This window comes from Cupriavidus cauae, from assembly GCF_026210475.1.
GTDB lineage: Bacteria > Pseudomonadota > Gammaproteobacteria > Burkholderiales > Burkholderiaceae > Cupriavidus > Cupriavidus cauae.
In genome coordinates this window covers 453209-509546 of record NZ_CP080293.1, presented here as the reverse complement: position 1 = coordinate 509546, position 56338 = coordinate 453209, and the positions used below count along the sequence as shown (strand labels likewise).

The window sequence follows — 56338 nt, the reverse complement described above, 5'->3', positions numbered from 1 at the left end:
GATCCCCGCCACAAGCAACGCCAAGGCTAATCGTAAAGAGGATTGACGAATGGCACGTATCGCAGGGGTTAACATCCCGAATCACAAGCATACCGAGATCGGCCTGACGGCGATTTACGGTATCGGCCGCTCGCGCGCTCGCAAGATTTGCGAGGCCACTGGCGTTCCTTTTGACAAGAAGGTCAAGGATCTGACCGACGCCGACCTGGAAAAGCTTCGTGACGAAGTGGGCAAGGTCACGGTCGAGGGTGACCTGCGTCGTGAAACCACGATGAACATCAAGCGTCTGATGGACCTTGGTTGCTATCGTGGCCTGCGTCACCGCCGCGGCCTGCCGCTGCGTGGCCAGCGCACCCGCACCAACGCCCGTACCCGCAAGGGTCCGCGTAAGGCCGGCGTGGCTCTGAAGAAGTAACGCCCAAGGCAGAGGAAGATAACTAATGGCAAAAGGTCCGAACAACGCCGCCCAGCGCGCGCGTAAGAAGGTCAAGAAGAACGTCGCCGACGGCATCGCGCACGTCCACGCCTCGTTCAACAACACGATCATCACGATCACCGACCGTCAGGGCAATGCCCTGTCGTGGGCGACCTCGGGTGGCCAGGGCTTCAAGGGTTCGCGCAAGTCGACCCCGTTCGCAGCCCAGGTTGCTGCCGAGAACGCCGGCCGCGTCGCGCAAGACCAGGGCATCAAGAACCTGGAAGTGCGCATCAAGGGCCCGGGCCCGGGCCGTGAATCGGCTGTGCGCGCGCTGAACGCGCTGGGCATCAAGATCGCCGTGATCGAAGACGTCACGCCGGTGCCGCACAACGGCTGCCGTCCGCCGAAGCGCCGCCGTATCTAAGCGCCAGGCATCGCCGGACCCGCGTCGGATTTTCCGGGCGCGGGTCCTGTCGTTCTTGTTGTGATAGAATGCCGCGTTTTGTCGGCGAGGCATCCGCGCCAGCGGCTGCTGCCGGACAGATCGTCGGATTCCGTGCGAATTCATTGTGTGGCGCGCAGCCGTTCGGCCGCGCGCGTTGGATAAGCCCACCGTTCGCCGTCACCGTCCCTCAAGGCGGATGCAGCAGGCGGACTCGCGGCGCGTCGATCCTGGCGCCGCGATCGAATCAGTAAGGAAGATAAAGTGGCACGTTATACCGGCCCGAAGGCCAAACTTTCCCGCCGTGAAGGCACCGACCTGTTCCTGAAGAGCGCGCGCCGCTCGCTCGCCGACAAGTGCAAGCTGGACAGCAAGCCGGGCCAGCACGGCCGTACCTCGGGCGCCCGTACCTCCGACTACGGCACCCAGCTGCGTGAAAAGCAGAAGGTCAAGCGCATCTACGGCGTGCTCGAGCGCCAGTTCCGCCGCTACTTTGCCGAGGCCGACCGCCGCAAGGGCAATACCGGCGAAAACCTGCTCCAGCTGCTGGAAACCCGCCTGGACAACGTCGTGTACCGGATGGGCTTCGGTTCGACCCGTGCCGAAGCGCGCCAGCTGGTGTCGCACAAGGCGATCCTGGTCAACGGCCAGACCCTGAACGTGCCGTCGGCGCAGATCAAGGTCGGTGACGTGGTGTCGATCCGCGAGCAGGCCAAGAAGCAGGCTCGTATCGCCGAGTCGCTGTCGCTGGCCGAGCAGTCGGGCTTCCCGAGCTGGGTGGCCGTCGATGCCAAGAAGTTCGAAGGCACGTTCAAGCAAGTGCCGGATCGCGCCGATATCTCGGGCGACATCAACGAGAGCCTGATCGTCGAATTGTATTCGCGTTAATCGCCCGGACCCGTTCGCCTACAACGGCCGCGGCTTGCGATTTCTCGTCGAGCTCCATCTTCAGCCCGGCGCGCTTCGGCGCGCCGGGCTTATTGCCCATCGTACGATGGGTTTTTTCGGGTTCCAGAACTCAGCCTTATCGGTGTAACGAGCCGAGGGTATTGAAAAGGACAACCTAATGCAAACAGCACTCCTCAAGCCAAAAATCATCGCCGTCGAGCCGCTGGGCGATCATCACGCCAAAGTCGTGATGGAGCCGTTCGAGCGCGGCTACGGCCATACGCTCGGTAACGCCCTGCGTCGCGTGCTGCTGTCGTCGATGGTCGGCTATGCCCCGACCGAAGTGACGATCGCTGGGGTGGTCCACGAATATTCCACCATCGACGGCGTGCAGGAAGACGTCGTCAACCTGCTGCTGAACCTGAAGGGCGTCGTCTTCAAGCTGCACAACCGCGACGAAGTCACGGTGTCGCTGCGCAAGGAAGGCGAAGGCGTGGTGACGGCCGCCGATATCGAGCTGCCGCACGATGTCGAGATCATCAATCCCGGCCACGTGATCGCCCATCTGTCGGCCGGCGGCAAGCTGGACATGCAGATCAAGGTCGAACAGGGCCGCGGCTATGTGCCGGGCAACGTTCGCAAGTTCGGCGACGAGTCGAACAAGGTGATCGGCCGCATCGTGCTGGACGCCTCGTTCTCGCCGGTGCGCCGCGTCTCGTACGCGGTCGAGTCGGCCCGTGTCGAGCAGCGTACCGACCTGGACAAGCTGGTGATGAACATCGAAACCGACGGCGTGATCTCGCCCGAGGAAGCGATCCGTCAATCGGCCCGCATCCTGGTCGACCAGCTGTCCGTATTCGCGGCGCTGGAAGGCACCGAGTCGTCGGCGGAAGCCGCTTCGAGCCGCGCGCCGCAGATCGATCCGATCCTGCTGCGTCCGGTCGACGACCTGGAGCTGACGGTGCGCTCGGCCAACTGCCTGAAGGCCGAGAACATCTACTACATCGGCGACCTGATCCAGCGTACCGAGAACGAGCTGCTGAAGACCCCGAACCTGGGTCGCAAGTCGCTTAACGAGATCAAGGAAGTCCTCGCTTCGCGTGGCCTGACGCTCGGCATGAAGCTCGAGAACTGGCCGCCCGCAGGCCTGGAGAAGTAATCTGCGCGGCGGGCGCCAGCCGGCGTCCGCTGCCAGTCCCTGCCGCCCGGCCTGCGATGGCCAGGCGGCGCAAACCGACTACCGGCCCGCGCCGGCGCGCTCCCGACGGGAATGCGCTGGCGATAGAAGAGCTGGTCAAACACTGATCTAGAAAGGAATCATCATGCGTCACCGTCATGGTTTGCGGAAACTGAACCGCACCTCGTCGCACCGTCTCGCGATGCTGCGCAACATGTCCAACTCGCTGTTCCAGCACGAGCTGATCAAGACCACGCTGCCGAAGGCCAAGGAACTGCGCAAGGTCGTCGAGCCGCTGATCACGCTGGCCAAGAAGGACACCGTCGCCAACCGCCGTCTGGCTTTCGCCCGCCTGCGCGACCGCGACATGGTCACCAAGCTGTTCAACGAACTGGGCCCGCGCTACGCCACCCGTCCGGGCGGCTACACCCGCATCCTGAAGTTCGGCTTCCGTCAGGGCGACAACGCGCCGATGGCGCTGGTCGAGCTGGTCGATCGTCCCGAAGTGACCGAGGCCCCGGCCGAGGAAGCTGCGGAGTAAGACCTTCGCCCCTTCGCCGATCCGACGCGGCGGCCGCCACGGGCGCCGCGGATTGGCGAACCGCTTACAATCGAGCCAGGCAATTGCCTGGCTCTTTTGTTTTTGGGCCGGCGTCATGCAGGAGCGATATCGATGGACGCATCGCAGGTATTGGTGGTGATCACCACGCTGCCGGACGAGGACAGTGCCGCCGCGCTGACCCGCGCGCTGCTGGAGGCCCGGGTGGCGGCGTGCGTGAACCGTTTGCCGGCATGCGAGTCGCAGTACTGGTGGCAAGGGGCGGTCGAGACGGCGCGCGAATTGCCGCTGCTGATCAAGACCACGCGGGCGCGCTACGACGCGCTCGAAGCCGTCATCCGCCAGCACCATCCCTACGATGTGCCCGAGATCGTCGCGCTGCCGGTCGCAGCGGGCCTGCCGGCCTATCTCGACTGGGTACGCGAGCAGACGGCGGGGCCGGACGGCGGCGCGTGAGCCGGCCGCAGGACAGGTCAGGGAAAGACGCGGCGGGACGCGGCCGAACGTAGAGAGATAGGGCAACCGTATAGCGCAACCGCATGGCGCAACCGCATGGCGCAACGACCTGGCGCTGCGGCATAGCGCACACGCAAAGCGCAACGACACAGCGCAACGACATAACGAATAACAGCAGGAACCGACGATGGGCAGCAGCTTGGGGGCGATGGACATGGTCACGGGGCAGGGCGCTCAGCGCTCGCAGCATTCGCAGGGCCTGCGAAGCTGGCAAGGCTGGCAAGCCTGGCAAACGCTGGCCGCAATCGCCCTGGCGATGCTTGCCGTTTGCCTGTGCCTCGGCGCCGGCCCGGCCCGCGCGGCAGACCAGGACGACTTCCTGCCGCCGGAGCAGGCCTTCCGCTTCGCCGCCCGCACCATCGATGCGCGCACCGTCGAGGTCCGCTTCGATGTCGCGCCGGGCTACTACCTCTACCGCGAACGCTTCGCCTTCGCCGCGCAACCGGCGCAGGTCAAGCTCGGCGCGCCCGACCTGCCCGCCGGCAAGGTCAAGTTCGACGAGACCTTCGGCAAGGAGATGGAGACCTACCGCGACACGGTGACGATCCGCGTGCCGGTCGAGTCCGCGCCGGCCGACGGCAAATGGACGCTGATCGTGACCTCGCAGGGCTGCGCCGACAAGGGCCTGTGCTATCCGCCGATGGAGAGCGTGTACGAGGTTGGCGGCGCCGGCATCGGCGCGCTGCTCGGCGGCCGCTCCAATGCTACGCCGGCCAACGCGACATCAACCAACGCGACGCCGGCCAACGCCACATCAACCAACGCCACCTCCGCCATCGCCGCCGCCACGCCGCTGCCCGCCGGCACCGGAACCCGCAGCGCCGCCGCGCAGGCCGACCCCGGCAAGGCCATCGACGACAGCGGCCGCATCGCCGCGACGCTCGCCGGCGGCCACCTGCTGACGATCGTCGCGCTGTTCTTCGGCCTCGGCCTGCTGCTGACCTTCACCCCCTGCGTGCTGCCGATGGTGCCGATCCTGTCGTCGATCGTGGTCGGCGAACATCTGCATCGCGGCCGCGCCTTCGTCGTGTCGCTGGCCTATGTGCTCGGCATGGCGGTGGTCTACACCGCGGTCGGCGTCGCCGCCGGGCTGATCGGCGAAGGGCTGGCGGCAACGCTGCAAAAGCCCTGGGTGCTGGCGCTGTTTGCCGCGCTGATGGTCGCGCTGGCCCTGTCGATGTTCGGCCTCTACGAACTGCAGCTGCCGCAGCGCTGGCAGACCCGCCTGACCGACTCCGCCAATCGCCGCCCCGGCGGCCGGATCGCCGGCGCCGCCGCGATGGGCGCGATCTCGGCATTGATCGTCGGTCCCTGCGTGACCGCGCCGCTGGCGGGCGCGCTGGCCTATATCGCGCAAAGCGGCGACGCCTGGACCGGCGGCGCCGCGCTGTTCTCGATGGCGATCGGCATGGGCGTGCCGCTGCTGCTGGTCGGCGTCGGCGCCGGCAACCTGCTGCCGCGCGCGGGCCGCTGGATGGAGGCGACCAAGCGCGTGTTCGGCTTCCTGCTGCTCGGCGTCGCGCTGTGGATGATCGGGCCGGTGCTGCCGGCCTGGCTGTCGATGCTGGGCTGGGCGACGCTGCTGCTGGTCGGCGCGGTGTTCCTGCGCGCCTTCGACGGCCTGGGCGCGGACCCGCATCCGGTGGCGCGGCTGGGCAAGGGGCTCGGCGTGCTGTCCGCGCTGGCGGGCGCGATCCTGCTGGTGGGCCTCGCCTCGGGCAGCCGCAATCCACTGCAGCCGCTGTCGCATCTGGTGGCGGGCGTGCGCGACGGTGCGCCGGCGGCCGAGGCGGTGCGCTTCGAGCGGATCCGCTCGGTGGCCGAGCTCGATGCCCGTATCGCGCAGGCCAGCGCCGCCGGCAAGCCGGTGCTGCTGGACTTCTATGCGGACTGGTGCGTCAGTTGCAAGGAGATGGAGCGCTTCACCTTCAGCGACCCGCGCGTGCAGGCGCGGCTGGCCGACGTGGTAATGCTGCAGGCCGACGTGACCGCCAACAACGCCGACGACAAGGCCCTGCTGAAGCGCTTCGGCCTGTTCGGCCCACCGGGCATCATCCTGTTCGGCGACGACGGGCGCGAGCTGCCGGTGCGGGTGATCGGCTATCAGGCGGCGGGACGCTTCCTGGCGAGCCTGGAACGCGCGTTCGGGCGGGCGGGCGCCTGACGCAAAGCCGGGGCCTAAGCCGTGGCCTGCCCGCGGCCCCGAATCACTCCCGCCACAACCAGCGGCCGACCGCCCACATCGCCGCGATTCCCACCACCACCGCGCCCATCAGCGAGATCGACCACCAGAAGCCGCTGGGCTCCTGCAGCCACGGCATGCGCTCGAAGTTCATGCCGAACACGCCGGTGATCAGCGTCAGCGGCATGAACAGCGCGGTGATCATCGTCAGCATCCGCATGGTGCGGTTGGTCCGGTGCGCGACCGCCGAGAAGTGGATCTGCACCGCGGATTCGATCGAATCCTCGAGGCGCCGCGCATGCGCCAGCACGCGCAGGATGTGTTCCATCACGTCGTTGATGCGCACCAGCAGCACTTCGTCGCGATCGTTGGCAGTGCCGCCGGCCGGGTCGCTGTAGGTGTTGTCGAGCAGGCTGTCGCGGAATTCCTGCAGCGCGTCGCGCTGTTCCTCGCACAGATGTTCCAGCCGGCGCAGCTGGATGCGCGCATCGAGCAGGCCCTCCCAGCTGGAAAAGCCGCTGCGCGCATTGAGCAGCGCACGCTGCCAGCGGTCGAGCTGGCGCGTCAGCGGCGCGCGCAGTTCGAGATAGCGGTCGACCATCGCGTTCAGCAGCCGCAGCATCAGGTCCTCGGGACGCGTCGGCGGACGGATGCCGTGCACCAGCGCCGTGCTGCCATTGGTGCGGACCTCGGGCCGAGGCCCGCGTGTCAGCTCGAGCAGCCGCTGGCGGACCTGCTCGATCGTGCGCGACTGCCCGGGCCGCACGGTGGCCAGCACGTGGTCGAACACGAAGAACGTCACCGGCTGCGTGTCGATGCGGGCGAGCGCGGGCAGGAAGCCGGGCGGATGGCGGCGCGGCTTTGTTGCCGGGGCCGAGGCGCCGGAGGGACCGGCGGTGCCCGCCGCCCCCGTCGCCGCCGACGTCCCCGATGCCCGCGCCGCGGTGTCCGCTCCGCCGTTGTGCGGCGCGCGACTGTTGCCGGCACCGGCGCTGGCGTCGCTCGCAGTGCCGCCCGCCGCCGCCGGCCCCTCGCTGCCGGCCTCGGCAATCAGCCGGCTGGTCTCGAACGTCAGCTTGCGGAAGATCACCATGTCGTAGGCATGCGTCGTATCGAAGAACGACGGATGCGCGGCATTGGTGGCGTCGGCCAGATGCAGGTCCAGCACCGGTGCGCCGGTCAGCGTCTGCAGGTTGTCGCGCCAGGCCGACGGCGCCGCGCTGACTTCGGGGAGCGTGCAGTCGACCCAGACGAAGCGCGGCGCGGCCTGTTCGGCGAGAAAGGCGCGCGCGGCCTCGAGCGAATCGAGCGGATGGACCTGGCTGGCGGAAAAACCGAGCAGCTGCATGCGCGAGGGATCAGCGCGCCAGCAGGCGGGCGGCGTCGAGCGCGAAATAGGTCAGGATGCCGTCGGCACCGGCGCGGCGGAACGCCAGCAGCGATTCCATCATGACCTTGTCGTGGTCGAGCCAGCCGTTCTGCGCGGCCGCCTTCAGCATCGCGTACTCGCCGCTGACCTGGTAGACGTAGGTCGGGAAGCGGAACTCGTCCTTGACACGCCGGACGATGTCCAGATACGGCATGCCGGGCTTGACCATCACCATGTCGGCGCCTTCCATGATGTCCTGCGCGACTTCGCGCAGCGCCTCGTCGGTGTTGGCCGGATCCATCTGGTAGGTCATCTTGTTGCCCTTGCCCAGATTGGCGGCCGAGCCCACCGCGTCGCGGAAGGGGCCATAGAACGCCGACGCGTACTTGGCCGAGTACGCCATGATGCGGGTGTGGATGTGGCCGGCATCCTCGAGCGCATTGCGCACGGCACCGATGCGGCCGTCCATCATGTCCGACGGCGCGACGATGTCGACGCCGGCCGCGGCCTGCGTCAGCGCCTGGCGCACCAGGATCTCGACGGTCTCCTCGTTCAGCACGTAGCCGTCGGCATCGAGCACGCCGTCCTGGCCGTGGCTGGTGTACGGGTCGAGCGCGACGTCGGTCAGCACGCCCAGTTCGGGGAAGCGGTCCTTCAGCGCGCGCACCGCGCGCGGGATCAGTCCGTCGTCGCGGGTCGCCTCGATGCCGTCGGGCGTCTTCAGCGAGGGATCGATGACCGGGAACAGCGCGATCACCGGGATGCCCAGCTGCACGCATTGCTCGGCCACCGGCAGCAGCAGGTCCACCGACACGCGCTCGACGCCCGGCATCGAGGCGACGGTCTGGCGCTGGCCCTGTCCGTCGAGCACGAACACGGGGTAGATCAGGTTGTCCGGCGACAGGCGGTGCTCGCGCATCAGCCGGCGCGAGAAGTCGTCACGGCGCATGCGGCGGGGGCGGAATTCGGGGAAGGTCGACATGGTGGGATCGTCAGTCAGGGGGACGGCGGAGCGCGGCGGGCCACGATACCTGGGCGATCGCAGCGTCACGGCGAAGGGACCGGATGTGGCAGGGGCTTGGCCTGCCGGGCGGCGGCGTCCCGCGTCCAATAAAAAACTAAACTTTTGTGCGTGCCCGCTATCATACTCGCGGACCCTTTGCGTTGCGCCGCGTGCGTGGCGCGAGGTCCCCCGCTACTCCTCCCTGAGCGGGTACCCGCCTCGCGGCGGGAATATTCCCCCCCGTTGCTTGCAGCGGGGTTTTTTTTGCGCGCTCGCTTACGACGGGGTGCCGTCGCCGCCCGGCTTGCGGTCCGACTTGGCGGAACGCGTGCCGTCCGGCACGTCGTCGCCGGCGGCCTCCGGCGCTGCATCGTCCGTCGGCGATGCAGCGGCCGCCGGTGCATCGTCGGTCGCCGGCGCCGCGGCAGGCTGCGCCTCGGGCAGCCCCAGCCATCCGGCGATATGGCGCTGCGCCTCCTCGATGCCGCGGCGCTTCAGGCTCGAGAACAACTGCGCGGTCAGCAGGGGGGGGTTCTCCAGCTGGGCCGCATAGTCGGCCAGCACGCGGCGCGTCTCGCGCAGCGCCAGCGCATTCTCGCTGCTGGTCAACTTGTCCGCCTTGGTCAGCAGCACGTGGATCGGCTTGCCGGTGGGCAGAAACCACTCGACCATCTGGCAATCGAGATCGGTGAAGGGCCGGCGCGCATCCATCATGATCACCAGCCCGGCCAGCTGCTGCCGGGCCTGCACGTAGTCGCTCAGCAGCGATTGCCAGTGGTACTTGGCCGAGCCCGACACCTGTGCGTAGCCGTAGCCCGGCAGGTCGACCAGGAAGGCCAGCGGATCGGGTGCCTTGACCGGCGCCACCGCAAAGAAATTGATGTGCTGCGTGCGGCCGGGGGTCTTGGACGAGAACGCCAGCCGCTTCTGGTTGCACAGCACGTTGATGGCGGTCGACTTGCCCGCATTGGACCGTCCGGCAAAGGCGACCTCGGGCACGGCGGTGGCCGGCAGGTCGCGCAGATGGTTGACGGTGGTGAAGAAGCGGGCCTGGTGTAGGAGAGACATGAGGGAGAGGCAGGGTCGGGGAAGCCCGCGCGGGAGTGCGCCAAGCGTCTATCCGAGAAGCGATTTATTGTACAATACCGCGGTTAACGGCCTCCCGGCCGGGTGGCGTTCGACGTTCTTTTGGCCTTGTTGGCGGCCGGCATGACCTGATATTGCCGGCCGGCAGTGGTCTGCCAACGGGTCTGTCCCGTCTTTTCGCCCCAATGCGCGTCCTCACCGCAGGCCGGAGGCTGACCGGCACGCGATAGCGAATTCAAAACAATTCAGACAAGGTGTGCGAATGAATGGCATTGCGAAACTTGTGGCTGTCGTAGCACTGGCCTTGCCGGCAACGGCCTTCACGGGTCTGGCCTCGGCCGCCGAGCAAGCCGCCGTCAAGGCGGACCCGGCCAAGGGCGAGACCCTCTACACGCAGGGCGCGCCGGATCGCAATGTTCCCGCCTGTCTGAGCTGCCACGGCGCCAACGGCAACAGCGGCGCCGCGGTCAATCCGAAGCTGGCCGCGCAGCATCCCGAATACAGCGACAAGCAGCTGGCCGACTTCAAGGCCAAGGTGCGCAACAACCCGATCATGACGCCGATCGCCTCGCAGCTGACCGCCCAGGAAATGCGCGACGTCGGCGCCTACCTGGCCCGCCAGACGCTCAAGCCCGCCAGCGCGAAGAACAAGGACACGATCGAGCTGGGCCAGAAGATCTACCGCGCCGGCATCGCCAACAAGGGCGTTCCCGCCTGCGCGGCCTGCCATGGGCCGGCCGGCGCCGGCATCCCGGCGCAGTATCCGCGCATCGGCGGCCAGTTCTCCGAGTACACCGAGGCCCAGCTGGTGGCCTTCCGCCAGGGCGGCCGCAAGAACAACGCGGTGATGGCCGAGGTCGCGGCGCGGATGTCCGATGCCGAGATCAAGGCGGTGGCGGACTACGTCGCCGGCCTGCGCTAAGCTCACCGGTAGCCCCGGGCCGGCCGGCCCTCGCCGGCGCGGTGCGGGGGCGCAACCAACCGGACCGAAGATAATCGAAGAGGGTGGCCCGCGTCAGCGCGCCTCCCTCTTTGTCTTTTGCGCCCCGCGCCTTCAGCCTTTCCTGCCATGCCGACCGCTTCCACTTCGGGCCTGCGCCTGAAGACCCCCCACCGCCTGCTGCGCGATACCGTCGAGCTGGTCTCGTCGATGCGCTTTGCGATCGCGCTGCTGTCGGTGATCGCGATCGCCAGCGTGATCGGCACCGTGCTCAAGCAGAACGAGCCGTACGCCAACTACGTGAACCAGTTCGGCCCGTTCTGGGCCGAGCTGTTCCACGCGCTATCGCTGCAGAAGGTCTACGGCTCGTGGTGGTTCCTGCTGATCCTGGCCTTCCTGGTGGTGTCGACCTCGCTGTGCCTGGTCCGCAATGCGCCGAAGATGGTGGCCGACATGCGCTCGTGGAAGGACCATGTGCGCGAGCGCAGCCTGCGCGCCTTCCACCACCGCGTCGAGTTCGATGCCGCGCCGTCGCGCGCCGGCGCGGTGCAGCGCCTGGGCGCGCTGCTGGCCAACCGTGGCTATCGCGTGCGCCAGGTCGAGCACGACGGCGCCACGCTGCTGGCGGCCAAGGCCGGCGCGGCCAACAAGCTCGGCTATATCCTCGCGCACGCGGCGATCGTGGTGATCTGCATCGGCGGGCTGCTCGATGGCGACATGCTGATCCGCGCGCAGATGTGGTTCGGCGGCAAGACGCCGATCCGCGGCAACGCGGTGATCAACGAGATTCCGCCGCAGCACCGGCTCTCCAGCAGCAACCCGGGCTTTCGCGGCAACGCCTTCGTACCCGAGGGCGCGACCGTGTCGACCGCGATCCTGAACGTTGCCGACGGCGCGCTGGTGCAGGACCTGCCGTTCACGCTGACGCTGAAGAAATTCATCATCGAGCATTACTCGACCGGCATGCCGAAGCTGTTCGCCTCGGACGTGGTCGTCACGGACCGCGCCACCGGCAAGCAGACCGCCGCCACCATCAAGGTCAACGAGCCGCTGATCGTCGACGGCATCGCGATCTACCAGTCCAGCTTCGAGGACGGCGGCTCGCGGCTCAAGTTCGTCGGCTATCCGATGCAGGGCAGCTCGGCGAAGTCCTTCCCGTTTGCCGGCACGGTCGGCAACAGCGCGCCGCTGCAGGGCACCGGCACCGCGGTCGATGCGCAGGGGCTGGCGGTCGAGTTCAGCGACTTCCGGCTGATGAACATCGAGAACGTGACCGATGCCTCGGGCAAGGCCGATGCGCGCGGCGTGGCGACGCGCCCGCTGAACGAGCGCATCGAGGCGCGCCTGGGCGCGGCCGCCAATCCCGAGCGCGAGAAGCAGCTGCGCAATGTCGGCCCATCGGTGCAGTACAAGCTGCGCGACCGCAACGGCCAGGCACGTGAATTCCACAACTACATGGTGCCGGTCCAGCTCGACGGCCAGTCGGTGTTCCTCGCCGGCACGCGCGATACGCCGAACGAGCCGTTCCGCTATCTGCGCATTCCGGCCGACGAGCAGGGCAGCGTGGCCGACTGGATGCGGCTGCGCGCGGCGCTGCAGGACAGCGCACTGCGCGGCGAGGCCGCCCGCCGTTTCGCGCTGGCGTCGATGCCGGGCGACGACAAGGCCGAGGTGCGGGCGCAGTTGGCCGAGAGCGCGCGACGCGCACTGGACCTGTTCGCCGGCGCGGCGCGGCACGATGCCGATGCGCCGCCGGGCGGCTTCGCCGCGATCGCGGCCTTCCTCGAGCGCTCGGTGCCGCAGGCCGAACAGCAGAAGGCCGCCGAGGTGCTGCTGAAGATCCTGAACGGCTCGATGTGGGAGCTGTGGCAGCTCGCGCGCGAACGCGCCGACCTGCCGGTGGTCGCCAACAGCGCCCAGAGCGGTGCCTTCCTGCAGCAGGCGATCAACGCGCTGTCGGACAGTTTCTTCTACGTCGCGCCGGTGTTCCTGCAGCTGGACGACTTCCAGGAGGTCAAGGCCAGCGTGTTCCAGATGACCCGTGCGCCTGGCAAGAACATCGTGTATCTTGGCTGCCTGCTGCTGGTGCTGGGCGTGTTCGCGATGCTCTATATCCGCGAGCGCCGCGTGTGGGTCTGGGTCAAGGATGCGCAGCCGAATGCGGCCCAGGATGCCGCGCCGGACGATGGCGCGCCACGCGCCGCCGGCAGCCACGTGCTGATGGCAATGTCGACCCAGCGTCGCACCCTGGACTTCGAGAAGGAATTCGCCGCGCTGCGCGAGGACGTGCAGCGTGCCGCGGCGGCAGCGCAGGACGCGCCGCCCACGGCGCCGGCGACACGGTAGGGATTTCGTCATGTCTTCCAATTCTTCCAAGCTGCACGCCCCCGCCAACCCCACGGCGAACGAAGGGCACGCCCCGGCGGCAGTGGACACCTCATACCTGGAGCCCTCGTTCCTGGGCCGGCTGTCGTGGCTGGACTGGCTCTACGCGCTGTTGCTCGTGGTCGGCGCCGGCATCGGCCTGGCCCGCTACGGCCAGTGGATGGACGGCTACGACAAGGCGGTGCTGATCGGCGCCGTGCCGACCTTCGCGCTGCTGGGCTGGCACTGGAAGCCGGTGCGCGCGCTGATGGCGGGCCTGGCCGTGCTGGCGCTGCTGGCCGTGCAGCTCTACCACGGTGAACTGGCGCGCGCCGAGCAAGCCTTCCTGCTCAAGTACCTGCTGTCGAGCCAGTCGGCCATCCTGTGGATGTGCGCGCTGGTGTTCCTGTCGACGCTGTTCTACTGGGGCGGCCTGCTGGCGCGCTCGCAGACCGGCTACGGCATCGGCCACAAGCTGGCCTGGGCGGCGGTGGTGCTGGGCTTTACCGGCATGCTGGTGCGCTGGTACGAGTCCTACCTGATCGGCCCCGATATCGGCCATATCCCGGTGTCGAACCTGTACGAAGTGTTCGTGCTGTTCGTGCTGATCACCACGCTGTTCCACCTGTACTACGAGGGCCGCTACCGCACCGGCGCGCTGGGCCCGTTCGTGATGCTGGTGGTGTCGGCGGCCGTCGGCTTCCTGCTGTGGTACACGGTCAGCCGCGATGCGCACGAGATCCAGCCGCTGGTGCCGGCGCTGCAGAGCTGGTGGATGAAGATCCATGTGCCGGCCAATTTCATCGGCTACGGCACCTTCGCGCTGGCCGCGATGGTCGCGGTGGCCTACCTGCTGAAGCAGCGCGGCATCCTGGCCGAGCGCCTGCCCGCGCTGGAGCTGCTCGACGACGTGATGTACAAGGCGATCGCGGTCGGCTTCGCCTTCTTCACCATCGCCACCATCCTGGGCGCGCTGTGGGCGGCGGAGGCCTGGGGCGGCTACTGGAGCTGGGACCCGAAGGAAACGTGGGCGCTGATCGTCTGGCTGAACTACGCCGCCTGGCTGCACATGCGCCTGATCAAGGGCCTGCGCGGCGCGATGGCGGCGTGGTGGGCGCTGATCGGGCTGTTGATCACCACCTTCGCTTTCCTTGGCGTCAACATGTTCCTGTCCGGGCTGCACAGCTACGGCGAATTGTGATCGTTGTGATCTGAAGCGCGCTTTTACTGCGTGGAAGCGAGGAAACCTGCCCTTTCGGGCAGGTTTTTTTGATTGGAAAGGGAATAAAGCGGCGCCTGAGGGTGTTTACTGGGAAACACGGCGCCGGTGGGCGGCGCCGACCTTTCCTGGAGACAGACATCATGGCCCTCTCGCGCCTTACCGCTTCCGGTCGTCTTGCCCTTCCCCTCACCGTCGCCGCCGCCATCCTGCTGACCGCCTGTTCCGGCATGGGCATGGGCTCGGGCAGCAGCAGTGCCAGCGCCAGCAGCTCGGCCAGCACCAGCGGCAACATGCCGCCGACCGTCAAGGTCAGCAACGGCGTGCTGACCGACCCGCAAGGCCTGACGCTGTACACCTTCGACCGCGATACCGCGGGCAGCGGCAAGAGCGTCTGCAACGGGCAATGCGCGGTCAACTGGCCGCCGCTGCTGGCGCAGCCCGGCACCTCGGCCACCGGCCAGTACACGATCATCACGCGCGACGACGGCAGCCGGCAGTGGGCCTATCGCGGCAAGCCGCTGTACCGCTTCGCCAAGGACACCAAGCCGGGCGACCGCACCGGCGACAAGGTGATGAACGTCTGGCACATCGCCACGCCGTGAGGTGCCGTAACGCGGTGCCGTAACGCGGTGCCGTGACCCGGTGACGTGACCCGGTGACGTGACCCGGTGACGTACCGCGGCGACGTAAGGCGGTGCCATAAGCCATCGGCGACGGGCGCCGCGGCCCGCCGCACCAAAGGCCGGCCGGCCGGTCCAAACTGTGCCGGCCCGGCGCGATCCGTGGGACCGCCCGGCGCGCCGGCGCTCCGCCAAGCAAGGAACGACGATGTGGATTCCCTCTCCGAAATGGCTGCGCGGCGACGACATTCCGTCCAGCGAGATCACGCCGCCCGAAGCGTTCGCCGCGCGCCGGCGCTGGCTGGCGATGGTCGCGGCCGGCGCGGCCGGCAGCACGCTGGCACCGTGGGCCGCGCGCCAGGCGCTGGCGCAGCAGCCGGGCCGCGGGCAAAAGCTGCCCGCCACGCCCAATCCCGGCTACGTGGTGACCGACAAGCGCACGCCCTACGAGGACGTCACCACCTACAACAATTTCTATGAGTTCGGCACCGACAAATCGGACCCTTCCCGCAATGCGGGTACGCTGCGGCCGCGTCCGTGGCAGGTCAAGGTCGAAGGGCTGGTGCGGCAACCGAAGACGTATGACATCGACGGCCTGATGCGGATGGCGGCGATGGAGGAACGCGTCTACCGGCTGCGCTGCGTCGAGGGCTGGTCAATGGTGATCCCGTGGGTCGGCTTTCCGCTGGCCGAACTGATCCGGCGCGCCGAACCCCTGGGCAGCGCCAAGTACGTCGAGTTCGTGACGCTCGCCGACAAGAAGCAGATGCCGGGGCTCGGCAGCCCGGTGCTTGACTGGCCGTATCGCGAGGGCCTGCGCCTGGACGAGGCCATGCATCCGCTGACCCTGCTGACCTTCGGCCTGTACGGCGAGGTGCTGCCGAACCAGAACGGCGCGCCGGTGCGCATCGTGGTGCCGTGGAAATACGGCTTCAAGAGCGCGAAGTCGATCGTCGCGATCCGCTTCGTCGACAAGCAGCCGGCCACCAGCTGGAACCTGGCCGCGCCGCAGGAGTACGGCTTCTATTCCAACGTCAATCCGGAAGTCGATCATCCGCGCTGGAGCCAGGCCACCGAGCGCCGCATCGGCGACGACAAGGGCGGCGGCTTCGCGGCGCTGTTCGCGCCCAAGCGCAAGACGCTGCCGTTCAACGGCTATGCGCAGCAGGTCGCCTCGCTGTACCAGGGCATGGATCTGCGCAAGTTCTTCTAGGACGCCAGCCCGCGTCTGCCCAGCCTCCGCCAACGTTCGCCTACGCCGCCGCATGCCTTCCACCGACACGACGCCTGCCGCGCCCCGGGGCGCGACCCATGCCGCCGCGCACGCAGCGTCGCCGACAGGCGCCCGCCGTTCCGCCGCCACGCCCGGCACGCTGCCGCCGGCGCGGCTGCGCGCGCTGAAGACGCTGATCTGGGTACTGGCGCTGCTGCCGTTCGCACGGCTCGTGTACCTGGGCGCGACCGCGCAGTACGGCGCCAATCCGCTGGAATTCGTTACGCGCTCCACCGGCACCTGGACGCTGGTGATGCTGTGCGCGACGCTGGCGGTGACGCCGCTGCGGCGCCTGAGTGGCTGGAACTGGCTGCTGCGGATACGGCGCTTGCTGGGCCTGTTCGCCTTCTTCTACGGCACGCTGCATTTCATGCTGTGGCTCGGCGTGGACCGCGGCTTCGATCTGGCCTATATGGCCAAGGACGTGTTCAAGCGTCCGTTCATCACGATGGGGTTTGCCGCGTTCGTGCTGATGGTGCCGCTGGCCGCGACCTCGACGCATGCGATGGTGCGGCGGCTGGGCGGCCGCCGCTGGCAGGCCCTGCACCGCAGCATCTATGCGATCGCGGTGCTGGCGATCCTGCATTACTGGTGGCACAAGGCCGGCAAGAACGATTTCGGCGAGGTGTCGATCTACGCCGCCGTGGTGGCGGCGCTGCTCGGCGCGCGGCTGTGGTGGTGGTGGCGCGGGACGGCGCGCGCCGCTACCACTGCTGCCGCGCCGAGGGAATCCTCGCGGCAGTCGTCGCCGCAGCAGTCGCGGCAGTAGCCGCGGCAGTAGTCGCGCGGCAGTCGTCGGCGCCTTAGCGCGGCAGCAGCTTCTCGTCGCGGAACAGGTCCTCGACGCGCTCGCGGGCGCGCACCAGGTGCACCGCCTCGCCGTCGACCATCACCTCGGCCGCGCGCGCACGAGTGTTGTAGTTCGAGCTCATCACGAAGCCATAGGCGCCGGCCGACATCACGGCCAGCAGGTCGCCGGGTGCGACCGCCAGCGCGCGATCGCGGCCCAGCCAGTCGCCCGATTCGCACACCGGCCCAACGACGTCATAGGTCACGGCCTCGCCCGCATGCGGCACCACCGGCTCGATGCGGTGGAAGGCCTCGTACATTGCCGGGCGCGCCAGGTCGTTCATCGCCGCATCGACGATGCAGAAGTTCTTGGCCTCGCCGGGCTTGAGGAATTCGACGCGCGTCAGCAGCACGCCGGCATTGCCGACCAGCGAACGGCCCGGCTCGAACAGGACCTCCCGATGGCCGTGGCCGCGCTGCGCCACGCGCTCGAGCAGCGTGCGCGCGAAGCCGGTGATATCGGGCGGAGTCTCGTCGTCATAGGTGATGCCCAGCCCGCCGCCGACATCGATATGCGACAGCACGATGCCTTCGCGCTCGAGCGCCTCGATCACGTCGAGCACCTTGTCCAGCGCTTCGATGTAGGGCGAGACCTCGGTGATCTGCGAACCGATATGGCAGTCGATGCCGGTGATCTCCAGGTGCGGCAGCGCGGCGGCCGCGCGGTAGGTCGGCAGCACGTCGTCGAAGGCGATGCCGAACTTGTTGCCCTTGAGTCCGGTGGAGATATACGGATGGGTGCGCGCGTCGACGTCCGGATTGATCCGCAGCGACACGCGCGCGCGCTTGCCGACGCGGCCGGCGACCGCGTTCAGGCGGTCGAGCTCGGGAATCGATTCGACGTTGAAGCACAGCACGTCGTGCGCCAGCGCCAGTTCCATTTCGGCCTCGGACTTGCCCACGCCGGAGAACACGACCTTGCGCGGATCGGCGCCCACCGCCAGCACGCGCTGCAGCTCGCCGCCCGAGACGATGTCGAAGCCCGCGCCAAGCTGCGCGAACACCTGCAGCACGGCCAGATTCGAATTGGCCTTCATCGCGTATTGCACGCGGGCCCGATGGCCCGCGCAGGCGGCGGCGTAGGCCTGGTAGGCGGCGGTCAGCGCCGCGCGCGAATAGACGTAGGTCGGCGTGCCGAACTGCTCGGCGATACGCGCGAGCGGCACCTGTTCGACGGCGAGGGCGCCGTCGCGGCGATGGAAAAATGCGGTCATGTTATCGAGCGGCAGGGGCGGCAGGGGCCGCGGGAGCGGACGCAGGCGCGAAGGACGAAGGCGTGCGGGCCGCCGGCGTGCGCGCGGGCATCGGCGCGGCGTCCGGCTGCGACAGGCCGGGATCGGGGACGCTGGGCTGCACCGGCGCGGGCGGGCGCTGCGGCATCACCAGCGGCCCGCGAATGCCGCATCCGCCGAGCAGGGGCATCGCTAGGCCGGCGGCAAACGCCGCTACAATCGCAACACGACGCAACATCGGGTCGTCCTTGGAAACAGGGGTCGAACGGGAGGCGGACCGGAGCAGCCGGGGCCGGGCAACGGTGCCCGCGGGCACTCGGGTCGCCGCCCGGATCGGCCCGCAGAACAATGCATCAGCCCGGAACGGGTCCCGGCAGGGACCGGCCGCGGCTGGCGGTCTTGGAGTGTAGCATGTCCCTTTTGAGCGAAAGCGAGTTCCTGGCGCTGGCGACCGGCGAGCTGGATCGGCTGGAAAGCGCGATCGAGCAGGCCGCCGATGCGGCCGACGCCGATATCGAAATCAACCGCAGCGGCAATGTGATGGAGCTCGAGTTCGAGGACGGCTCGAAGATCATCATCAACAGCCAGGCGCCGATGCAGGAACTGTGGGTCGCGGCGCGCGCCGGCGGCTTCCATTTCCGCCGCGACGGCGAGCGCTGGGTCGACACGCGCGAGGGCACCGAGCTGTACCAGGCGCTGTCGCGCTACCTGAGCCAGCAGGCCGGGACCACGCTGACGCTGGGCTGATTTTCCGCATAGCGGCGCATCGGCACAACCGCACAACCGGACAACCGCATAACCGCATAACCGCATAACCGCATACCTGCCCCCGTGGCAAGCAAAAAGGCCAGCCCATCGGGCTGGCCTTTTCGTTGTGCGATCGCGCTTTTGCGAGGGCGTTGTGCGATCGCGTCTTGCCATCGGTCGGCCGCATCAGCCGCCGCCGAACATCTCCAGGATGCGGCGCTTTTCCTGCTCCAGATCCGCCGGCGATGGTGCGCCCGGATCGGGTGCCTTGCCAGGCCACGGATCGCCGAGGCCCACCGAGGCCACGCCGGCGCCGCCGGCATTCTCTTCCAGCGTCCAGTCGCCGGCCACCATCACCACGCCTTCCGGCGGCTGGCGGTCCGGGCTCTCGGGCACGCCCTTGAGCATCTTCGACATGTAGCTGATCCAGATCGGCAGCGACAGGCCGCCGCCGGTCTCGCGCACGCCCAGGCTCTTGGGCTGGTCGTAGCCCATCCAGGCCACCGCCACCAGCTTCGGCGTATAGCCGGCGAACCAGGCGTCGACCGCGTCGTTGGTGGTACCGGTCTTGCCCGCCAGGTCGTTGCGGCCCAGGCGCTGCTTGGCACTGTAGGCGGTGCCGGTGCGCACCACGTCGCGCAGCATGCTGTCGGCGATGAAGGCCGTGCGCGCGTCGAGCACGCGTACCGCGTCCTCGCCGGCGCGCTGCGGCTTGGTCTCCGACAGTACGTTGCCGCGCGCGTCGACCACCCGCTGGATCAGGTACGGGTTGATGCGATAGCCGCCGTTGGCGAACACCGAATAGGCGCCCGCCATCTGCAGCGGCGTCACGCTGCCCGAGCCCAGCGCCATCGGCAGGTAGGCCGCATGCTTGTCGGCATCGAAGCCGAAGCGCGTGATGAACTCCTGCGCATACTGCGTGCCGATCGCGCGCAGGATCCGCACCGACACCAGGTTCTTCGACTTGGCCAGCGCGCGGCGCATCGTCATCGGGCCTTCGAAGCGGCCGTCGTAGTTCTTCGGCTCCCACACCTGGCCGCCGGTATCGGGGCCGATCGACAGCGGCGCGTCGTTGATCACGGTCGCCGGCGAGAAGCCCTTTTCCAGCGCGGCCGTATAGATGAAGGGCTTGAAGCTCGAACCCGGCTGGCGCCACGCCTGCGTGACGTGGTTGAACTTGTTGCGATTGAAATCGAAGCCGCCGACCATCGCGCGGATCTCGCCGTCCTCGGGGTTCAGCGAGATGAAGGCCGCCGCCACCTCGGGCAGTTGCGCCACCGACCACGCGCCTTTCTCGTTCTGCACCACGCGGATGATCGCGCCGGGACGGATCTTGACCTTGGGCTGGGCGTTGGCTGCCAGCGACGGCGCGATATAGCGCAGCGCCTGGCCCTCGATCACCACTTCCTCGCCGGACAGCAGCACCGCGCGCACCTGCTTGCTCGATGCCGCGGTGACCACCGCCGAGCGCATGTCGTCGCTGGCCGGATGCTCGACCAGCGCGTCGTCGATGGCCTGCTCGCGCTCGGCCGGATCGGACGGCAGGTCGATGAAGGCCTCGGGGCCGCGATAGCCGTGCTTGCGCTCGTAGTTCATGATGCCGGTGCGCACCGCCTCGTAGGCCGCGTCCTGGTCGGCCTTGGTCAGCGTCGTGTACACCGTCAGGCCGCGCGTGTAGGTCTCCTCGCGGTATTGGGCGTACATCAGCTGGCGCACGATCTCGGCCACGTACTCGGCGTGGGTCGAGAACTCGTTGCCCTCGTTGCGGACCTTCAGCTCTTCGTGCACCGCCTCGTCGTACTGCTGCGGCGTGATATAGCCCAGGTCGCGCATGCGCTGCAGGATGTATTCCTGCCGCACCTTGGCGCGCTTGCGGTTGACCACCGGGTTGTAGGCCGACGGCGCCTTCGGCAGGCCGGCCAGCATCGCGGCCTCGGCCACGGTGACGTCCTTGATGGACTTGCCGAAGTAGACGCGCGCGGCGCTGGAGAAGCCGTAGGCGCGCTGGCCCAGATAGATCTGGTTCATGTACAGCTCGAGGATCTGATCCTTGCTCAGATTCGCCTCGATCTTGTACGCCAGCATCATCTCGTAGATCTTGCGGGTGTAGGTCTTCTCGCTGGACAGGAAGAAGTTGCGCGCGACCTGCATCGTGATGGTCGACGCGCCCTGCGACAGCCCGCCGCGCAGATTGGCCAGGCCCGCGCGCAGCACGCCGATGAAATCGACGCCGCCGTGCTCGTAGAAGCGATCATCCTCGATCGCGAGCACGGCTTTCTTCATCACGTCGGGGATCTCGGCGATCGGCACGAAATTGCGCCGCTCCTCGCCGAATTCGCCGATCAGCACGTTGTCGGCGGTGTAGATGCGCAGCGGAATCTTGGGACGGTAGTCGGTCAGCGTGTCGAGCGACGGCAGATTCGGCGCCGCCACCAGAAGCGCGTAGCCGAGCAGCAGGGCCACCGTGACGACACCCGCGGCCATCAGGCCCAGCGCCCAGTAGCTGGCGCGTATCCACAGCGGGCGGCGAGCCGGTTTAGCCGGCTTCTGTTGTGCAGTAGCCATTGGGTAATACCTAGTTGGAGGTGCCCGGATTATATCGCTCGCCTTCGCGGCTCCCGGGCGGGTAGTGCCGTGGCGGGCGCATCCATGCTGTTACAAGATGTAAGGCCAAAAAACGTCGCCGCTCATCGTCGCCGCTGATATCAGTATGGGCGCCTGCGGCCCAAGCGCAATCGCGCCGTGACTTGCGAAAACCGGCTCGATGGGCATGGCCTCGCATTGCCGGTGCCATGTCCGCCTGCCGAGAATCGGTCCATCGTCGCGCCATCCCGGCGTGCGTGCGGCGTGCGGGCAGCATGCGGGCGGCATGTGAGCCGCATGTGAACCGCATGTGTGCCGCATGTGTGCGGGATGTGTGGGACGCGTGGGGCCATGCAGGCAGCACGCATGGGGCATATGGGCAGCACGCGTGCGGCAGGCGCGCGTCGTCGGTCGTGGCGCGGATCGGCGTGATGGGCGAGAACGGGGCAGGCAAACGGGCAGGGCAGGGCGGCGGATTTCGGACAGGCGGTCAGCAGTGGAAGCGCCGGTTAGAGCCGCGATCGCGCCGTCGAGTTCAACGCCGTGCCGGATCGACGAGGGGAGAGGCATCGTGCGGGGGCAGGGAATCTGGCGGAGGGGATGGCATCGCGCGGCGCGTCTGGCACGGCGTCTGGCGCCGCCATCGGTGCGCGATCTGGCGTCGCGATGGGTCCGGGATCGGGCGCCGGATTTGAAGGATCGGGCGCCGCGGCTTGCGCCCCTTTTTGCCCGGCTGGCCGGCTCGCTGCTGCCAGGCTGGCGCACCGCAGCCGGCGTGGCCGGGGCGGCCGTGCTGGTCGGCGGCTATGTGCTCGATCGCCGCATCGCGGCCGTCGAGGGAGACAACCGCGCCCTGGCCGAGCGGGCGCGGCAATGGGAGGCGCCGGCGCGCCAGGCCGCCCGGCTGCGGCAGGAAATCGCGGCGGTCAGCCGGCGCGGCGGCGCGCTCGATGCGCTGCTGCACCACCGTGGCCGGCCCGCACGACTGCTCGATGCGCTGGCCCGCCAGGTACCGCGCGGCGTCCATCTGCGCAGCGTCAGCCAGCAGGACGACACGGTGACGATCGAAGGGATGGCGCGCCATCACGAGCGGGTGGCGGCATTGGTGCGCCAGCTCGCGCCGTTGCCGTGGCTGGCGCGCGCCGAACTGATCGAGTCGCGCTCGGCATCCGTCGGGGCGGGCACGGGCGGCGATCCGACAGCGGCATTTGCGTTCTCGGTGCGGCTGGTCTATCGCCCTGTCGACACGGCCGGCGCGGCAAGCGCGGCAAGCGCGGCAAGCGCGGCAAGCACGGCAAGTACGGCAAGCGCGGCAAGCACGGCAAGCACGGCAAGCACGGCAAGCACGGCAAGCACGGCCGCCAGAGCAGACAGGGCCGGCAGGGCGGGCGCGGTTGGAACTGGCGCCTCCACGGCAACATCGCCACCGACGGACAGGAGCCCACATGGCGCCGGATGACGAAGACGAGAGCCCGGCCGCCTCGGCATCCTGGCTTGGCCAGTGGGTCGAACGCGATGCGGGAGCGCTGCGCGAATTTGCCGCAGGGTCCCCGCTGTGGCCCGTCCTCGCCGCCTGCGCGGTGCTGGCGGCCGGCTGGCAATGGCATTGGCGCGACAAGCTGGACTTGCTCGACAGCCGGCAGGCCGAGCACGCGGCGCTGCGCGAGTCCGCCGGGCGACAGGCGGCCGAGGCGGCGAGCGCCGAGCCGTTGCGGCGGCGCCTGGCCGAACTGACGCAGGCGCTGACGATGCGCGAGCGCCATCTGCCCGACCATGGCGGCATCGACGACCTGCTGGTCACGTTGAGCGCGCTGGCCACCGCCCGCGGGCTGCGGATCGTGCTGTTCCAGCCGCAGGCCGCGGAGGCAGGCGAGGAGTTCGCCCGGATTCCGCTGAGGCTGCGCGTCGACGGCGGCTATCGCGAGATCGCGGCCTGGCTGGCCGATATCGCGGCCTTGCCTCGGCTGGTGACGCTGCAGTCGATGCAGTTGGCGGCCGGCAAGGAGGGCAGGGAAAGCAGGGAGCGCAAGGACGGCGGGGACGGCAGGGACGGGAGGGACGCCGGCGAGTTGACGATGGAGGCGGTCGCGCTGGCCTACCGGGCGCTCGACGTTGGAGAACGCGCCGCGCAGCAGCGGGCGCCGCGTACCTCGCGCGGGAAAGCCGGAAGCCAGCCCCCGCCTTCGATGGCGTGGACGCCCGCGCCGCTGGACGTCGCGCTGCGCCTGCCGTTGCTTGGCGCCCGCCATGCGGGCGACACCGATCCGGCGGCAATCGACCCCTTCGCTTACGCTCGGCTGGCCGCACCGTCATTCGCGCCGCCGGACGATGCGCTCGCGGCGCGTCCGCGCGAGCCGCTCGAGGCGTATGCCCTGGAGCAGATCCGCATGGTCGGCAGCCTGCATAGCGCGGGCCGCGCCTACGGCGTGATACGCGTGGATGGCGCCGATGGCATGGTGGCGGCGTTGCAGGTCGGCCAGCGTCTGGGCCGCCGCGATGGCGTCGTGGTGCGCATCGGCCGGGACGAGATCGTGCTGCGCGAGCGCGTCTGGAACGGAGAGGATCGATGGATCGAGACGACGGCTCGCCTTGCGCTGGATGCGCCGGCATGACGGGGCGCATGCCGCGGCGGCGCGCGTCGTGGACGCTGGCGTTCGCGCTCGCCCTCGCTATCCCGCTCGCCGCTCCGCTGCGCGCGCTCGGCGCGCCCGCGCCTGCCACGCCTGAGCCCGACCCCACCCCCACGTCCGCGCCGACGCTCGCGCCCGTACCCGCGCCCACCACGTCCACCACAACCGCCACAACCGCCACAACCGCCACAACCGCCACGACCGCCACGACCGCCACGACCGCCACGACCGCCACGACCGCCACGACCGCCACGGCCGCCACGGCCGTCAGACCCACAACGGCCACAACGCCCGCGTCGCGGCCCGCCGCCGCGGCTTCACCCATGCGCGACCGCCTGTCCCTCAATTTCCAGCGCGTCGATATCCGCGCCCTGCTGCAGGTATTCGCCGATTTCACCGACCTGAACGTGGTGGCCAGCGACAGCGTGCAGGGCAATCTGACGCTGCGGCTCAAGGACGTGCCGTGGGAGCAGGCGCTGCGGATCGTGCTCGATGCCAAGGGGTTGGCGTCGCGGCGCGACGGCAATGTGCTGTGGGTCGCGCCGCGCGCGGAGCTGGCGGCGCGGGACAGGCAGGAGCTGGAGGCGCGGCAGCAGCTGGCGGATCTCGAGCCGGTCGGCAGCCAGGTGTTCCAGCTCAACTACCAGCGCGCCGACGATGTTCGCCGGCTGCTGCTCGGGAGCGGACCCGGCGCAGCCGTGGCGGGACACGGCCCCTATGGCGGATCGCACGGGCATGGCGCGCCTGCGGGCACATCGATTGGCACATCGGTTGGCGCGTCGATGGGCACGTCGGTCGGCACATCCGCTGGCGCATCGGCGGGGCGCCTGCTGTCCCGCCGCGGCAGCCTGACGGCGGACGCCCGCACCAACCAGCTGTTCGTCTCCGACCTGCCCGAGCGGCTGCAGCAGATCGCCGCCTTTCTGGCGCGTATCGACGTGCCGGTGCGCCAGGTCATCATCGAGGCCCGCATCGTCGAGGCCGACGACAAGTTCAGCCGCAATCTGGGCGTCAAGCTCGGCTTTGCCGCGCAGTACGGGCGCGGCCGCGTCGCCGATACCTGGACCGACGTGCTGCCCGGCGCGGCCGGCGAGCCCGGGCCCTTGCTGAGTCTGCCGGCCGGCGCGCTGCATGGCGCCGACCCGGGCCATCTGGCGGTCAGCCTGTTCAACAGCGCGGCCAGCCGTTTCGTTGCGCTGGAGCTGTCCGCGCTGGAGGCGGACGGCAAGGGCAAGATCGTCTCGAGCCCGCGCGTGGTGACCACCAACAATATCAAGGCGCTGATCGAGCAGGGCACGGAGCTGCCCTATCAGGCGGCCACCTCCAGCGGCGCGACCTCGGTGCAGTTTCGCAAGGCCAACCTGAAGCTGGAGGTAACGCCGCAGATCACGCCCGAGGGCCAGGTGCTGCTGGACGTCGACGTCAGCAAGGACAGCGTCGGCGTGCAGACCACGCAGGGCTTCGCCATCGATACCAGGCACGTGCAGACCCAGGTGCTGCTCGAGAACGGCGGCACCGCGGTGATCGGCGGCATCTATACGCGCGCCGAGCGCGGCGATGCCGCCAGGGTGCCGCTGCTGGGCGATATCCCGGTGCTTGGCCGGCTGTTCGGCAGCCGCTCGGTCTGGCGCGATCGCACCGAGTTGCTGGTCTTCCTGACCCCACGCATCCTGCGCGATGCCGTCGCGCCGGCACGGGGCCATTCGGGCGCCCCGTTCGGCGGGATGCAGTAGACTGAGGCCCGCAAATGCAGCGGCGGCGCCGGCATGCGGCAGGATCGGGCGATTTTCGCCGGGGATTTGCCTTCCGCGCCGGCCCCGCGCCTGCACGGGTCTTGCCCCGCCGGGCCCGACATAAGAAGATGATGCCGTTTCCAACCCGCGAGCCGCCTGCAGAGCGCCGATCGGCTCGCCGCGAATCCGTGACCGCTTCCCGTCCGAACCTTTTTTTCGTCGGCCTGATGGGCGCCGGCAAGACCACTGTCGGCCGCACCGTGGCCCGCCGCCTCGGCTATGCCTTCGTCGATTCCGACCATGAGATCGAGGCGCGCTGCGGCGTGCGCATCCCGGTGATCTTCGATCATGAAGGGGAGAGCGGCTTTCGCGACCGCGAGGCGCAGATGATCGACGAGCTGACGCAGCGCGAGCGCATCGTGCTCGCGACCGGCGGCGGCGCGGTGCTGCGGCCCGAGAACCGCAGCCGGCTGAAGGCGCGCGGCACGGTGGTCTATCTGCGCGCCAGCCCGCACGACCTGTGGCTGCGCACGCGGCACGACCGCAACCGCCCGCTGCTGCAGACGCAGGATCCGAAGGGGCGTCTCGAGGCGCTGTACGCCGAGCGCGACCCGCTCTATCGCGAGGTCGCCGATTTCGTCATCGAGACCGGCAAGCCCTCGGTAGCGCAGCTTGCTAATATGGTGCTGATGCAACTCGAGATGTCCGGCTGGATCGCCGCGGCCGGCGGCAACGATATCCACGGCGACGCCCGGAGCGATGTCCGCGGCGACGGCGCCAGCGATCCCCACCACGATGCCGACATCGAGCCGGCGCAAGATACCAAGACCGATGATCACGCTTGAAGTCGACCTGGGAGAGCGCAGCTATCCCATCCATATCGGCGCCGGCCTGCTCGACCGCGCCGACCTGCTGGCCCCGCATGTCCGTGGCCGCCACGCCGTCATTGTCACCAACGAGACCGTGGGCCCGCTGTACGCTGCGCGGGTCGAGGCCACGCTGACCGGCCTGGGCAAGATCGTGCGCACGGTGACGCTGCCCGACGGCGAGTCCTTCAAGCACTGGCAGACGCTGAACCTGATCTTCGATGCGCTGCTCGGCGCCGGGGCCGACCGCAAGACCACGCTGATCGCGCTGGGCGGCGGCGTGGTCGGCGACATGACCGGGTTTGCCGCGGCCTGCTACATGCGCGGCGTGCCCTTCGTGCAGATGCCCACCACGCTGCTGGCCCAGGTCGATTCGTCGGTGGGCGGCAAGACCGGCATCAACCATCCGCTCGGCAAGAACATGATCGGCGCCTTCCACCAGCCGCAGGCGGTGATCGCCGATATCGGCACGCTGAAGACGCTGCCGCCGCGCGAACTGGCCGCGGGCCTGGCCGAGGTGATCAAGCATGGCGCGATCGCCGACGCGGACTACTTCGCCTGGATCGAGCAGCATATCGGCGCGCTCAACGCCTGCGACGCCGACATGTTGGCGCTGGCGGTGCAGCGCTCCAGCGAGATCAAGGCCGCGGTGGTGGCCGCCGACGAGCGCGAGGGCGGCATCCGCGCCACGCTCAATTTCGGCCATACCTTCGGCCATGCGATCGAGGCCGGCATGGGCTACGGCGAGTGGCTGCACGGCGAGGCGGTGGGCTGCGGCATGGTGATGGCCGCGGACCTGTCGCTGCGGCTGGGCTTCATCGACATCGAGACGCGCTCGCGCATCGAGCGGCTGGTGGCCGCCGCGATGCTGCCGGTGGTGGCGCCCGACCTGGGCGTGGACCGCTATATCGAGCTGATGAAGGTCGACAAGAAGGCGGAGGCCGGCCAGATCAAGTTCATCCTGCTCAGGAAGCTCGGCGAGGCGCTGATCACCAGCGTGCCCGATGCCGACCTGCGCGCCACGCTGCAGCACGCCGTATTGAAACGTCCCGTCGAGGCACCGGTCGCGTAAGCGGTCGGCCATGCCTCGCAACCCTCAGACGATGCCCGCATCGCCCAACCGGATTGCCGCATGACCGACCTCGAAAGCCATCTCGCCCCCTATGCCGCGCACTCGGCGCAGTCGCGCGGGCGTGTCCATGTCGAACCGGCGTCGTCCTCGCGCAGCGAGTTCCAGCGCGACCGCGACCGCGTGATCCACAGCACCGCGTTCCGCCGGCTCGAATACAAGACGCAGGTGTTCGTCAACCACGAGGGCGACCTGTTTCGCACGCGGCTGACGCACAGCCTCGAGGTGGCGCAGATCGCGCGCTCGATCGCCCGCAACCTGCGGCTGAACGAGGACCTGGTCGAGGCCATCTCGCTGGCGCACGACCTCGGCCACACGCCGTTCGGCCACGCCGGCCAGGATGCGCTGAACGCCTGCATGAAGAACCACGGCGGCTTCGAGCACAACCTGCAGAGCCTGCTGGTGGTGGACGAACTGGAGGAGCGCTACGGCGGCTTCAACGGCCTGAACCTGACCTTCGAGACGCGCGAGGGCATCCTCAAACATTGCTCGCGCGTCAACGCCGCCGCGCTGGGCGAGCTGGGGCGGCGCTTTCTCGAAGGCACGCAGCCGTCGCTGGAGGCGCAGCTGGCGAATCTGGCCGACGAGATCGCCTACAACAACCACGACATCGACGACGGGCTGCGCTCGGGACTGCTGACGCTGGAGCAGATGGACGAGGTGCCGATGTGGGGCCGCCATCGCGCGGAGGTCATGGCGGCCTATCCGGGCATCAACGGCCGCCGGATGATCAACGAGACGGTCCGCCGGATGATCAACACGCTGATCGTCGACCTGATCGAGACGACCCAGCGCAATATCGCCGCCGCCCGGCCGGCCGATATCGACGCGGTGCGCGCGGCGGGTCCGCTGGTCGCCTTCAGCCCCGCGGTCAGGGAGGAGGCGCAGGCCCTCAAGCGCTTCCTGTTCCGCCATCTGTACCGCCACTACCTGGTGATGCGGATGTCGGCCAAGGCCCAGCGCATCATCAGCGACCTGTTCGAGGCCTTCATGGGCGACCCGCGCCTGCTGCCGCCCCAGTACCAGGCGTCCCATGGCGGCGACCAGCCGCGGCTGATCGCGCACTACATCGCCGGCATGACGGACCGCTACGCGATCCGCGAGCATCGGCGGATGTTTGCGGTCGGCGAGCAGAACTGACGACCGGCCACCAAGCCCGCGCACCAAGCCCGCGTACCGAGGCCGGGCACCAAGCCCGCGTACCGAGGCCGCGCCCCAAGTCCGCGCCCCAAGCCCGCGCCCCAAGCCCGCGCACCAAGCCCGCGCACCAAGCCCGCGCACCAAGCCCGCGTACCTAGCCCGGGCACCAAGCCCGCGCACCAAGCCCAGCAGCTCGCGCACACCAGGTCCGCGCATCAAAAAACAGGGACAGATCAGTTATCATCGCGCCATCGCTCTGACACGATGGCGCCATGGCACGACTTCCCCGCTTCTCCCCGACCGGCCTGCCGGCACTGGTGTTGCAACGTGGCAACAACCGCCAGCCGGTCTTCCTGGGCCCCGACGACTACCGCTTCTACCTCGACTGCCTGCGCATGGCGGCGCGCGAGCACGATCTGGCGGTGCATGCCTATGGGCTGCGGCCCAACCATATCCACCTGGTCGCGACGCCACGCCGCGACGACGCGCTCAGCCTGACCATGCAGGCGGTGGGCCGCCGCTACGCCCGTTACTTCAATCGCGTGGCCAACCGCACCGGCACGCTGTGGGAAGGGCGCTTCCGCTCGGCGGTGCTGGGGCCGGACGCCTGGATGCTGCCGGCCATGCTCTACGTCGAGGGCAACGCCGTACGGGCGGGCGAGGCCAACACGCCGGACGAGGACCGATGGAGCAGCCACCGCCATCACGTCGGCCTGGAGGCGAGCCCCTTTGTGAGCGATCACTCCGCCTACTGGGCGCTCGGCAACACGCCCTTCGAGCGCCAGTCGCGTTACCAGTCGCTGGCGGCGGAAGGGCTGTCGTCGTCCACGCTGGCCGTGCTGCGCAAGCACGCGCACAGCGGCTGGCCGCTTGGCAGCGAAGGCTTCCTGCGGGGCCTGGAGCGGAATGCCGAACGGCGTGTGCAGCCGCTGCCGAAGGGTCGGCCGAAGCGTGCGCCGGCCGAACCCGATGCTGCGGAAGCGTCATGATTCGTGCCTGTCGACGGCAGCCGATGGCGGCCGCGATAGCGGTCTGCGGCAGCGGTGGGCGGTTCCATGGCATGCGCAATGGCGATCGCCGCATCCGCCCCGAAATGGTGCAATACTAATGTGTCCCCACTTAATGACCATCACCAAAACAGGGCATGGGTTAATATGATCTGACCCCATTTTATTTTTTTGCGGGCCTCGAACGATTCTTTTATATTTGCTCCACCCACATTCATTGTGCGGCGCGTCACGTCCTGTGTACGCCGCTGCGGTCCCCTTCGCTGCCCACCACGTCCGTCCGGACTGCACGCGAACGCCGTTCCGGCCGATGCCACGCGAGGCGCGCTGCCCTCACCGGAATCGAAGCCCGTGGACCAATCGCAAATCCCGCCGGCCGAGCAGGCCCAGTCGCTGATGGCCCAGCAATCGGCCCAGCAAACGGCCCCGCAACTGGCCGAAGCGCCCGCCGGGCGCCCGCAGGCGCAAGGCATGTACGACCCCGCCAACGAGCATGACGCCTGCGGCGTCGGCATGGTCGCCCATATCAAGGGCAAGAAGAGCCACGAGATCGTCCTGCAGGGCCTGAAGATCCTGGAGAACCTGGATCACCGCGGCGCGGTGGGCGCGGACCACCTGATGGGCGACGGCGCGGGCATCCTGATCCAGATTCCCGACCAGTTCTATCGCGAGGAAATGGCAAAGCAGGGCGTGACCCTGCCGCCGGCCGGCGAGTACGGCGTCGGCATGATCTTCCTGCCGAAGGAACACGCCTCGCGCCTGGCCTGCGAACAGGAGCTCGAGCGCACCGTCCGCCTGGAAGGCCAGGTCGTGCTGGGCTGGCGCGACGTGCCGGTCGACGCGACCATGCCGATGTCGCCGACCGTGCGCAAGACCGAGCCGGTGATCCGCCAGATCTTCATCGGCCGCGGCCGCGACATCATGACGACGGACGCGCTGGAGCGGAAGCTGTACGTGATCCGCAAGACCGCGAGCCACGCCATCCAGGCGCTCAAGCTCAAGCACGGCAAGGAATACTTCGTGCCGTCGATGTCGGCGCGCACCGTGGTCTACAAGGGCCTGCTGCTGGCCAACCAGGTCGGCCAGTACTACCGCGACCTGCAGGACCCGCGCGCCGTGTCGGCGCTGGCGCTGGTCCACCAACGCTTCTCGACCAACACCTTCCCGGCCTGGGAGCTGGCGCACCCGTACCGGATGGTCGCCCACAACGGCGAAATCAACACCGTCAAGGGCAACGTCAACTGGATCAACGCGCGTACCGGCGCGATCTCGTCGCCGGTGCTGGGCGACGACCTGCCCAAGCTGTGGCCGCTGATCTATCCGGGCCAGTCCGATACCGCGTCGTTCGACAACTGCCTCGAGCTGCTGACGATGGCCGGCTATCCGCTGGTCCACGCGATGATGATGATGATTCCGGAAGCGTGGGAGCAGCACACGCTGATGGACGACAACCGTCGCGCCTTCTACGAATACCACGCCGCGATGATGGAGCCGTGGGACGGCCCCGCGGCAATCTGCTTCACCGACGGCCGCCAGATCGGCGCGACGCTGGACCGCAACGGCCTGCGTCCGGCGCGCTTCTACGTGACCGAGGACGACGTCGTGGTGCTGGCCTCCGAGGCCGGCGTGCTGCCGTTCCCCGAGTCGCGCGTGGTGCAGAAGTGGCGCCTGCAGCCGGGCAAGATGTTCCTGATCGACATGGAGCAGGGCCGCATCATCGACGACAAGGAACTGAAGGACAACCTGGCCAACGCCAAGCCCTACAAGAGCTGGATCGACGCCGTGCGCATCAAGCTCGACGAGATCGACGCGAAGCCGGAAGACGTCGCCTCCGAGGCCAAGCCCGCCGCCAAGCTGCTGGACCGCCAGCAGGCGTTCGGCTTCACGCAGGAGGACGTCAAGTTCCTGATGGCGCCGATGGCGCTGTCCGGCGAAGAGGCGACCGGCTCGATGGGCAACGACTCGCCGCTGGCGGTGCTGTCGTCGAAGAACAAGACGCTGTACCACTACTTCAAGCAGCTGTTCGCCCAGGTCACCAACCCGCCGATCGATCCGATCCGCGAGAACATGGTGATGTCGCTGGTGTCCTTCATCGGGCCGAAGCCGAACCTGCTGGAGCTGAACAACATCAACCCGCCGATGCGCCTCGAAGTGTCCCAGCCGGTGCTGGACTTCAAGGACATCGCCAAGATCCGCAACATCGAGCACTACACCGGCGGCAAGTTCCGCTCGTACGAGCTCGACATCTGCTATCCCGCCCAGTGGGGCAAGGAAGGCATCGAGGCGCGCCTGGCCTCGCTGTGCGCCGAGGCCGTCGACGCGGTGAAGTCGGGCTACAACATCCTGATCGTGTCGGACCGCCGCGTCGATCCGTCGCACGTCGCGATCCCGGCGCTGCTGGCCACCTCGGCCATCCACCATCACCTGGTGGAGAAGGGCCTGCGCACGTCCACCGGCCTGGTGGTCGAGACCGGCTCGGCGCGCGAGGTCCATCACTTCGCGCTGCTGGCCGGCTACGGCGCCGAGGCGGTGCATCCGTACCTGGCGATGGAAACGCTGGCCGAGATGGCCGGCGGCCTGTCGGGCGACCTGTCGGCCGAGAAGGCGATCAAGAACTTCATCAAGGCGATCGGCAAGGGTCTGCAGAAGGTGATGTCCAAGATGGGCATCTCGACCTACATGTCGTACACCGGCGCGCAGATCTTCGAGGCCATCGGCCTGTCGCGCGAGCTGGTGCAGAAGTACTTCCACGGGACCGCGTCGAACGTCGAGGGCATCGGCATCTTCGAGGTCGCCGAGGAAGCGCTGCGCCTGCACCGCGACGCCTTCGGCGACAGCCCGGTGCTGGAGAACATGCTCGACGCCGGCGGCGAATATGCCTTCCGCATCCGCGGCGAAGAGCATATGTGGACCCCGGACTCGATCGCCAAGCTGCAGCACTCGGTGCGCGCCAACGAGGGCCAGGGCGCCTACCAGACCTACAAGGAATACGCGAACCTGATCAACGACCAGAGCCGCCGCCACATGACGCTGCGCGGCCTGTTCGAGTTCAAGGTCGATCCGGCCAGGGCGATTCCGCTGGAGGAAGTGGAGCCGGCCAAGGAAATCGTCAAGCGCTTCGCCACCGGCGCGATGTCGCTCGGCTCGATCTCGACCGAGGCGCACACCACGCTGGCGATCGCGATGAACCGCATCGGCGGCAAGTCGAACACCGGCGAGGGCGGCGAGGACGAGAAGCGCTACCGCAACGAGCTGCGCGGCATTCCGATCAAGAACGGCGACACGCTCAAGAGCCTGCTCGGCGACGACGTGGTCGAGCGCGACATCGAGCTCAAGGACGGCGATTCGCTGCGCTCGAAGATCAAGCAGGTCGCCTCGGGCCGGTTCGGCGTGACCGCCGAATACCTGGCCTCGGCCGACCAGATCCAGATCAAGATGGCGCAGGGCGCCAAGCCCGGCGAGGGCGGCCAGCTGCCCGGCCACAAGGTGTCGGACTACATCGGCAAGCTGCGTTATTCGGTGCCGGGCGTCGGCCTGATCTCGCCGCCGCCGCACCACGACATCTATTCGATCGAGGATCTGGCGCAGCTGATCCACGACCTGAAGAACGTCAATCCGCAGGCCGACATCTCGGTCAAGCTGGTGTCCGAAGTGGGCGTCGGCACGGTCGCGGCCGGCGTGGCCAAGGCCAAGGCCGACCACGTGGTGATCGCCGGCCATGACGGCGGCACCGGCGCCTCGCCGTGGTCCTCGATCAAGCACGCCGGCACGCCGTGGGAGCTGGGCCTGGCCGAGACGCAGCAGACGCTGATGCTCAACGGCCTGCGCAACCGCATCCGCGTGCAGGCCGACGGCCAGATGAAGACGGGCCGCGACGTCGTGATCGGCGCGCTGCTGGGCGCGGACGAGTTCGGCTTCGCCACCGCGCCGCTGGTCGCCGAGGGCTGCATCATGATGCGCAAGTGCCATCTGAACACCTGCCCGGTCGGTGTCGCCACGCAGGACCCGGTGCTGCGCAAGAAATTCCAGGGCAAGCCCGAGCACGTCGTCAATTTCTTCTTCTTCGTCGCCGAGGAAGCGCGCGAGATCATGGCGCAGCTGGGCATCCGCAGCTTCGACGAGCTGATCGGCCGCGCCGACCTGCTCGACACCCGTGCCGGCATCGAGCACTGGAAGGCGCGCGGCCTGGACTTCTCGCGCATCTTCTACCAGCCGCCGTTCCCGGGCGACCAACCGCGTTTCCACACCGATACGCAGGATCACGGCCTGGCGCCGGAATCGGGCAAGGCGCTGGACCACGTGCTGATCGCCAAGTCGCGTGCGGCGATCGACAAGGGTGAGCGCGTGTCGTTCATCCAGCCGATCAAGAACGTCAACCGTACCGTCGGCGCGATGCTGTCGGGTGTGGTGGCGCGCCAGTACGGCCATGAAGGCCTGCCGGACGACACCATCCACATCCAGCTGCAGGGCACCGCGGGCCAGTCGTTCGGCGCGTTCCTGGCGCACGGCATCACGCTGGACCTGGTGGGCGACGCCAACGACTACGTCGGCAAGGGCCTGTCGGGCGGCCGCGTGATCGTGCGCACGCCGCACGAGTTCCGCGGCGATCCGACCCGCAACATCATCGTCGGCAATACGGTGCTGTACGGCGCGATCGCGGGCGAGGCCTTCTTCAACGGCGTGGCCGGCGAGCGCTTCGCGGTGCGCAACTCGGGCGCCGTCGCGGTGGTCGAGGGCACCGGCGACCATGGCTGCGAGTACATGACCGGCGGTACCGTGGTGGTGCTGGGCGCCACCGGCCGCAACTTCGCGGCCGGCATGTCGGGCGGCGTGGCCTACGTCTACGACGAGGACGGCCTGTTCGACAAGCGCTGCAACACCTCGATGGTCGCCCTCGAAGCGGTGCTGGGCGCCGCCGACCAGGAGAAGGGCCAGAGCGCGGCGAGCTGGCACAAGTTCGGCGGCAAGCGCCAGCTGGACGAGGTGATCCTGCGCGGCCTGATCGAGCAGCACTTCCGCTTCACCGGCTCGGAGCGCGCCAAGGCGCTGCTGTCGGACTGGACCACGGCGCGCCGCAAGTTCGTCAAGGTCTTCCCGACCGAGTACAAGCGGGCGCTGGGCGAGATGTACGCCAAGGAACAGGCCGCGCGCGACAGCGACCGCGAGGCGATCGCCGCCTGAGGGCGGACACCGCAGCCGGGACGGCGAGGCGGCAACGGTGGCGAATCGCTGCCGCCGCGCCGTCCACCACACACAATGACCTCACAACGGGGCGCGCGCATCGCGCTGCGCCCCGAGCACAACCCAAGGAAGCGACATGGGCAAGGCGACTGGCTTTCTCGAATTTCCGCGCCAGAGCGAGAGTTACGAACCGGCACCGAAGCGGGTCCGGCATTACAAGGAATTCGTATTCCGGCTGAGCGACAACGAAGCCAAGGTGCAGGGCGCGCGCTGCATGGACTGCGGCATCCCGTTCTGCAACAACGGCTGCCCCGTCAACAACATCATCCCGGACTTCAACGACCTGGTGTATCGCCAGGACTGGAAGTCGGCGATCGACGTGCTGCACCAGACCAACAACTTCCCCGAGTTCACCGGCCGCATCTGCCCGGCCCCCTGCGAGGCCGCCTGTACGCTGGGCATCAATGAAGATCCGGTCGGCATCAAGTCGATCGAGCGCGCGATCGGCGACAAGGCCTGGGAAGAGGATTGGGTCAAGCCGCAGCCGCCGGCGCACAAGACCGGCAAGACCGTGGCCGTGGTCGGCTCGGGCCCCGCGGGCCTGGCCGCCGCGCAGCAGCTGGCGCGCGCCGGCCACGACGTCACGGTGTTCGAGAAGAACGACCGCATCGGCGGCCTGCTGCGCTACGGCATCCCCGACTTCAAGCTGGAGAAGGCGCTGATCGACCGCCGCATGGCCCAGATGCAGGCCGAGGGCGTGACCTTCCGCGCCGGCGTGATGGTGACCGACGGCAAGCTGCCGGCCGGCATCAAGAACTACGCGAGCGAAACGATCTCGGCGCAGGAGCTGATGGACCAGTTCGACGCCGTCGTGCTGGCCGGCGGCGCCGAAGTGCCGCGCGATCTGCCGGTGCCGGGGCGCGACCTGCAGGGCGTGCATTTCGCGCTGGAATTCCTGATTCCGCAGAACAAGGAAGTGGCCGGCGATGGCCCCAACGAGATCCGCGCCGACGGCAAGCATGTCGTGGTGATCGGCGGCGGCGATACCGGCTCGGACTGCGTCGGCACCTCCAACCGCCATGGCGCGGTGTCGGTGACCCAGTTCGAACTGCTGCCGCAGCCGCCGGAGGAAGAGAACAAGCCGCTGGTGTGGCCGTACTGGCCGATCAAGCTGCGCACCTCGTCGTCGCACGAGGAAGGCTGCGAGCGCGACTGGTCGGTGGCGACCAAGGAATTCATCGGCGAGAACGGCAAGGTCACCGCACTGAAGGCCTGCCGCGTCGAATGGAAGGACGGCCGCATGCAGGAAGTGCCGGACAGCGAGTTCGTGCTGAAGGCCGACCTGGTGCTGCTGGCGATGGGCTTCACCAATCCGGTGGGCTCGATGCTGGAGGCGTTCGGTGTCGACACCGACGCGCGCAAGAACGCCAAGGCCTCGACCGAAGGCGAGCGCGCCTACTTCACCAATGTGCCGAAGGTGTTCGCCGCGGGCGACGTGCGCCGCGGCCAGTCGCTGGTGGTCTGGGCCATCCGCGAAGGCCGCCAGGCCGCGCGCTCGGTCGATGCCTTCCTGATGGGGCATTCGGAGCTGCCGCGCTGAAGTTGTTCTGTATCGTCCCTCTTCCGCAACGGGAGAGGGACGAATCCCCGGCGGCATCGCCCCGCAGGGCTACGCCCCGAGCTGCCTGCCCATCACCACCGCCCCTTCCCCATAGCGCGACAGCTTCGTCGCCGCTTCCCCGGCCAGCGCCACCGGCGCATACCCCAGCCCCTGCCACCAGCGCGCCGCGCTCTGTACCGCGATCAGCCGGGAGCAGCGCAGGCCGGCCTGCATCGCACCGTGCCTGGCCTTCTCGTACAGCCGTTTCGCCAGCCCTTGCCCCTGTCCGGCGGGCGCCACCGCCATGTCGTGGATGAACCAGGTCAGCGGCGTTTCGTCGGCGGCGGAACCGTCGTGCCGCAGCACGCGGTCGAGCGGGGGCAGCGTCTCGCGCGGCCATGGGTGGGTCAGCAGATAGGCGGCGAGCCGGCGCGGCGCCTCGGCGTGCGCGGCGACCCAGCACAGGGCCGGCGCCAGCGCCAGGCGGCTGGCCAGCGCGTCGGCCGATTCGATCAGTTCGGGGCGGTAGCACTGCGCCTGCACTGCCAGCACATCGGGCAGATCGGCCGCCGCCATCGGCCGCAACAGGAATTCGGACATGGCGCGGATTATAGGGCTCGGCAATCGGCGAGCCGCTTTGCAATGGACGACCGGTCCGCAACGGCGAACGCTTGGTACAAGGGACCACTCGGCAACAGGGACCACTTCGCAACAGGGACCACTTCGCAACAGGGACCACTCCGCAACAGGGGCCACTCCGCAACAGGGGCCACTCCGCAACAGGGGCCACTCCGCAACAGGGGGGCCACTCCGCAACCAGGCGGCCGCCCGATGTGCGTCGGGGTTGACCCGGCTATGGTTAACGCGGTCTGTGCTCGCCGGAACCGACTCCGTACAATCGTCCACAGCAAGAACAACGCTGCCTCGCTCACCCCTGTCTGCCAATCCAGGCGCCCCGCCAGCGCGGCGCCCCGGAGGATCTCGATGCCCGAAGTACGCATGCTTGCGCGGCTTTGGCGAGGTAAGGCGACGTTGCACTTCCCCGCCGTGACGGCGACCGGCGCGCGCACTGCGCGGCCGGGCGCGGCTTCCGGCCCCGGGCGCGCGGCGGTCATGATGTGCCTTCTGTCGGCTCTCCTCGGCCCGGCCAGCGACGCGCTGGCCGCACCCCCGGTCGCGCGATCCGCCGCGCCATCCAGCGCGCCCGCCACCGCGCCCGCCACCGCGCAATCTGCGGCGCCATCCTCCGCTGCACGCTCCGCCCCGATGTCGTTCCCCGCCCGCCCATTGCGGCTGGTCGTGCCGTTTCCCGCCGGCGGCGTGCCGGACGCCATCGCCCGCACGCTGGCCGAGAAGCTGACCGCCAAGCTTGGCGTGCCGGTCGAGGTCGACAACCGTCCCAGCGCCAATGGCACCACCGCCGGCGACGTGGTCGCCAAGGCCAGCTCCGACGGCCACACGCTGCTGCTGCACCAGTCCACCATGCTGATCCAGTCCGGCGTGGAGCCGCTGCCCTACGACGTGGTGCGCGACTTCACGCCGGTGGCGCGGGTCGCGGCGATGCCGCTGTTCCTGGTGATCGACGCGCGGCTGCCGATCCGCACGGCGCAGCAGTGGCTGGCGGCGGTGCGCGCCAACCCGGGTGCCTACAGCGTCGGCACGGCGCAGGCCGGCACCCCGGCCCATCTGTATGCGGAATACGCGGTGCGCGGCATCCCCAATGGCGTGCCGCTGGTGACTGCCAAGGGCGAGGCGGCCCTGGTGCAGGAGATGCTGGCCGGCCGCATCAGCGCCTGCTTCTGCAACTTCGCGGCGGTCCAGCAGCATGTGCGCGAGGGCACCCTGCGGCTGCTCGGCGTGGCCGGCTCGGCGCGTTCGTCGCTGGCGCCCGGCGTGCCGACACTGCACGAGAGTGGACTCGACGGCTACGGCGCGGGGCCGTGGCTGGGCGTGCTGGCGCCCGCCAAGACCCCGCGCGCGATCGTGGCGAAGCTGGCCACGGTGCTCGACGAGGTGGTGCGCGAGGGGGACGTCGCGCGCCGGCTGGAATCGGTAGGGCTGACGCCGCTGCGCGACTCGCCCGAGGCCTTCGCCACCTCGATCCGCTCGGAATCGATCCAGTGGCAGGTGATCCTGCGGCAGGCCGGCGGACCGGTCGAACCTTGAGTCTCCCCCCACGGCCGGCGTTGCGGGGAAGGGCATCAGCGGAAGGGCGTCAGCGAGAAGGGCGTCAACTGGGAGGGCGTCAACTGGGAGGGCGTCAACTGGGAGGGCGTCAACTGGGAGGGCGTCAACTGGGAGGGCGTCAACTGGAAGGGCGTCAACTGGAAGGGCGCCAACTGGGAGGCGTCAACTGGGAGGCGTCAACTGGGAGGCGTCAACTGGGAGGGCGCCGGGCCGCGGGGCACTGCCATGCCCTGGCCCGGAACGCAACCGATTCCGCTTCGTCGCCCGATAGCGCACGTCGCGCCGCGTTGCAGCATTTCATCGCGGGCGCATTGCCCGGCACGCGCCCGGACGAGTATAGGTATTAGCACTTATAATGCCGACCGTCCCTAGCGATGCCAACGTGACTGAAACCACACCCAACCTCGTCGAGCTGCAAGCGGTCGACTTCGCCTATGCGGCGGGCGGCAAGCCCATCCTGTCGGGCCTGTCCATGCGGATTCCGCGTGGCAAGGTCGTCGCGGTCATGGGCGGCTCCGGCTGCGGCAAGACCACCGTGCTGCGGCTGATCGGCGGCCAGGTCCGGCCGCAGCGCGGCCATGTCCGCTTCGACGGCGCCGATATCCCGGCGCTGGACCGCGCCGGCCTCTATGCGGCACGGCGGCAGATGGGGATGCTGTTCCAGTTCGGCGCGCTGTTTACCGACCTGTCGGTATTCGACAACGTCGCCTTTCCGCTGCGCGAACACACCGACCTGCCCGAGTCGATGATCCGCGACCTGGTGCTGATGAAGCTCAACGCGGTGGGCCTGCGCGGGGCGCGCGACCTGATGCCCGCGCAGATCTCGGGGGGCATGGCGCGCCGCGTGGCGCTGGCCCGGGCCATCGCGCTGGACCCCTCGCTGCTGATGTACGACGAGCCCTTTGCCGGGCTCGATCCGATTTCGCTGGGCCTGACCGCGCGGCTGATCCGCACGCTGAACGACGCGCTCGGCGCCACCACGATCATCGTGTCGCACGACGTGCACGAGACCTTCCAGATCGCCGACTACGTGTATTTCATCGCCGAAGGCCGCATCGCGGCGGAAGGGGAGCCCGAGGCGCTGCGCGCCTCGACCGATCCCTTCGTCCACCAGTTCGTGCATGCCGAGGCCGACGGCCCGGTGCCGTTCCACTACGGCGGGCCGTCGCTCGCCGAGGACTTCGTCGGCGGGGCGGGGCGGTGATGGGCGCGCTCTACAACGCCATCGCGATGGTCGGCTCGGCGGTGCGCCAGAGCGTCGAGGGCCTGGGCATGGCCACGCGCATGTTCTTCGCGATGCTGGCGATGTCGCCGTCGATGCTGCGCCGCTTCCGGCTGGTGTCGGACCAGATCTTCTTCGTCGGCAACCTGTCGCTGGTGATCATCGCCGTGTCCGGGCTGTTCGTCGGCTTCGTGCTCGGCCTGCAGGGCTACTACACGCTGAACCGCTACGGCTCCGAGCAGGCGCTAGGGCTGCTGGTGGCGCTGTCGCTGGTGCGCGAGCTGGGGCCGGTGGTGACCGCGCTGCTGTTCGCGGGGCGCGCCGGCACTTCGCTGACCGCCGAGATCGGCCTGATGAAGGCGGGCGAGCAGCTGACCGCGATGGAAATGATGGCGGTGAACCCGCTGCAGCGCGTGGTCGCGCCGCGCTTCTGGGCGGGCGTGATCGCGATGCCGGTGCTGGCGGCGATCTTCAGCGCGGTCGGCATCCTGGGCGGCTACATCGTCGGCGTGCAGCTGATCGGCGTCGACGCCGGCGCCTTCTGGTCGCAGATGCAGGGCGGCGTCGATGTGCGCGACGACGTGCTGAACGGCGTCATCAAGAGCTTTATCTTCGGCATTGCCGTGACGTTTATCGCCTTGTACCAGGGCTACGAGGCCAAGCCGACGCCCGAGGGCGTGTCGCGCGCCACCACCCGCACCGTGGTGATCGCGTCGCTCGCCGTGCTGGGGCTCGATTTCCTGCTGACGGCGCTGATGTTCAGTACCTGAGCCCCGCATGGGCGCCGTCGCATCCCGCTGGTTGAACTAGAGAATTCCGATGAGAAAGAACGCACTCGATTTCTGGGTGGGGCTGTTCGTGGTGGCCGGCTTCGTGGCCCTGCTGTTCCTCGCGCTGAAGGCCGGGAACATGAGCGCCTTCACCTTCGAGGACACCTACACCGTGCAGGCCCGCTTCGACAATATCGGCGGGCTGAAGGCACGTGCTCCGGTCAAGAGCGCCGGCGTGGTGGTGGGCCGCGTCGCGCAGATCAGCTTCGACGACAAGAACTACCAGGCCACGGTGACGATGCACCTGGAGCAGCGCTACCAGTTTCCCAAGGACACGTCGGCCAAGATCCTGACGTCGGGGCTGCTGGGTGAGCAATACATCGGCCTCGAAGCGGGCGGCGACACCGCCATGCTGGCCGACGGCGCGCGGATCACGATGACCCAGTCGGCCGTGGTGCTGGAGAATTTGATCGGGCAGTTCCTATACAACAAGGCGGCCGACGCGGGCGGCACGGGAGCGGAGAAATGAGGGGTTCGGGAGTTCACGGGCGCTGGCTGCTGGCCGGCGCGATGGCGGTCGCCCTGGCGGGCTGCGCGACGGGGCCGGACGCCAATCCGCGCGACCCGCTCGAGCCGTTCAACCGCGAAGTCAACAAGATCAACGAGGACTTCGACAAGGGCGTGATGCGCCCGATCGCCGAGGTCTATGCCGACTACGTGCCGTCGCCGGTGCGCACCGCGGTCAGCAACGTGTTCTCCAACGTCAGCGACGTCTACTCGGCGCTGAACAACCTGCTGCAGGGCAAGCCGACGCGCTTCGCCGAGGACACCATGCGGGTGGCGATCAACACCGTGCTGGGCATCGGCGGCCTGATCGACATCGCCACGCCGGCCGGCCTGCCCAAGTACAAGGAAGACTTCGGCCAGACGCTGGGCGTGTGGGGTGTGCCGCCCGGCCCGTACCTGGTGCTGCCGCTGTTCGGTCCGAGCACGGTGCGCGACACCGGCGGCATGCTGGTCGACCGGCAGGCCGACCCGTCGGCCTACCTGCATCCGGTCTGGATGCGCAATACGCTGATCGGCGTGCGCGTGGTCAGCGCCCGCGCCGAGCTGCTGGGCGCCAGCAGCCTGGTCGAGATGGCCGCGCTGGACCGCTACTCGTTCATGCGCGACGCCTATCTGCAGCGCCGCGAGTACCTGGTCTACGACGGCAATCCGCCGGACCGCGAGGACGATGGCGTCGACGGCGACGCCAAGCCGACGCCCCCGAGCTCCGGTTCGGGCGAAAGCCTGCCCGGCCAGACCATGCCGGTGCCGCCGGTGGCGCCGTCGCTGTCGCCCGGGCGGCTTGGCCTGTGAGGGATTGCTGAACACCGACGCTGACCCTGACGCTGAGAGGCGCCGGCGTCACCGCGGTGGAGGCGCGGCCCTCCGGCTTTGTGAGCGCCCGGTCACCGCTGCAACAAACTGTGATAACCGGTGCCAGCGCCCCGCGCCCCCGGCACCATGAACTTGCCCGGGGTGCGCGCTCTCCAACTCAACGCACCCCCCGCCGCCCCCGGCGGAACAAGATAGACAAGGAAAAACCATGTTCAAGCGACTGTTGCTTCCCTTCATCGCCGCCTTCGCCATGGCCGCCGCGGCCATGGCCCAGAGCCCGGACACCTCGACCCCGGACGGCCTGATCAAGGCGCTGGTGGACGACGTGATGGCCACCGTCAAGGCCGACAAGGAAATGCAGGCCGGCAGCATCCCCAAGATCACCGCGCTGGTCGAGCAGAAGATCCTGCCGAACGCCAACTTCCAGAAGACCACGCAGATCGCGATGGGCCGCAACTGGGCGAAGGCGACGCCGGAGCAGCAGAAGCAGATCGTCGAGGAATTCAAGATGCTGCTGATCCGCACCTATGCGGGCGCCGTCTCGCAGATCCGCGACCAGACCGTGCAGTTCCGCCCGTTCCGCGCGGCGCCGGAAGACACCGAGGTCACCGTGCGCACCCAGGTCATCAACAAGGGCGAGCCGATCCAGATGGACTACCGCCTGGAGAAGACGCCGCAGGGCTGGAAGGTCTACGACATCAACGTGCTGGGCGCCTGGCTGACCGAAGCCTACAAGGGCAGCTTCAACACGATCGCCAGCCAGCAGGGTATCGAAGGCGTGATCAAGACCCTGCAGGACCGCAACCGCCAGCTGGCCAGCGCGAAGGGCTAAGCCGGCTGAGCCAGCAGAGCAAGTCGAGCCCCGGCGCGGCTGCCATGCCGTGACGACGCGGCGCAGCACGTGGATGCTGCGCCGCGTTACAATGCCGGCTCGGTGCGCAAGCTTCACCCGCACCGGCCGTTTTGCCCCGACCAAGCCCCTTACCGACCGACCGCCTCGATGCTTTCACTCGGAACCTCGCTGACCAACCGCAACGCCGCCGCCGTGCTGCGCGATGCGGCCGCGCGCGTCGCGCAAGGGGAAGCGCAGGTCGATTGCAGCGCGCTCGGACAGGTCGATTCGTCGGCGGTGGCCGTGATGCTGGCGCTGCATCGCGATGCCAGCGCGCGCGGCCGGACCCTGGCGTTCGTCGGCGTGCCGCAGCAACTGGCCGCGCTCGCCAGCCTGTACGGGGTCGATACGCTGCTGGCGCTGTCGCCGCAGGACCCGGCATCGGTGCCGGCGCAAGCGGTTGCCGACACTGCGGCCGACATTGCGGCCGAACCTGTCGCCGAATTCAGGACCGAATCCGCGCCTGCTTCGGCCGCCGCCCCCCTAGAGCAAGCCGGCTTGCATCGACATTGAACCGGCATCCGCGGTGAGCGCGAGGCGATGGCCCGCGCCGGCACCGTCGCGATGCCTCGGCGCCGGCCGCCAGCCGACGCCGCGTCCCAAGCGGGGACCTCCTCGCATCCCCTATAATTCCGGGTTATTCGTTCGTCAGCACCGCCCGCGCGCCAACGCGCAATGCGCCTGCCACGCCGGCAGCCGGCAAGCCAGGCGGGCGACCAGTCCGGCAGCTGTATCACCCTCAGGCGGTCCCCGCCATTTCCAGGAGCCCGGCGCGGCAGCGCGACGCTCGCACGCCCGCCAGACGATATCGGCCATGAAAGCCATCGAAATCCAGGATGTCCGCAAGCGCTACCGCAATCTGCAGGCGCTCAAGGGCGTCAGCTTCAGCGTCGAGCGCGGCGAATTCTTCGGCCTGCTCGGCCCCAACGGCGCGGGCAAGACCACGCTGATCTCGATCCTCGCCGGACTGAACCGGGCCGACTCGGGCCAGGTGCGCGTGCACGGCCACGACGTGGTCGGCGATTACCGGGTGGCGCGCCGCATGCTGGGCGTGGTGCCGCAGGAGCTGGTGTTCGATCCGTTCTTCACCGTGCGCGAGACGCTGCGGCTGCAGTCGGGCTATTTCGGCCTGACCCGCAATGACGACTGGATCGACGAGATCATGGCCAACCTGGACCTGACCGACAAGGCCGACGCCAACATGCGGCAACTGTCGGGCGGCATGAAGCGCCGCGTGCTGGTCGCGCAGGCGCTGGTGCATCGTCCGCCGGTGATCGTGCTCGACGAACCGACCGCGGGCGTCGACGTGGAGCTGCGCCAGACGCTGTGGAAATTCATCTCCCGGCTGAACCGCGAAGGTCATACCATCATCCTGACCACCCACTATCTGGAAGAGGCCGAGGCCCTGTGCGACCGCATCGCGATGCTCAAGTTCGGCGAGGTGGTGGCGCTGGACCGCACCAGCAGCCTGCTGAGCCAGTTCGCCGGCCTGCAACTGGTGCTGACGCTGTCGGCCGGCCGCCTGCCGGCCTCGCTGGAGCCGCTGCGGATGCCGTCCAATCCGGGCGAGCGCGCGATCCGGCTGCGGTTGTCCGGCTACCAGGTAGTCGAACCGATCCTCGCGGCCTGCCGCGAGGCGGGCTGCGAAATCGAAGACATGGAAATCAACAAGGCCGACCTCGAGGACGTATTTGTGCAGATCATGGGGAGAGAAGGGCGCAAGCCGGCTTCGCGTGACGCCGGAGCGGACCGCGACGCGGACAGGGACGCTGACGGCGGCGCGAGCGGCGACGGCGGCAAGCGCGCCGCGGCCCCGACCGAACCGGTCAATGCCACCCCTTCCTCGCTGGAGAGCCCGGTATGAAACATCCTGCCGGACTCGATCAGGCGCAACAGGACGCCCGTCACGGCGGCGGCGACGACAGCCGGCACCTGGCGCCGATGGCGGTGGGCGGCCTGGTGGGCTTTCGCACGCTGCTCTACAAGGAAGTGCTGCGCTTCTGGAAGGTCAGCTTCCAGACCGTGGCCGCGCCGGTGCTGACCGCGATCCTCTATCTGCTGATCTTCGGCCATGTGCTGGAGGACCGCGTCCGCGTCTACGACCAGATCAGCTACACCGCCTTCCTGGTGCCCGGGCTGGTGATGATGAGCATCCTGCAGAACGCGTTCGCCAACAGCTCGTCGTCGCTGATCCAGTCCAAGATCACCGGCAACCTGGTGTTCGTTCTGCTGCCGCCGCTGTCGCACTGGGAGATGTTCGGCGCCTACGTGACCGCCGCCATCGTGCGCGGGCTGGCGGTCGGCCTGGGCGTGCTGCTGGTGACGGTTTGGTTCGCCGACCTGCATGTGGCCAATGTCGCCTGGATCGTCGTCTTCGCGCTGCTCGGCGCCGGCATGCTGGGCACGCTGGGCCTGATCGCCGGCATCTGGGCCGAGAAGTTCGACCAGCTGGCCGCCTTCCAGAATTTCCTGATCATGCCGGCGACCTTCCTGTCCGGCGTGTTTTATTCGATCCACTCGCTGCCCGCGTTCTGGCAGACGGTGTCGCACGCCAACCCGTTCTTCTACATGATCGACGGGTTCCGCCATGGCTTCTTCGGCGTCTCCGACGTGTCGCCGTGGTTCAGCCTGGCCGTGGTGGCGAGCGCCTTCGCGGTCGTCGCGGCCATCGCGCTGCGGCTGCTGCAGACCGGCTACAAGCTGCGGCACTGATCTTGCGAGACCAGGCCGGGCCGACACGCGCGAGAGCGGGACGCACACAGACGAAACGGGATTCACCATGCTGCCTACACCGGAACAAGTCAGGGACTACATCGCCCAGGGGCTGCCCTGCGAACACCTCGAAGTGGAGGGCGACGGCCAGCACTTCTTTGCCACCATCGTCAGCGCCGAGTTCGAGGGCAAGCGGCTGATCCAGCGCCATCAGCGCGTCTATGCCGCGCTCGGCGACCGCATGCGGGCCGAGATCCACGCGCTGTCGATGAAGACGCTGACGCCGGCCGAATGGCAAGGCGGGCAGGGCGAACATGCCGGCCAGCCCGGCCAGCGCTGAGCGGCCGCGCATCCTCATGGATCAACTCGAAATCCACGGCAACGGACCGCTGCGCGGCGAAATCCGCGTCTCGGGGGCGAAGAACGCCGCCCTGCCGATCCTGTGCGCGAGCCTGCTGACGGCCGACACGCTGACCCTGGACAACGTGCCTGATCTGCAGGACGTGCGCACCATGCTGGCGCTGCTGCGCCAGATGGGCGTGCAGGTCGAGCAGGACGGCACGCACCTGACGCTGAACGCGGGCGCGATCCTCTCGCCCGAGGCGCCCTATGAAATGGTCAAGACCATGCGCGCGTCGATCCTGGTGCTCGGGCCGCTGGTCGCGCGCCTGGGCGAGGCGCGGGTATCGCTGCCCGGCGGCTGCGCCATCGGTGCGCGGCCGGTCGACCAGCACATCAAGGGCCTGCAGGCCATGGGCGCCGACATCGCGATCGAGCACGGCTTCATCCACGCGCGTGCGCGTCGGCTCAAGGGCGCGCGCATCGTCACGGACATGATCACGGTGACGGGCACCGAGAACCTGCTGATGGCGGCCACGCTGGCCGAGGGCGAGACCGTGCTGGAGAACGCGGCGCGCGAGCCCGAGGTCACCGACCTGGCCAACCTGCTGGTGAGCATGGGCGCCCGCATCGAGGGCATCGGCACCGACCGGCTGGTGATTCACGGCGTCGAGCGCCTGCACGGGGCCGAGCATCGCGTGATTGCCGATCGCATCGAGGCCGGCACGTTCCTGTGCGCCGCCGCGGCGACGCTGGGCGAGGTGGTGGTGCGCGATGTCCCGCCGGTCATTCTGGACGCGGTGCTCGACAAGCTGGTTGAAGCCGGTGCATCGATCGAGCGCGGCGCCGACTGGGTGCGGCTGTCGATGCGCCAGCGCCCACGGGCGGTCAGCTTTCGCACCTCCGAATACCCGGCCTTTCCGACCGACATGCAGGCGCAGTTCATGGCGCTCGATTGCGTGGCCGACGGCACGGCGCGGGTCACCGAGACGATCTTCGAGAACCGCTTCATGCACGTGCAGGAGCTGAACCGGCTCGGCGCCAATATCGCGGTCGAAGGCAATACCGCGGTGGTGACCGGCGTGCCGCGCCTGTCGGGCGCGCGCGTGATGGCGACCGATCTGCGCGCCTCGGCCAGCCTGGTGATTGCCGGCCTGATCGCCGACGGCGAAACGGTGATCGACCGCATCTACCACCTGGACCGCGGCTACGACCGCATGGAAGACAAGCTGTCCGCAGTCGGTGCGCGCATCCGCCGCATCGCCGGCTGACCCACGAACAAGACGATGAGCCCTTCTCCGAACCAGCTGACCCTGGCCCTATCCAAGGGCCGGATCTTTACCGAAACCATGCCGCTGCTGGCGGCCGCGGGCATCGAGGTCACCGAAGACCCGGAAACCTCGCGCAAGCTGATCCTGCCGACCACCGACCCGGACGTGCGCGTGATCATCGTGCGCGCCTCCGACGTGCCCACCTATGTGCAGTACGGCGCCGCCGACTTTGGCGTGGCGGGCAAGGACGTGCTGATGGAGCATGGGATGGCCGGCCTGTATGCGCCGATCGACCTGAATATCGCCCGCTGCCGCATGTCGGTGGCGGTGCCGGCGGGCTTCGACTATGTCCGCGCGGTACGGCAGGGGGCGCGGCTGGCGGTGGCGACCAAGTATGTGCAGACCGCGCGCGAGCATTTCGCCAAGAAGGGCGTCCACGTCGATCTGATCAAGCTGTACGGCTCGATGGAGCTCGGTCCGCTGGTCGGGCTGGCCGATGCGATCGTCGACCTGGTCAGCACCGGCGGCACGCTGCGCGCCAACAATCTGGTGGAAGTCGAGGAGATCGTGCAGATCTCGTCGCGCCTGGTGATCAACCAGGCCGCGCTCAAGCTCAAGCGCGAGCGGCTGGCGCCGATCCTCGAAGCGTTTGAACGGGCCTCCGCGGCCGTGGCGTGATGCCATGGCCGACGGCCCGGGGAATGGAGTCATGAACGAACAAAGCCTGAACATCCGCCGACTGGACTCGGCCAGCACGGACTTCCCCGTGCGGCTGCGCCAGCTGCTGGCCTTCGAGGCCGGCGAGGACGAGGCCATCGAGCGCGCCGTTGCGCAGATCCTGGCCGACGTCAAGGTGCGCGGCGATGCCGCGGTGCTCGAATACACGATGCGCTTCGACCGTGTCGAAGCCGAATCGCTGGCCGCGCTGGAACTGTCGCCGGCCGAGATGGACGCCGCGCTCGAGGAGCTCGAGCCCAAACGCCGCGCCGCGCTCGAGGCGGCCGCGGCGCGCGTGCGCGCCTACCACGAGAAGCAGAAGATCGAATGCGGCAGCCATAGCTGGGAATACGCGGAGGCCGACGGCACCGTGCTCGGCCAGAAGGTGACGCCGCTCGATCGCGTCGGCCTCTATGTGCCGGGCGGCAAGGCGGCCTATCCGTCATCGGTGCTGATGAACGCGATTCCGGCCCGCGTCGCCGGCGTCAAGGAAGTGATCATGGTGGTGCCGACCCCGGGCGGCGTGCGCAACCCGCTGGTGCTGGCGGCCGCGGCGATCGCCGGCGTCGACCGCGTGTTCACCATCGGCGGTGCCCAGGCGGTCGGCGCGCTCGCATACGGTACCGAGACGCTGCCGCAGGTCGACAAGATCGTCGGCCCGGGCAACGCCTATGTCGCCGCGGCCAAGCGCCGCGTGTTCGGCACGGTCGGCATCGACATGATCGCCGGCCCGTCCGAGATCCTGGTGATCTGCGACGGCAGCACCGACCCGGACTGGGTCGCGATGGACCTGTTCTCGCAGGCCGAGCACGACGAGATGGCGCAGTCGATCCTGCTGTGCCCGGATTCCGGCTATCTGCTCAAGGTCGAGGACAGCATCCGCCGCCTGCTCGACGACATGCCGCGCCGCGACGTGATCGCGGCCTCGATCGGCGGCCGCGGCGCGCTGATCAAGGTACGCGACATGGACGAGGCCTGCGACATCGCCAACGCGATCGCGCCCGAGCACCTGGAGATCTCCGCGCTCAATCCGCGCCAGTGGGCCGAGAAGATCCGCCACGCCGGCGCGATCTTCCTGGGCCAGTTCACCAGCGAATCGCTGGGCGACTACTGCGCGGGCCCGAACCACGTGTTGCCGACCTCGCGCACCGCGCGCTTCTCGTCGCCGCTGGGCGTCTATGACTTCCAGAAGCGCTCGAGCCTGATCGAGGTCAGCGAGGCGGGCGCGCAGATGCTGGGCCAGATCGCCGCGGAACTTGCCTATGGCGAGGGCCTGCAGGCGCATGCCCGCAGCGCCGAATACCGCCTCAAGCGCAGTTGATTTGCCGGGGCGGCCCGCGTGCCGTCCCTTTACTCCCCAACCGAAGAGGAATCCATGTCAGCAGTCGAGCCTTCCCTGATCGAGCGAATCATCCGTGACGACGTCCGCGCCATGGGCGCCTATCACGTGGCCGATTCGCACGGTCTGATCAAGCTCGACGCGATGGAGAACCCGTACCAGTTGCCTGCGCCGCTGCGCGAGCAGCTCGGCAAGCGGCTGGCCGAGGTCGCGCTGAACCGTTATCCGGTACCGACCAGCGAGGCGCTGCGCGCGCGCCTGAAGCACGTGATGGATGTGCCCGCCGGCATGGAGATCCTGCTCGGCAACGGCTCGGACGAGATCATCAGCATGCTGGCGCTGGCGGTCGCACGGCCGGGCGCCAAGGTGATGGCGCCCGTGCCCGGCTTCGTGATGTACGCGATGTCGGCGCAGTTCACCGGCCTCGAGTTCGTCGGCGTGCCGCTGCGCGCGGACTTCACGCTGGACCGCGCCGCGATGCTGGCCGCGATGGCCGAGCACAAGCCGGCGGTGATCTACCTCGCCTATCCGAACAATCCGACCGGCACGCTGTTCGACGAGCAGGACATGGAGGCGATCGTGCGCGCCGCGCAGGGCGAGGTCTGCCACAGCCTGGTGGTGGTCGACGAGGCCTACCAGCCGTTCGCGCAGCACAGCTGGATGCCGCGGCTGCCGGAGTTCGGCAATCTGCTGGTGATGCGCACCGTGTCGAAGCTGGGCCTGGCCGGCATCCGGCTCGGCTACCTGGCCGGCGATCCGGCCTGGCTCGCGCAGATCGACAAGGTGCGCCCGCCGTATAACGTCAACGTGCTGACCGAGGCGACCGCGCTGTTCGTGCTCGAGCATGTCGACGTGCTCGACGAACAGGCCGCGCAATTGCGTGCCGAACGCGCCAGCGTGGCCGCGGCGATGGCCGCGCATCCGGGCGTTACCGTGTTCCCCAGCGCCGGCAATTTCCTGCTGGTGCGCGTGCCCGATGCCGCGCGAATCTTCGATCGGCTGCTCGCGCGCAAGGTGCTGATCAAGAACGTGAGTAAAATGCACCCATTGCTGGCCAACTGTCTGCGCGTGACGGTCAGCACCCCCGAAGAAAATGCGCAGTTTCTCGAGGCGTTTGCCGCCTCGCTGCAGGATTAGCACCATGCGTGTTGCCGAGGTCACCCGCAATACCTCCGAGACCCAGATCCGCGTCGCGCTGAATCTGGACGGCACCGGACGCCAGCTGCTGGCTTCCGGCGTTCCCTTCCTGGACCACATGCTGGACCAGATCGCCCGCCATGGCATGTTCGACCTCGAGGTCGAGGCCAAGGGCGACACCCATATCGACGACCACCATACGGTCGAGGATGTGGGCATCACGCTGGGACAGGCGGTGGCCAAGGCCATCGGCGACAAGAAGGGCATCACCCGCTATGGGCACAGCTACGTGCCGCTCGATGAATGCCTGTCGCGCGTGGTGATCGATTTCTCGGGCCGCCCGGGGCTGGAGTTCCACGTGCCGTTCACCCGGGCGCGCGTCGGCAGCTTCGATGTCGACCTGACCATCGAGTTCTTCCGCGGCTTCGTCAATCATGCCGGCGTGACGCTGCATATCGACAATCTGCGCGGCATCAATGCCCACCATCAATGCGAAACGGTATTCAAGGCCTTCGGCCGGGCGCTGCGCATGGCGGTAGAGCTGGACCCGCGCGCGGCCAATACGATTCCGTCGACCAAGGGCACGCTCTGATTTCGATACCGGTCCGATGAAGGGTGGCGGGGTTTTCCTGCCGCCGCCCACGCCGACCGGTTTCTACCGATCTCTTCCGGACTCCACCACCCTCCACCGTTTCCGAGGGGACGGCCACGCGATGCCACGGCCGTTTCCAACATCATGACTACGATTGCAATTGTGGATTACGGCATGGGCAACCTGCGCTCGGTGGCGCAGGCGCTGCGCCGTGCGGCGCCCGACGCCGATGTGCGCGTCGTCGATGCGCCCGAGGGCATCCGCGCCGCCGAGCGCGTGGTGCTGCCCGGCCAGGGCGCGATGCCCGACTGCATGGCGGCGCTCAATGCCTCGGGGCTGCGCGAGGCCGTGCTCGAGGCCGCGGCCAGCAAGCCGCTGCTGGGCGTGTGCGTTGGCGAACAGATGCTGTTCGAAGCGAGCAGGGAAAGTAGGGCCGGTGCGGACAGCACGCCATGCCTGGGCCTGATGCCGGGCGAGGTGGTCCGCTTCGAGCTCGACGGCATGACGCAGCCGGACGGCTCGCGCTACAAGGTGCCGCAGATGGGCTGGAACCGCGTTCGCCAGACCCGCCCGCATCCGCTGTGGCAGGGTATTCCCGATCAGAGCTGGTTCTATTTCGTCCACAGCTACTATGTGCAGCCGCGCGATTCCGCCCATACTGCCGGGGAAACCGAATATGGCGTCGTGTTTACCAGCGCGGTGGCCCGGGATAATATTTTTGCCACGCAGTTCCACCCGGAGAAAAGCGCCGCACTCGGCTTGCAGCTCTACCGGAATTTCGTGGACTGGAAGCCCTGATTCACCAAGCCGTTCGACGCAGGCAAGGCCGGGCCGGCAGCGCCGGTCCCGCCAGGACAACCTTTTTACTTCAACACGCTCGTCACGCTTATGTTGCTCATTCCGGCCATCGACCTGAAGGACGGTCAATGTGTACGCCTCAAACAAGGCGATATGGACCAGGCCACCGTCTTCTCCGAAGAGCCCGCCGCCATGGCACGACATTGGGTGGAACAGGGCGCGCGGCGTCTGCACCTGGTCGACCTGAACGGCGCCTTCGTCGGCAAGCCCCGCAATGAGGCCGCGATCAAGGCCATCATCGCCGAGGTCGGCGAAGAGATCCCGGTCCAGCTCGGCGGAGGCATCCGGGACCTGAACACGATCGAGCGGTGGCTGGACGACGGCCTGTCGTACATCATCATCGGCACCGCCGCGGTCAAGAATCCGGGCTTCCTGAAGGATGCATGCTCGGCGTTCGGCGGCCACATCATCGTCGGACTCGATGCCCGCGACGGCAAGGTCGCCACCGACGGCTGGAGCAAGCTGACCGGCCACGAGGTGATCGACCTGGCGCGCAAGTACGAGGACTACGGCGTCGAGGCGATCATCTACACCGACATCGGCCGCGACGGCATGCTGCAGGGCATCAACATCGATGCCACCGTCAAGCTGGCCCAGTCGGTGTCGATCCCGGTGATCGCGAGCGGCGGCCTGTCGAACATGAGCGATATCGACCGGCTGTGCTCGGTCGAGAGCGAAGGCGTCGAAGGGGTGATCTGCGGCCGCGCGATCTACTCCGGCGACCTGAATTTCGCGGACGCGCAGGCGCTCGCGGACAAACTCGGCGCCGGCCAGTAAGCCGTCGCCATTGCGCCCCCGGGGGGGCGCTGCTGCCCGCGTCGCGCCGTGCCTGCGCGCGCCGCGTGGCAAGGATTCCGATGCTAGCCAAACGTATCATCCCCTGCCTGGACGTGACCAACGGGCGGGTGGTCAAAGGGGTCAACTTCGTTGAATTGCGCGACGCGGGCGACCCGGTCGAGATCGCGCGCCGCTATGACGAGCAGGGCGCGGACGAAATCACATTCCTCGACATCACCGCGACCAGCGACGGCCGCGACCTGATGCTGAACATCATCGAGGCGGTGGCCTCGCAGGTGTTCATTCCGCTGACGGTCGGCGGCGGCGTGCGCACCGTCGAGGACGTGCGCCGCCTGCTCAATGCTGGCGCGGACAAGATCAGCGTCAATTCGTCGGCGATCAGCAATCCGCAGCTGGTGTCGGACGCCACCGCGCGCTACGGCTCGCAATGCATCGTGGTGGCGATCGACGCCAAGCGCAGCTCGGCACCGGGCGAGCCGCCGCGCTGGGAAGTGTTCACCCACGGCGGGCGCAAGGCCACCGGCCTCGACGCGGTCGAGTGGGCGCGCGAAATGGCGCGCCGCGGCGCCGGTGAACTGCTGCTGACCAGCATGGACCGCGACGGCACCAAAAGCGGTTTCGATCTCGAACTGACCCGCGCGGTCAGCGACGCGGTCGGCGTGCCGGTGATCGCCTCGGGCGGCGTCGGCGGGCTGCAGGACCTGGCCGACGGCATCCGCATCGGCCATGCCGACGCGGTGCTGGCGGCGAGCATCTTCCACTACGGCCAGCACACGGTGGCCGAGGCGAAGGCATTCATGGCCCGCGAGGGCATTCCGATGCGGGTTTGACGATGCAAAAGAAGTGGCTCAACAAGGTCAAATGGGACGACCACGGCCTGGTGCCGGTGATCGTGCAGGAAGTCGGCTCCAACGACGTGCTGATGTTCGCCTTCATGAATCGCGAGGCGCTGCAGCGCACCGTCGAGCTCGGCGAGGCGGTGTTCTGGTCGCGTTCGCGCAAGCGGCTGTGGCACAAGGGCGAGGAGTCGGGCCATGTGCAGAAGGTGCATGAGATCCGGCTCGATTGCGACGAGGACGTGGTGCTGCTGAAGGTCACGCAGGCCGGCGACATCGCCTGCCACACCGGCCGCCATTCCTGCTTCTTTCAGAAATTCGAGGGCGACGTCGAGGACGGCGACTGGCAGACCGTCGAACCGGTGTTGAAGGACCCCTCGTCCATCTACGGCAGCAATCACTGATGAGCGACTCTTCTGCGAACCAGGCCGACGCGCTGGCCGACGTGCTCGCGCGCGTGGCCGCGGTGCTCGAATCGCGCAAGCCCGAACACGGCGGCGATCCCGACAAATCCTATGTCGCGCGGTTGTTCCATAAAGGCGACGACGCGATCCTGAAGAAGATCGGCGAGGAAGCGACCGAAACGGTGATGGCGGCCAAGGATGCGCGCGCCGCCGGCCTGGCCGGCCCCGCGCTCGACAAGGTGGTCTACGAGGTCGCGGACCTGTGGTTCCACAGCATGGTGCTGTTGGCCCGCTTTGGCCTGAGTCCGGCCGACGTGGTGGCCGAACTGGCGCGCCGCGAGGGGCTGTCGGGACTGGCCGAAAAGGCCGCGCGCACGGCCGAGCCGAAGTGAGCGCCGGCGCCCCTCGGCGGGCGGCGGTGTATCGTGTGGCACAGTATCGTCTGGACCGAACCGTGCGCACACGCAAGGAGGTGCAATGAGCAACGACTATCCCGGCCAGGTGGTGCCCAGCAGCGGCGGCGCGCAGCTCGACAGCCTGCGCAAGCTGACCCATATCCTGTACGGGCTGTATGCGATTTTCTGGCTGACCGGCGGCATCACCGCGCTGATCGCGATCATCATCAACTACGTCAAGCGCGACGATGCGCGCGGCACACTCTATGCGTCGCACTTTGCGTGGCAGATCCGCTCGTTCTGGTGGTCGGTCGCGTGGACCGTGCTGGGGGGCGTGCTGTTTGCCACCGTGGTCGGCATCGCACTGGCCTTCATCGTCTGGGGCCTGTTGTCGCTGTGGATTCTTTACCGTATTGTCAAAGGCTGGTTGTATTTGAACGACAGCAAGCCGATGTACCCGGAGCAGCGTTTCTAGATTTCCAGACGGCGCGAACCGGGCCAGGCTGAATTCCGGCTTGCCGGTGTCCTTCACTTCGCAATGAAACTTTCATGAACGCACACGAGAATTGCATCTTCTGCAAGATCGTCGCCGGCCAGATACCGTCGCGCAAAGTGTACGAGGACGCCGACATGCTGGCGTTCCACGATATCCATCCGAAGGCGCCGGTGCACTTCCTGATCATTCCGAAGGTGCATGTAGACTCGCTCGCCGACTGCGGCCCGGGCGAAGGCGACGTGCTTGCTAAAATGCTGCTCAAGGCGCCGCAGCTGGCCCGCGAGGCGGGCTGCGGCAATGGCTTCCGCACCGTGATCAACACCGGTTCGGACGGCGGCCAGGAGGTCTATCACCTGCATCTGCACGTGATGGGCGGGCCGCGGACCGAATGGAAGGTCGCGCTGCCGTAGGCCGCCGCGGCAAGCCTGGAGTAAAGAATGACGTCCTGCCGCTCGCGGCGGACGGAACAGCGCCGGCTACCGTCGCCCGGCGTGCGAGCTCGGACGGAACAACGGGTCCGCGTGGCAAGGTGCCGCGCGGGGCTTCATCAGGAGCAGGAAAATGGGTTCGTTTAGCATTTGGCATTGGCTGATCGTGCTGGTGATCGTCATGCTGGTCTTCGGTACGAAGAAGCTGCGCAATATCGGGCAGGATCTGGGCGGCGCGGTCAAGGGCTTCAAGGACGGCATGAAGGATCCCAACGCCCCGGCGGGCGAGGACACCGCCGCCGGCACGCCCAAGGAACTGCGCGACTCGACCACCATCGACGTGGACGCCAAGGAAAAGTCGCGCCAGCAGCAGTAATCCGCATCATGCAGTCAGTCGGCGTCCGGCCGGCGCGGCCCCGCATCGGCCGGGCCGGCCCCCGGTACACTGATTCCCTCCTTCCTCCGGGCGGCGGCGCAGGGCATTGCGCCCGGCCGCGCCCGGCACTGGCATTGAATCCCGCATGATCGATCTGGGCATTTCCAAGCTGGCGCTGATCGGCGCGGTCGCGCTGATCGTGATCGGTCCCGAGCGGCTGCCCAAGGTCGCCCGCACCGTCGGCGCGCTGGTCGGGCGCGCGCAACGCTATATCAGCGATGTGAAGGCGGAGGTCAGCCGCGAGGTCGAGCTGGACGAACTGCGCCGCATGCGCACCGAATTCGAGGAAGCCGCGCGCGATGTCGAGCGGACCATCCACAAAGAGGTCAACGAGCAGGCGCAGTCGCTGAACGAGGCGTTGTCCGGCGACACC

53 protein-coding genes and 1 pseudogene (2 of these 54 cut by a window edge) are annotated in these 56338 nt (G+C 68.3%); 48 read left to right on the top strand and 6 right to left on the bottom strand.

From position 1 onward, the window contains the following. The 8 genes from rpmJ to dsbD form a co-directional block, all read left to right on the top strand. A protein-coding gene (gene rpmJ / locus KZ686_RS02305; RefSeq protein ID WP_006160433.1) for a 50S ribosomal protein L36 crosses the window boundary here: on the top strand, positions 1-30 show its 3' portion. It extends 87 nt beyond the left edge of the window; only the last 30 of its 117 coding nucleotides appear in the window; its start codon lies off the left edge, out of view; its stop codon occupies positions 28-30. A gap of 19 nt (positions 31-49) precedes the next feature. Then, positions 50-415 carry a 30S ribosomal protein S13 gene (rpsM, locus tag KZ686_RS02300; RefSeq protein WP_006577443.1) on the top strand — a complete coding sequence of 122 codons (366 nt, stop codon included), beginning with the start codon at positions 50-52 and terminating at the stop codon, positions 413-415. A 25-nt stretch (positions 416-440) separates the two neighbouring features. Then, a complete protein-coding gene (gene rpsK / locus KZ686_RS02295) occupies positions 441-842 on the top strand; it encodes a 30S ribosomal protein S11 (RefSeq protein WP_023264857.1) in 402 nt (133 codons plus the stop codon). A gap of 282 nt (positions 843-1124) precedes the next feature. Further along, positions 1125-1748: a 30S ribosomal protein S4 gene (gene rpsD / locus KZ686_RS02290; RefSeq protein WP_006577444.1), complete on the top strand. Its 624-nt coding sequence runs from the start codon at positions 1125-1127 to the stop codon at positions 1746-1748. 178 nt (positions 1749-1926) lie between these two features. Next, on the top strand, positions 1927-2907 hold the full coding sequence (locus KZ686_RS02285; protein WP_149319741.1) for a DNA-directed RNA polymerase subunit alpha: 981 nt from the start codon (positions 1927-1929) through the stop codon (positions 2905-2907). 163 nt (positions 2908-3070) lie between these two features. After that, positions 3071-3466, top strand: a complete 396-nt coding sequence (rplQ, locus tag KZ686_RS02280; RefSeq protein WP_006577446.1) for a 50S ribosomal protein L17 — start codon at positions 3071-3073, stop codon at positions 3464-3466. A gap of 132 nt (positions 3467-3598) precedes the next feature. Further along, positions 3599-3940 carry a divalent-cation tolerance protein CutA gene (cutA, locus tag KZ686_RS02275; protein ID WP_149319740.1) on the top strand — a complete coding sequence of 114 codons (342 nt, stop codon included), beginning with the start codon at positions 3599-3601 and terminating at the stop codon, positions 3938-3940. Positions 3941-4256: 316 nt separating this feature from the next. Beyond that, positions 4257-6164, top strand: a complete 1908-nt coding sequence (gene dsbD / locus KZ686_RS02270) for a protein-disulfide reductase DsbD (RefSeq protein ID WP_265633391.1) — start codon at positions 4257-4259, stop codon at positions 6162-6164. A gap of 43 nt (positions 6165-6207) precedes the next feature. Here dsbD and KZ686_RS02265 read toward each other — a convergent pair whose 3' ends face one another. The 3 genes from KZ686_RS02265 to yihA all read right to left on the bottom strand — a co-directional run bounded on the left by KZ686_RS02265 (position 6208) and on the right by yihA (position 9622). Continuing rightward, the gene (locus KZ686_RS02265; protein WP_265632942.1) at positions 6208-7530 is read right to left on the bottom strand and encodes a magnesium transporter CorA family protein; all 1323 of its coding nucleotides are present in this window, start codon (positions 7528-7530) and stop codon (positions 6208-6210) included. A 10-nt stretch (positions 7531-7540) separates the two neighbouring features. Continuing rightward, the gene (gene hemB, locus KZ686_RS02260) at positions 7541-8533 is read right to left on the bottom strand and encodes a porphobilinogen synthase (RefSeq protein WP_150082627.1); all 993 of its coding nucleotides are present in this window, start codon (positions 8531-8533) and stop codon (positions 7541-7543) included. Between the two features lie 297 nt (positions 8534-8830). Then, positions 8831-9622 (bottom strand): ribosome biogenesis GTP-binding protein YihA/YsxC, encoded by a 792-nt coding sequence (gene yihA / locus KZ686_RS02255; RefSeq protein ID WP_265632941.1) that lies wholly within the window; start codon positions 9620-9622, stop codon positions 8831-8833. A 280-nt stretch (positions 9623-9902) separates the two neighbouring features. Between yihA and KZ686_RS02250 the strand changes: the two genes are divergently transcribed. The 6 genes from KZ686_RS02250 (at position 9903) to msrQ (ending at position 16828) form a co-directional block, all read left to right on the top strand. After that, a complete protein-coding gene (locus KZ686_RS02250; protein ID WP_149319737.1) occupies positions 9903-10562 on the top strand; it encodes a c-type cytochrome in 660 nt (219 codons plus the stop codon). Between the two features lie 147 nt (positions 10563-10709). Next, positions 10710-12926: a cytochrome c biogenesis protein ResB gene (locus KZ686_RS02245; RefSeq protein ID WP_265632940.1), complete on the top strand. Its 2217-nt coding sequence runs from the start codon at positions 10710-10712 to the stop codon at positions 12924-12926. Between the two features lie 10 nt (positions 12927-12936). Next, positions 12937-14145, top strand: coding sequence for a c-type cytochrome biogenesis protein CcsB (gene ccsB, locus KZ686_RS02240; protein ID WP_223819518.1), 1209 nt, complete (start codon positions 12937-12939; stop codon positions 14143-14145). A 161-nt stretch (positions 14146-14306) separates the two neighbouring features. Then, positions 14307-14768, top strand: a complete 462-nt coding sequence (locus KZ686_RS02235; RefSeq protein WP_149319735.1) for a COG4315 family predicted lipoprotein — start codon at positions 14307-14309, stop codon at positions 14766-14768. Positions 14769-14994: 226 nt separating this feature from the next. After that, positions 14995-15999, top strand: a complete 1005-nt coding sequence (gene msrP, locus KZ686_RS02230; protein ID WP_150082624.1) for a protein-methionine-sulfoxide reductase catalytic subunit MsrP — start codon at positions 14995-14997, stop codon at positions 15997-15999. 52 nt (positions 16000-16051) lie between these two features. Then, the gene (msrQ, locus tag KZ686_RS02225) at positions 16052-16828 is read left to right on the top strand and encodes a protein-methionine-sulfoxide reductase heme-binding subunit MsrQ (RefSeq protein ID WP_265632939.1); all 777 of its coding nucleotides are present in this window, start codon (positions 16052-16054) and stop codon (positions 16826-16828) included. A 34-nt stretch (positions 16829-16862) separates the two neighbouring features. Here the strand turns inward: msrQ and lysA are convergent, their stop codons facing one another. Further along, the gene (lysA, locus tag KZ686_RS02220; protein ID WP_226109512.1) at positions 16863-18122 is read right to left on the bottom strand and encodes a diaminopimelate decarboxylase; all 1260 of its coding nucleotides are present in this window, start codon (positions 18120-18122) and stop codon (positions 16863-16865) included. A 429-nt stretch (positions 18123-18551) separates the two neighbouring features. Between lysA and cyaY the strand changes: the two genes are divergently transcribed. Beyond that, the gene (cyaY, locus tag KZ686_RS02215) at positions 18552-18887 is read left to right on the top strand and encodes an iron donor protein CyaY (protein WP_265632938.1); all 336 of its coding nucleotides are present in this window, start codon (positions 18552-18554) and stop codon (positions 18885-18887) included. Positions 18888-19073: 186 nt separating this feature from the next. Here the strand turns inward: cyaY and KZ686_RS02210 are convergent, their stop codons facing one another. Continuing rightward, positions 19074-21452, bottom strand: coding sequence for a penicillin-binding protein 1A (locus tag KZ686_RS02210; protein ID WP_149319729.1), 2379 nt, complete (start codon positions 21450-21452; stop codon positions 19074-19076). Between the two features lie 514 nt (positions 21453-21966). Between KZ686_RS02210 and KZ686_RS02205 the strand changes: the two genes are divergently transcribed. From KZ686_RS02205 to KZ686_RS02165, 9 genes and pseudogenes are all read left to right on the top strand, one after another. Further along, positions 21967-22929 carry a PilN domain-containing protein gene (locus KZ686_RS02205; RefSeq protein ID WP_265632937.1) on the top strand — a complete coding sequence of 321 codons (963 nt, stop codon included), beginning with the start codon at positions 21967-21969 and terminating at the stop codon, positions 22927-22929. Further along, entirely contained in the window at positions 22916-24082 is a 1167-nt protein-coding gene (locus KZ686_RS02200; protein WP_265632936.1) for a pilus assembly protein PilP, read from the top strand. The genes KZ686_RS02205 and KZ686_RS02200 overlap by 14 nt, the downstream gene beginning before the upstream one ends. 347 nt (positions 24083-24429) lie before the next feature. After that, positions 24430-25833, top strand: a pseudogene (locus KZ686_RS02195) (type IV pilus secretin PilQ); the annotation flags it as partial. Between the two features lie 227 nt (positions 25834-26060). Beyond that, positions 26061-26678: a shikimate kinase gene (locus tag KZ686_RS02190; RefSeq protein WP_149319768.1), complete on the top strand. Its 618-nt coding sequence runs from the start codon at positions 26061-26063 to the stop codon at positions 26676-26678. Next, a complete protein-coding gene (aroB, locus tag KZ686_RS02185; RefSeq protein WP_265632935.1) occupies positions 26665-27771 on the top strand; it encodes a 3-dehydroquinate synthase in 1107 nt (368 codons plus the stop codon). The genes KZ686_RS02190 and aroB overlap by 14 nt, the downstream gene beginning before the upstream one ends. A gap of 60 nt (positions 27772-27831) precedes the next feature. Next, the gene (locus KZ686_RS02180) at positions 27832-28968 is read left to right on the top strand and encodes a deoxyguanosinetriphosphate triphosphohydrolase (protein ID WP_149319724.1); all 1137 of its coding nucleotides are present in this window, start codon (positions 27832-27834) and stop codon (positions 28966-28968) included. A gap of 272 nt (positions 28969-29240) precedes the next feature. Further along, positions 29241-29957: a transposase gene (locus KZ686_RS02175; protein WP_265632934.1), complete on the top strand. Its 717-nt coding sequence runs from the start codon at positions 29241-29243 to the stop codon at positions 29955-29957. Between the two features lie 414 nt (positions 29958-30371). Continuing rightward, positions 30372-35156, top strand: coding sequence for a glutamate synthase-related protein (locus KZ686_RS02170; RefSeq protein WP_407648523.1), 4785 nt, complete (start codon positions 30372-30374; stop codon positions 35154-35156). 136 nt (positions 35157-35292) lie between these two features. Further along, positions 35293-36756 carry a glutamate synthase subunit beta gene (locus tag KZ686_RS02165; RefSeq protein WP_149319722.1) on the top strand — a complete coding sequence of 488 codons (1464 nt, stop codon included), beginning with the start codon at positions 35293-35295 and terminating at the stop codon, positions 36754-36756. Positions 36757-36825: 69 nt separating this feature from the next. Here KZ686_RS02165 and KZ686_RS02160 read toward each other — a convergent pair whose 3' ends face one another. Next, positions 36826-37356, bottom strand: a complete 531-nt coding sequence (locus KZ686_RS02160; protein WP_265632933.1) for a GNAT family N-acetyltransferase — start codon at positions 37354-37356, stop codon at positions 36826-36828. 384 nt (positions 37357-37740) lie between these two features. Between KZ686_RS02160 and KZ686_RS02155 the strand changes: the two genes are divergently transcribed. The 24 genes from KZ686_RS02155 to tatB form a co-directional block, all read left to right on the top strand. After that, a complete protein-coding gene (locus KZ686_RS02155; protein WP_265632932.1) occupies positions 37741-38922 on the top strand; it encodes a Bug family tripartite tricarboxylate transporter substrate binding protein in 1182 nt (393 codons plus the stop codon). A 376-nt stretch (positions 38923-39298) separates the two neighbouring features. Next, positions 39299-40147 (top strand): ABC transporter ATP-binding protein, encoded by an 849-nt coding sequence (locus KZ686_RS02150; protein WP_255650892.1) that lies wholly within the window; start codon positions 39299-39301, stop codon positions 40145-40147. 26 nt (positions 40148-40173) lie between these two features. Then, a complete protein-coding gene (mlaE, locus tag KZ686_RS02145; protein ID WP_150082635.1) occupies positions 40174-40935 on the top strand; it encodes a lipid asymmetry maintenance ABC transporter permease subunit MlaE in 762 nt (253 codons plus the stop codon). Between the two features lie 49 nt (positions 40936-40984). After that, complete coding sequence (gene mlaD / locus KZ686_RS02140; protein ID WP_006575761.1) at positions 40985-41464, top strand: outer membrane lipid asymmetry maintenance protein MlaD; 480 nt, start codon at positions 40985-40987, stop codon at positions 41462-41464. Next, positions 41461-42294 (top strand): MlaA family lipoprotein, encoded by an 834-nt coding sequence (locus KZ686_RS02135; protein ID WP_149319719.1) that lies wholly within the window; start codon positions 41461-41463, stop codon positions 42292-42294. The genes mlaD and KZ686_RS02135 overlap by 4 nt, the downstream gene beginning before the upstream one ends. A 229-nt stretch (positions 42295-42523) precedes the next feature. Continuing rightward, a complete protein-coding gene (locus KZ686_RS02130; protein ID WP_265632931.1) occupies positions 42524-43147 on the top strand; it encodes an MlaC/ttg2D family ABC transporter substrate-binding protein in 624 nt (207 codons plus the stop codon). Between the two features lie 69 nt (positions 43148-43216). Beyond that, entirely contained in the window at positions 43217-43720 is a 504-nt protein-coding gene (locus KZ686_RS25490; RefSeq protein WP_407648500.1) for an STAS domain-containing protein, read from the top strand. Between the two features lie 301 nt (positions 43721-44021). Further along, positions 44022-45071, top strand: a complete 1050-nt coding sequence (locus tag KZ686_RS02120; RefSeq protein WP_149319716.1) for an ABC transporter ATP-binding protein — start codon at positions 44022-44024, stop codon at positions 45069-45071. A 77-nt stretch (positions 45072-45148) separates the two neighbouring features. Next, the gene (locus KZ686_RS02115) at positions 45149-45919 is read left to right on the top strand and encodes an ABC transporter permease (protein ID WP_149319765.1); all 771 of its coding nucleotides are present in this window, start codon (positions 45149-45151) and stop codon (positions 45917-45919) included. Between the two features lie 67 nt (positions 45920-45986). After that, positions 45987-46259 (top strand): BolA family protein, encoded by a 273-nt coding sequence (locus KZ686_RS02110; RefSeq protein ID WP_149319715.1) that lies wholly within the window; start codon positions 45987-45989, stop codon positions 46257-46259. A gap of 16 nt (positions 46260-46275) precedes the next feature. Further along, positions 46276-47529: a UDP-N-acetylglucosamine 1-carboxyvinyltransferase gene (murA, locus tag KZ686_RS02105; protein WP_149319714.1), complete on the top strand. Its 1254-nt coding sequence runs from the start codon at positions 46276-46278 to the stop codon at positions 47527-47529. Positions 47530-47544: 15 nt separating this feature from the next. Continuing rightward, the gene (gene hisG / locus KZ686_RS02100) at positions 47545-48207 is read left to right on the top strand and encodes an ATP phosphoribosyltransferase (RefSeq protein WP_149319713.1); all 663 of its coding nucleotides are present in this window, start codon (positions 47545-47547) and stop codon (positions 48205-48207) included. A gap of 31 nt (positions 48208-48238) precedes the next feature. Next, complete coding sequence (gene hisD, locus KZ686_RS02095; protein ID WP_149319712.1) at positions 48239-49567, top strand: histidinol dehydrogenase; 1329 nt, start codon at positions 48239-48241, stop codon at positions 49565-49567. Positions 49568-49621: 54 nt separating this feature from the next. Next, positions 49622-50722: a histidinol-phosphate transaminase gene (gene hisC / locus KZ686_RS02090; protein ID WP_226109494.1), complete on the top strand. Its 1101-nt coding sequence runs from the start codon at positions 49622-49624 to the stop codon at positions 50720-50722. A gap of 4 nt (positions 50723-50726) precedes the next feature. Then, on the top strand, positions 50727-51314 hold the full coding sequence (gene hisB, locus KZ686_RS02085) for an imidazoleglycerol-phosphate dehydratase HisB (protein ID WP_006575772.1): 588 nt from the start codon (positions 50727-50729) through the stop codon (positions 51312-51314). A gap of 144 nt (positions 51315-51458) precedes the next feature. After that, complete coding sequence (hisH, locus tag KZ686_RS02080; RefSeq protein ID WP_149319710.1) at positions 51459-52112, top strand: imidazole glycerol phosphate synthase subunit HisH; 654 nt, start codon at positions 51459-51461, stop codon at positions 52110-52112. Positions 52113-52202: 90 nt separating this feature from the next. Continuing rightward, entirely contained in the window at positions 52203-52949 is a 747-nt protein-coding gene (gene hisA, locus KZ686_RS02075; protein WP_149319709.1) for a 1-(5-phosphoribosyl)-5-[(5-phosphoribosylamino)methylideneamino]imidazole-4-carboxamide isomerase, read from the top strand. An 80-nt stretch (positions 52950-53029) separates the two neighbouring features. Continuing rightward, on the top strand, positions 53030-53800 hold the full coding sequence (gene hisF, locus KZ686_RS02070; protein ID WP_149319708.1) for an imidazole glycerol phosphate synthase subunit HisF: 771 nt from the start codon (positions 53030-53032) through the stop codon (positions 53798-53800). A 2-nt stretch (positions 53801-53802) separates the two neighbouring features. Then, entirely contained in the window at positions 53803-54210 is a 408-nt protein-coding gene (gene hisI / locus KZ686_RS02065) for a phosphoribosyl-AMP cyclohydrolase (RefSeq protein WP_149319707.1), read from the top strand. Further along, positions 54210-54602 (top strand): phosphoribosyl-ATP diphosphatase, encoded by a 393-nt coding sequence (locus KZ686_RS02060; RefSeq protein ID WP_150082610.1) that lies wholly within the window; start codon positions 54210-54212, stop codon positions 54600-54602. The genes hisI and KZ686_RS02060 overlap by 1 nt, the downstream gene beginning before the upstream one ends. Positions 54603-54687: 85 nt before the next feature. Then, positions 54688-55080, top strand: a complete 393-nt coding sequence (locus tag KZ686_RS02055) for a DUF4870 family protein (RefSeq protein ID WP_265632930.1) — start codon at positions 54688-54690, stop codon at positions 55078-55080. Between the two features lie 74 nt (positions 55081-55154). Beyond that, complete coding sequence (locus KZ686_RS02050; protein WP_149319705.1) at positions 55155-55511, top strand: histidine triad nucleotide-binding protein; 357 nt, start codon at positions 55155-55157, stop codon at positions 55509-55511. A 151-nt stretch (positions 55512-55662) separates the two neighbouring features. After that, positions 55663-55905 carry a Sec-independent protein translocase subunit TatA gene (gene tatA, locus KZ686_RS02045; protein WP_149319704.1) on the top strand — a complete coding sequence of 81 codons (243 nt, stop codon included), beginning with the start codon at positions 55663-55665 and terminating at the stop codon, positions 55903-55905. Positions 55906-56050: 145 nt separating this feature from the next. Further along, positions 56051-56338: the 5' portion of a Sec-independent protein translocase protein TatB gene (tatB, locus tag KZ686_RS02040; RefSeq protein WP_149319703.1), read on the top strand. Its footprint extends 228 nt past the window's final position; only the first 288 of its 516 coding nucleotides appear in the window; its start codon is at positions 56051-56053; the stop codon falls past the right edge of the window.

What these genes read in the sequence shown, in the direction of transcription:
- rpsM (WP_006577443.1), top strand. Translation starts at nt 50, where the DNA reads ATGGCACGTATCGCAGGGGTTAACATCCCGAATCACAAGCATACCGAG.
- rpsK (WP_023264857.1), top strand. Translation starts at nt 441, where the DNA reads ATGGCAAAAGGTCCGAACAACGCCGCCCAGCGCGCGCGTAAGAAGGTC.
- KZ686_RS02285 (WP_149319741.1), top strand. Translation starts at nt 1,927, where the DNA reads ATGCAAACAGCACTCCTCAAGCCAAAAATCATCGCCGTCGAGCCGCTG.
- rplQ (WP_006577446.1), top strand. Translation starts at nt 3,071, where the DNA reads ATGCGTCACCGTCATGGTTTGCGGAAACTGAACCGCACCTCGTCGCAC.
- cutA (WP_149319740.1), top strand. Translation starts at nt 3,599, where the DNA reads ATGGACGCATCGCAGGTATTGGTGGTGATCACCACGCTGCCGGACGAG.
- dsbD (WP_265633391.1), top strand. Translation starts at nt 4,257, where the DNA reads ATGCTTGCCGTTTGCCTGTGCCTCGGCGCCGGCCCGGCCCGCGCGGCA.
- KZ686_RS02265 (WP_265632942.1), bottom strand. Translation starts at nt 7,530, where the DNA reads ATGCAGCTGCTCGGTTTTTCCGCCAGCCAGGTCCATCCGCTCGATTCG.
- hemB (WP_150082627.1), bottom strand. Translation starts at nt 8,533, where the DNA reads ATGTCGACCTTCCCCGAATTCCGCCCCCGCCGCATGCGCCGTGACGAC.
- yihA (WP_265632941.1), bottom strand. Translation starts at nt 9,622, where the DNA reads ATGTCTCTCCTACACCAGGCCCGCTTCTTCACCACCGTCAACCATCTG.
- KZ686_RS02250 (WP_149319737.1), top strand. Translation starts at nt 9,903, where the DNA reads ATGAATGGCATTGCGAAACTTGTGGCTGTCGTAGCACTGGCCTTGCCG.
- KZ686_RS02245 (WP_265632940.1), top strand. Translation starts at nt 10,710, where the DNA reads ATGCCGACCGCTTCCACTTCGGGCCTGCGCCTGAAGACCCCCCACCGC.
- ccsB (WP_223819518.1), top strand. Translation starts at nt 12,937, where the DNA reads ATGTCTTCCAATTCTTCCAAGCTGCACGCCCCCGCCAACCCCACGGCG.
- KZ686_RS02235 (WP_149319735.1), top strand. Translation starts at nt 14,307, where the DNA reads ATGGCCCTCTCGCGCCTTACCGCTTCCGGTCGTCTTGCCCTTCCCCTC.
- msrP (WP_150082624.1), top strand. Translation starts at nt 14,995, where the DNA reads ATGTGGATTCCCTCTCCGAAATGGCTGCGCGGCGACGACATTCCGTCC.
- msrQ (WP_265632939.1), top strand. Translation starts at nt 16,052, where the DNA reads ATGCCTTCCACCGACACGACGCCTGCCGCGCCCCGGGGCGCGACCCAT.
- lysA (WP_226109512.1), bottom strand. Translation starts at nt 18,122, where the DNA reads ATGACCGCATTTTTCCATCGCCGCGACGGCGCCCTCGCCGTCGAACAG.
- cyaY (WP_265632938.1), top strand. Translation starts at nt 18,552, where the DNA reads ATGTCCCTTTTGAGCGAAAGCGAGTTCCTGGCGCTGGCGACCGGCGAG.
- KZ686_RS02210 (WP_149319729.1), bottom strand. Translation starts at nt 21,452, where the DNA reads ATGGCTACTGCACAACAGAAGCCGGCTAAACCGGCTCGCCGCCCGCTG.
- KZ686_RS02200 (WP_265632936.1), top strand. Translation starts at nt 22,916, where the DNA reads ATGGCGCCGGATGACGAAGACGAGAGCCCGGCCGCCTCGGCATCCTGG.
- KZ686_RS02190 (WP_149319768.1), top strand. Translation starts at nt 26,061, where the DNA reads ATGGGCGCCGGCAAGACCACTGTCGGCCGCACCGTGGCCCGCCGCCTC.
- aroB (WP_265632935.1), top strand. Translation starts at nt 26,665, where the DNA reads ATGATCACGCTTGAAGTCGACCTGGGAGAGCGCAGCTATCCCATCCAT.
- KZ686_RS02180 (WP_149319724.1), top strand. Translation starts at nt 27,832, where the DNA reads ATGACCGACCTCGAAAGCCATCTCGCCCCCTATGCCGCGCACTCGGCG.
- KZ686_RS02175 (WP_265632934.1), top strand. Translation starts at nt 29,241, where the DNA reads ATGGCACGACTTCCCCGCTTCTCCCCGACCGGCCTGCCGGCACTGGTG.
- KZ686_RS02170 (WP_407648523.1), top strand. Translation starts at nt 30,372, where the DNA reads ATGGCCCAGCAATCGGCCCAGCAAACGGCCCCGCAACTGGCCGAAGCG.
- KZ686_RS02165 (WP_149319722.1), top strand. Translation starts at nt 35,293, where the DNA reads ATGGGCAAGGCGACTGGCTTTCTCGAATTTCCGCGCCAGAGCGAGAGT.
- KZ686_RS02160 (WP_265632933.1), bottom strand. Translation starts at nt 37,356, where the DNA reads ATGTCCGAATTCCTGTTGCGGCCGATGGCGGCGGCCGATCTGCCCGAT.
- KZ686_RS02155 (WP_265632932.1), top strand. Translation starts at nt 37,741, where the DNA reads ATGCCCGAAGTACGCATGCTTGCGCGGCTTTGGCGAGGTAAGGCGACG.
- KZ686_RS02150 (WP_255650892.1), top strand. Translation starts at nt 39,299, where the DNA reads ATGCCGACCGTCCCTAGCGATGCCAACGTGACTGAAACCACACCCAAC.
- mlaE (WP_150082635.1), top strand. Translation starts at nt 40,174, where the DNA reads ATGGTCGGCTCGGCGGTGCGCCAGAGCGTCGAGGGCCTGGGCATGGCC.
- mlaD (WP_006575761.1), top strand. Translation starts at nt 40,985, where the DNA reads ATGAGAAAGAACGCACTCGATTTCTGGGTGGGGCTGTTCGTGGTGGCC.
- KZ686_RS02135 (WP_149319719.1), top strand. Translation starts at nt 41,461, where the DNA reads ATGAGGGGTTCGGGAGTTCACGGGCGCTGGCTGCTGGCCGGCGCGATG.
- KZ686_RS02130 (WP_265632931.1), top strand. Translation starts at nt 42,524, where the DNA reads ATGTTCAAGCGACTGTTGCTTCCCTTCATCGCCGCCTTCGCCATGGCC.
- KZ686_RS02120 (WP_149319716.1), top strand. Translation starts at nt 44,022, where the DNA reads ATGAAAGCCATCGAAATCCAGGATGTCCGCAAGCGCTACCGCAATCTG.
- KZ686_RS02115 (WP_149319765.1), top strand. Translation starts at nt 45,149, where the DNA reads ATGGCGGTGGGCGGCCTGGTGGGCTTTCGCACGCTGCTCTACAAGGAA.
- KZ686_RS02110 (WP_149319715.1), top strand. Translation starts at nt 45,987, where the DNA reads ATGCTGCCTACACCGGAACAAGTCAGGGACTACATCGCCCAGGGGCTG.
- murA (WP_149319714.1), top strand. Translation starts at nt 46,276, where the DNA reads ATGGATCAACTCGAAATCCACGGCAACGGACCGCTGCGCGGCGAAATC.
- hisG (WP_149319713.1), top strand. Translation starts at nt 47,545, where the DNA reads ATGAGCCCTTCTCCGAACCAGCTGACCCTGGCCCTATCCAAGGGCCGG.
- hisD (WP_149319712.1), top strand. Translation starts at nt 48,239, where the DNA reads ATGAACGAACAAAGCCTGAACATCCGCCGACTGGACTCGGCCAGCACG.
- hisC (WP_226109494.1), top strand. Translation starts at nt 49,622, where the DNA reads ATGTCAGCAGTCGAGCCTTCCCTGATCGAGCGAATCATCCGTGACGAC.
- hisB (WP_006575772.1), top strand. Translation starts at nt 50,727, where the DNA reads ATGCGTGTTGCCGAGGTCACCCGCAATACCTCCGAGACCCAGATCCGC.
- hisH (WP_149319710.1), top strand. Translation starts at nt 51,459, where the DNA reads ATGACTACGATTGCAATTGTGGATTACGGCATGGGCAACCTGCGCTCG.
- hisA (WP_149319709.1), top strand. Translation starts at nt 52,203, where the DNA reads ATGTTGCTCATTCCGGCCATCGACCTGAAGGACGGTCAATGTGTACGC.
- hisF (WP_149319708.1), top strand. Translation starts at nt 53,030, where the DNA reads ATGCTAGCCAAACGTATCATCCCCTGCCTGGACGTGACCAACGGGCGG.
- hisI (WP_149319707.1), top strand. Translation starts at nt 53,803, where the DNA reads ATGCAAAAGAAGTGGCTCAACAAGGTCAAATGGGACGACCACGGCCTG.
- KZ686_RS02060 (WP_150082610.1), top strand. Translation starts at nt 54,210, where the DNA reads ATGAGCGACTCTTCTGCGAACCAGGCCGACGCGCTGGCCGACGTGCTC.
- KZ686_RS02055 (WP_265632930.1), top strand. Translation starts at nt 54,688, where the DNA reads ATGAGCAACGACTATCCCGGCCAGGTGGTGCCCAGCAGCGGCGGCGCG.
- KZ686_RS02050 (WP_149319705.1), top strand. Translation starts at nt 55,155, where the DNA reads ATGAACGCACACGAGAATTGCATCTTCTGCAAGATCGTCGCCGGCCAG.
- tatA (WP_149319704.1), top strand. Translation starts at nt 55,663, where the DNA reads ATGGGTTCGTTTAGCATTTGGCATTGGCTGATCGTGCTGGTGATCGTC.